Annotated in this window: 60 protein-coding genes (2 of these 60 cut by a window edge); 8 read left to right on the top strand and 52 right to left on the bottom strand. The window is 70.2% G+C overall.

The genetic code is table 11. The features are described 5' to 3' along the window. The 3 genes from trmD to BZG35_RS04685 all read right to left on the bottom strand — a co-directional run. Nucleotides 1–702 carry the 5' portion of a tRNA (guanosine(37)-N1)-methyltransferase TrmD gene (trmD, locus tag BZG35_RS04695; RefSeq protein ID WP_077354602.1) on the bottom strand. The gene continues 48 nt to the left of window position 1, outside the view, so the window shows 702 of its 750 coding nt (coding positions 1–702); its start codon is at nucleotides 700–702; its stop codon lies off the left edge, out of view. Nucleotides 703–733: 31 nt separating this feature from the next. Further along, nucleotides 734–1,069, bottom strand: a complete 336-nt coding sequence (trxA, locus tag BZG35_RS04690; RefSeq protein WP_077354601.1) for a thioredoxin — start codon at nucleotides 1,067–1,069, stop codon at nucleotides 734–736. 87 nt (nucleotides 1,070–1,156) lie between these two features. Continuing rightward, the gene (locus BZG35_RS04685) at nucleotides 1,157–1,570 is read right to left on the bottom strand and encodes a helix-turn-helix domain-containing protein (RefSeq protein WP_077354600.1); all 414 of its coding nucleotides are present in this window, start codon (nucleotides 1,568–1,570) and stop codon (nucleotides 1,157–1,159) included. A gap of 104 nt (nucleotides 1,571–1,674) precedes the next feature. Between BZG35_RS04685 and BZG35_RS04680 the strand changes: the two genes are divergently transcribed. After that, nucleotides 1,675–2,016, top strand: a complete 342-nt coding sequence (locus BZG35_RS04680) for a putative quinol monooxygenase (RefSeq protein ID WP_171981880.1) — start codon at nucleotides 1,675–1,677, stop codon at nucleotides 2,014–2,016. Between the two features lie 57 nt (nucleotides 2,017–2,073). Here BZG35_RS04680 and addA read toward each other — a convergent pair whose 3' ends face one another. The 8 genes from addA to BZG35_RS04640 all read right to left on the bottom strand — a co-directional run bounded on the left by addA (nucleotide 2,074) and on the right by BZG35_RS04640 (nucleotide 12,692). Further along, nucleotides 2,074–5,547 carry a double-strand break repair helicase AddA gene (addA, locus tag BZG35_RS04675; protein ID WP_077354598.1) on the bottom strand — a complete coding sequence of 1,158 codons (3,474 nt, stop codon included), beginning with the start codon at nucleotides 5,545–5,547 and terminating at the stop codon, nucleotides 2,074–2,076. After that, nucleotides 5,544–8,588, bottom strand: a complete 3,045-nt coding sequence (addB, locus tag BZG35_RS04670) for a double-strand break repair protein AddB (protein ID WP_077354597.1) — start codon at nucleotides 8,586–8,588, stop codon at nucleotides 5,544–5,546. Before addB ends, addA begins: the two co-directional genes overlap by 4 nt. A gap of 39 nt (nucleotides 8,589–8,627) precedes the next feature. Then, a complete protein-coding gene (gene murU / locus BZG35_RS04665) occupies nucleotides 8,628–9,353 on the bottom strand; it encodes an N-acetylmuramate alpha-1-phosphate uridylyltransferase MurU (protein WP_077357822.1) in 726 nt (241 codons plus the stop codon). Between the two features lie 187 nt (nucleotides 9,354–9,540). Next, entirely contained in the window at nucleotides 9,541–10,641 is a 1,101-nt protein-coding gene (gene amgK / locus BZG35_RS04660) for an N-acetylmuramate/N-acetylglucosamine kinase AmgK (protein ID WP_077354596.1), read from the bottom strand. Next, complete coding sequence (tsaE, locus tag BZG35_RS04655; protein WP_077354595.1) at nucleotides 10,634–11,116, bottom strand: tRNA (adenosine(37)-N6)-threonylcarbamoyltransferase complex ATPase subunit type 1 TsaE; 483 nt, start codon at nucleotides 11,114–11,116, stop codon at nucleotides 10,634–10,636. The genes amgK and tsaE overlap by 8 nt, the downstream gene beginning before the upstream one ends. Beyond that, complete coding sequence (locus BZG35_RS04650) at nucleotides 11,113–11,997, bottom strand: GNAT family N-acetyltransferase (RefSeq protein ID WP_077354594.1); 885 nt, start codon at nucleotides 11,995–11,997, stop codon at nucleotides 11,113–11,115. Before BZG35_RS04650 ends, tsaE begins: the two co-directional genes overlap by 4 nt. Before the next feature lie 48 nt (nucleotides 11,998–12,045). Then, nucleotides 12,046–12,432, bottom strand: a complete 387-nt coding sequence (locus tag BZG35_RS04645) for a type II toxin-antitoxin system VapC family toxin (RefSeq protein WP_077354593.1) — start codon at nucleotides 12,430–12,432, stop codon at nucleotides 12,046–12,048. After that, on the bottom strand, nucleotides 12,429–12,692 hold the full coding sequence (locus BZG35_RS04640) for a type II toxin-antitoxin system Phd/YefM family antitoxin (protein ID WP_077354592.1): 264 nt from the start codon (nucleotides 12,690–12,692) through the stop codon (nucleotides 12,429–12,431). Before BZG35_RS04640 ends, BZG35_RS04645 begins: the two co-directional genes overlap by 4 nt. 112 nt (nucleotides 12,693–12,804) lie before the next feature. On the opposite strand from BZG35_RS04640, the gene BZG35_RS04635 reads away from it, so the two are divergent. Continuing rightward, nucleotides 12,805–14,907 carry a S9 family peptidase gene (locus tag BZG35_RS04635; RefSeq protein WP_077354591.1) on the top strand — a complete coding sequence of 701 codons (2,103 nt, stop codon included), beginning with the start codon at nucleotides 12,805–12,807 and terminating at the stop codon, nucleotides 14,905–14,907. 4 nt (nucleotides 14,908–14,911) lie between these two features. Further along, complete coding sequence (locus tag BZG35_RS04630; protein ID WP_077354590.1) at nucleotides 14,912–15,307, top strand: acyl-CoA thioesterase; 396 nt, start codon at nucleotides 14,912–14,914, stop codon at nucleotides 15,305–15,307. Nucleotides 15,308–15,338: 31 nt separating this feature from the next. Here BZG35_RS04630 and BZG35_RS04625 read toward each other — a convergent pair whose 3' ends face one another. The 10 genes from BZG35_RS04625 to BZG35_RS04585 all read right to left on the bottom strand — a co-directional run bounded on the left by BZG35_RS04625 (nucleotide 15,339) and on the right by BZG35_RS04585 (nucleotide 21,530). Next, nucleotides 15,339–15,578: a BrnA antitoxin family protein gene (locus BZG35_RS04625; protein ID WP_077354589.1), complete on the bottom strand. Its 240-nt coding sequence runs from the start codon at nucleotides 15,576–15,578 to the stop codon at nucleotides 15,339–15,341. Then, nucleotides 15,571–15,741 carry a BrnT family toxin gene (locus tag BZG35_RS18420; protein ID WP_371454835.1) on the bottom strand — a complete coding sequence of 57 codons (171 nt, stop codon included), beginning with the start codon at nucleotides 15,739–15,741 and terminating at the stop codon, nucleotides 15,571–15,573. The genes BZG35_RS04625 and BZG35_RS18420 overlap by 8 nt, the downstream gene beginning before the upstream one ends. 101 nt (nucleotides 15,742–15,842) lie before the next feature. Beyond that, complete coding sequence (gene ruvB, locus BZG35_RS04615; RefSeq protein WP_077354588.1) at nucleotides 15,843–16,877, bottom strand: Holliday junction branch migration DNA helicase RuvB; 1,035 nt, start codon at nucleotides 16,875–16,877, stop codon at nucleotides 15,843–15,845. After that, nucleotides 16,874–17,491 (bottom strand): Holliday junction branch migration protein RuvA, encoded by a 618-nt coding sequence (gene ruvA / locus BZG35_RS04610; RefSeq protein ID WP_077354587.1) that lies wholly within the window; start codon nucleotides 17,489–17,491, stop codon nucleotides 16,874–16,876. The genes ruvB and ruvA overlap by 4 nt, the downstream gene beginning before the upstream one ends. After that, the gene (gene ruvC / locus BZG35_RS04605) at nucleotides 17,488–18,027 is read right to left on the bottom strand and encodes a crossover junction endodeoxyribonuclease RuvC (protein ID WP_216351886.1); all 540 of its coding nucleotides are present in this window, start codon (nucleotides 18,025–18,027) and stop codon (nucleotides 17,488–17,490) included. Before ruvC ends, ruvA begins: the two co-directional genes overlap by 4 nt. Nucleotides 18,028–18,036: 9 nt before the next feature. Further along, entirely contained in the window at nucleotides 18,037–18,426 is a 390-nt protein-coding gene (locus BZG35_RS04600; RefSeq protein ID WP_253189333.1) for a type II toxin-antitoxin system RelE/ParE family toxin, read from the bottom strand. Beyond that, nucleotides 18,374–18,625 carry a hypothetical protein gene (locus BZG35_RS17545; RefSeq protein ID WP_150125928.1) on the bottom strand — a complete coding sequence of 84 codons (252 nt, stop codon included), beginning with the start codon at nucleotides 18,623–18,625 and terminating at the stop codon, nucleotides 18,374–18,376. Before BZG35_RS17545 ends, BZG35_RS04600 begins: the two co-directional genes overlap by 53 nt. A gap of 53 nt (nucleotides 18,626–18,678) precedes the next feature. Continuing rightward, entirely contained in the window at nucleotides 18,679–19,197 is a 519-nt protein-coding gene (locus BZG35_RS04595) for a hemerythrin domain-containing protein (RefSeq protein ID WP_077354585.1), read from the bottom strand. A 68-nt stretch (nucleotides 19,198–19,265) separates the two neighbouring features. Then, complete coding sequence (locus BZG35_RS04590; RefSeq protein ID WP_077354584.1) at nucleotides 19,266–20,624, bottom strand: hypothetical protein; 1,359 nt, start codon at nucleotides 20,622–20,624, stop codon at nucleotides 19,266–19,268. Nucleotides 20,625–20,756: 132 nt separating this feature from the next. After that, nucleotides 20,757–21,530, bottom strand: a complete 774-nt coding sequence (locus BZG35_RS04585) for a YebC/PmpR family DNA-binding transcriptional regulator (RefSeq protein ID WP_077354583.1) — start codon at nucleotides 21,528–21,530, stop codon at nucleotides 20,757–20,759. Nucleotides 21,531–21,686: 156 nt separating this feature from the next. Here BZG35_RS04585 and BZG35_RS04580 point away from each other — a divergent pair, with 156 nt between their 5' ends. After that, on the top strand, nucleotides 21,687–21,872 hold the full coding sequence (locus BZG35_RS04580) for a hypothetical protein (protein ID WP_077354582.1): 186 nt from the start codon (nucleotides 21,687–21,689) through the stop codon (nucleotides 21,870–21,872). A 16-nt stretch (nucleotides 21,873–21,888) separates the two neighbouring features. Here the strand turns inward: BZG35_RS04580 and BZG35_RS04575 are convergent, their stop codons facing one another. Further along, on the bottom strand, nucleotides 21,889–22,320 hold the full coding sequence (locus BZG35_RS04575) for a thioesterase family protein (RefSeq protein WP_077354581.1): 432 nt from the start codon (nucleotides 22,318–22,320) through the stop codon (nucleotides 21,889–21,891). 155 nt (nucleotides 22,321–22,475) lie between these two features. Further along, nucleotides 22,476–23,102: a hypothetical protein gene (locus tag BZG35_RS04570; protein ID WP_077354580.1), complete on the bottom strand. Its 627-nt coding sequence runs from the start codon at nucleotides 23,100–23,102 to the stop codon at nucleotides 22,476–22,478. Nucleotides 23,103–23,239: 137 nt separating this feature from the next. On the opposite strand from BZG35_RS04570, the gene BZG35_RS04565 reads away from it, so the two are divergent. Further along, nucleotides 23,240–23,749 carry a DUF1993 family protein gene (locus BZG35_RS04565; RefSeq protein ID WP_077354579.1) on the top strand — a complete coding sequence of 170 codons (510 nt, stop codon included), beginning with the start codon at nucleotides 23,240–23,242 and terminating at the stop codon, nucleotides 23,747–23,749. 280 nt (nucleotides 23,750–24,029) lie between these two features. Here the strand turns inward: BZG35_RS04565 and BZG35_RS04560 are convergent, their stop codons facing one another. From BZG35_RS04560 to BZG35_RS04550, 3 genes are all read right to left on the bottom strand, one after another. Continuing rightward, a complete protein-coding gene (locus BZG35_RS04560; RefSeq protein ID WP_077354578.1) occupies nucleotides 24,030–26,483 on the bottom strand; it encodes a PhoX family phosphatase in 2,454 nt (817 codons plus the stop codon). 99 nt (nucleotides 26,484–26,582) lie between these two features. After that, complete coding sequence (locus tag BZG35_RS04555; RefSeq protein WP_077354577.1) at nucleotides 26,583–27,275, bottom strand: aspartate/glutamate racemase family protein; 693 nt, start codon at nucleotides 27,273–27,275, stop codon at nucleotides 26,583–26,585. Beyond that, nucleotides 27,272–28,126, bottom strand: coding sequence for a DUF6065 family protein (locus BZG35_RS04550; RefSeq protein ID WP_077354576.1), 855 nt, complete (start codon nucleotides 28,124–28,126; stop codon nucleotides 27,272–27,274). Before BZG35_RS04550 ends, BZG35_RS04555 begins: the two co-directional genes overlap by 4 nt. 186 nt (nucleotides 28,127–28,312) lie before the next feature. On the opposite strand from BZG35_RS04550, the gene BZG35_RS04545 reads away from it, so the two are divergent. After that, nucleotides 28,313–29,104: a hypothetical protein gene (locus tag BZG35_RS04545; RefSeq protein ID WP_077354575.1), complete on the top strand. Its 792-nt coding sequence runs from the start codon at nucleotides 28,313–28,315 to the stop codon at nucleotides 29,102–29,104. 65 nt (nucleotides 29,105–29,169) lie between these two features. Here BZG35_RS04545 and BZG35_RS04540 read toward each other — a convergent pair whose 3' ends face one another. From BZG35_RS04540 to BZG35_RS04435, 22 genes are all read right to left on the bottom strand, one after another. Then, nucleotides 29,170–29,655 (bottom strand): periplasmic heavy metal sensor, encoded by a 486-nt coding sequence (locus tag BZG35_RS04540; RefSeq protein ID WP_216351885.1) that lies wholly within the window; start codon nucleotides 29,653–29,655, stop codon nucleotides 29,170–29,172. Between the two features lie 11 nt (nucleotides 29,656–29,666). Continuing rightward, nucleotides 29,667–30,095 (bottom strand): hypothetical protein, encoded by a 429-nt coding sequence (locus BZG35_RS04535; RefSeq protein WP_077354573.1) that lies wholly within the window; start codon nucleotides 30,093–30,095, stop codon nucleotides 29,667–29,669. A gap of 20 nt (nucleotides 30,096–30,115) precedes the next feature. Next, nucleotides 30,116–30,676, bottom strand: a complete 561-nt coding sequence (locus BZG35_RS04530; RefSeq protein ID WP_077354572.1) for an RNA polymerase sigma factor — start codon at nucleotides 30,674–30,676, stop codon at nucleotides 30,116–30,118. A gap of 60 nt (nucleotides 30,677–30,736) precedes the next feature. Continuing rightward, nucleotides 30,737–31,372 carry an EF-hand domain-containing protein gene (locus BZG35_RS04525; RefSeq protein WP_171981879.1) on the bottom strand — a complete coding sequence of 212 codons (636 nt, stop codon included), beginning with the start codon at nucleotides 31,370–31,372 and terminating at the stop codon, nucleotides 30,737–30,739. A 99-nt stretch (nucleotides 31,373–31,471) separates the two neighbouring features. Continuing rightward, a complete protein-coding gene (arsB, locus tag BZG35_RS04520) occupies nucleotides 31,472–32,566 on the bottom strand; it encodes an ACR3 family arsenite efflux transporter (RefSeq protein ID WP_077354570.1) in 1,095 nt (364 codons plus the stop codon). Further along, a complete protein-coding gene (gene arsC / locus BZG35_RS04515; protein WP_077354569.1) occupies nucleotides 32,566–32,988 on the bottom strand; it encodes an arsenate reductase (glutaredoxin) in 423 nt (140 codons plus the stop codon). The genes arsB and arsC overlap by 1 nt, the downstream gene beginning before the upstream one ends. A 3-nt stretch (nucleotides 32,989–32,991) precedes the next feature. Next, a complete protein-coding gene (locus BZG35_RS04510) occupies nucleotides 32,992–33,330 on the bottom strand; it encodes a helix-turn-helix transcriptional regulator (protein ID WP_077354568.1) in 339 nt (112 codons plus the stop codon). A gap of 41 nt (nucleotides 33,331–33,371) precedes the next feature. Further along, complete coding sequence (locus tag BZG35_RS04505) at nucleotides 33,372–36,260, bottom strand: bifunctional [glutamine synthetase] adenylyltransferase/[glutamine synthetase]-adenylyl-L-tyrosine phosphorylase (RefSeq protein WP_077354567.1); 2,889 nt, start codon at nucleotides 36,258–36,260, stop codon at nucleotides 33,372–33,374. After that, a complete protein-coding gene (locus tag BZG35_RS04500; protein ID WP_077354566.1) occupies nucleotides 36,257–36,595 on the bottom strand; it encodes a ferritin family protein in 339 nt (112 codons plus the stop codon). Before BZG35_RS04500 ends, BZG35_RS04505 begins: the two co-directional genes overlap by 4 nt. A gap of 176 nt (nucleotides 36,596–36,771) precedes the next feature. Next, a complete protein-coding gene (locus BZG35_RS04495; RefSeq protein WP_077354565.1) occupies nucleotides 36,772–38,178 on the bottom strand; it encodes a HAMP domain-containing sensor histidine kinase in 1,407 nt (468 codons plus the stop codon). A 14-nt stretch (nucleotides 38,179–38,192) separates the two neighbouring features. Further along, nucleotides 38,193–38,570: a DNA-binding transcriptional regulator gene (locus BZG35_RS17540; RefSeq protein WP_171981878.1), complete on the bottom strand. Its 378-nt coding sequence runs from the start codon at nucleotides 38,568–38,570 to the stop codon at nucleotides 38,193–38,195. A 76-nt stretch (nucleotides 38,571–38,646) separates the two neighbouring features. Further along, on the bottom strand, nucleotides 38,647–38,823 hold the full coding sequence (locus tag BZG35_RS18415; protein ID WP_216351884.1) for a BrnT family toxin: 177 nt from the start codon (nucleotides 38,821–38,823) through the stop codon (nucleotides 38,647–38,649). 41 nt (nucleotides 38,824–38,864) lie between these two features. Beyond that, complete coding sequence (locus tag BZG35_RS04480; protein WP_077354562.1) at nucleotides 38,865–39,536, bottom strand: response regulator transcription factor; 672 nt, start codon at nucleotides 39,534–39,536, stop codon at nucleotides 38,865–38,867. A gap of 85 nt (nucleotides 39,537–39,621) precedes the next feature. After that, complete coding sequence (locus tag BZG35_RS04475; protein ID WP_077357818.1) at nucleotides 39,622–41,184, bottom strand: Do family serine endopeptidase; 1,563 nt, start codon at nucleotides 41,182–41,184, stop codon at nucleotides 39,622–39,624. 120 nt (nucleotides 41,185–41,304) lie between these two features. After that, nucleotides 41,305–41,802, bottom strand: coding sequence for a cytochrome c-type biogenesis protein (locus tag BZG35_RS04470; RefSeq protein WP_077354561.1), 498 nt, complete (start codon nucleotides 41,800–41,802; stop codon nucleotides 41,305–41,307). Beyond that, a complete protein-coding gene (locus BZG35_RS04465; protein WP_077354560.1) occupies nucleotides 41,799–43,793 on the bottom strand; it encodes a heme lyase CcmF/NrfE family subunit in 1,995 nt (664 codons plus the stop codon). Before BZG35_RS04465 ends, BZG35_RS04470 begins: the two co-directional genes overlap by 4 nt. Then, on the bottom strand, nucleotides 43,790–44,296 hold the full coding sequence (gene ccmE / locus BZG35_RS04460) for a cytochrome c maturation protein CcmE (RefSeq protein ID WP_077354559.1): 507 nt from the start codon (nucleotides 44,294–44,296) through the stop codon (nucleotides 43,790–43,792). The genes BZG35_RS04465 and ccmE overlap by 4 nt, the downstream gene beginning before the upstream one ends. Nucleotides 44,297–44,366: 70 nt before the next feature. Then, nucleotides 44,367–45,179, bottom strand: a complete 813-nt coding sequence (ccmI, locus tag BZG35_RS04455) for a c-type cytochrome biogenesis protein CcmI (protein WP_077354558.1) — start codon at nucleotides 45,177–45,179, stop codon at nucleotides 44,367–44,369. A 17-nt stretch (nucleotides 45,180–45,196) separates the two neighbouring features. Further along, nucleotides 45,197–46,585, bottom strand: coding sequence for a hypothetical protein (locus BZG35_RS04450; protein ID WP_077354557.1), 1,389 nt, complete (start codon nucleotides 46,583–46,585; stop codon nucleotides 45,197–45,199). A gap of 77 nt (nucleotides 46,586–46,662) precedes the next feature. Further along, nucleotides 46,663–48,096 carry a sensor histidine kinase gene (locus BZG35_RS04445; protein WP_077354556.1) on the bottom strand — a complete coding sequence of 478 codons (1,434 nt, stop codon included), beginning with the start codon at nucleotides 48,094–48,096 and terminating at the stop codon, nucleotides 46,663–46,665. After that, the gene (locus BZG35_RS04440; RefSeq protein ID WP_077354555.1) at nucleotides 48,093–48,773 is read right to left on the bottom strand and encodes a response regulator transcription factor; all 681 of its coding nucleotides are present in this window, start codon (nucleotides 48,771–48,773) and stop codon (nucleotides 48,093–48,095) included. The genes BZG35_RS04445 and BZG35_RS04440 overlap by 4 nt, the downstream gene beginning before the upstream one ends. A 13-nt stretch (nucleotides 48,774–48,786) precedes the next feature. Further along, nucleotides 48,787–49,074, bottom strand: a complete 288-nt coding sequence (locus BZG35_RS04435; protein WP_077354554.1) for a hypothetical protein — start codon at nucleotides 49,072–49,074, stop codon at nucleotides 48,787–48,789. A 196-nt stretch (nucleotides 49,075–49,270) separates the two neighbouring features. Here BZG35_RS04435 and BZG35_RS04430 point away from each other — a divergent pair, with 196 nt between their 5' ends. Next, on the top strand, nucleotides 49,271–49,648 hold the full coding sequence (locus BZG35_RS04430) for a hypothetical protein (protein ID WP_077354553.1): 378 nt from the start codon (nucleotides 49,271–49,273) through the stop codon (nucleotides 49,646–49,648). A gap of 91 nt (nucleotides 49,649–49,739) precedes the next feature. Here the strand turns inward: BZG35_RS04430 and BZG35_RS04425 are convergent, their stop codons facing one another. The 4 genes from BZG35_RS04425 to thiD are packed head-to-tail and all read right to left on the bottom strand — an operon-like array spanning nucleotide 49,740 to nucleotide 53,136. Continuing rightward, the gene (locus BZG35_RS04425; protein WP_077354552.1) at nucleotides 49,740–50,546 is read right to left on the bottom strand and encodes a PhzF family phenazine biosynthesis protein; all 807 of its coding nucleotides are present in this window, start codon (nucleotides 50,544–50,546) and stop codon (nucleotides 49,740–49,742) included. Between the two features lie 47 nt (nucleotides 50,547–50,593). Beyond that, the gene (locus BZG35_RS04420) at nucleotides 50,594–51,679 is read right to left on the bottom strand and encodes an MBL fold metallo-hydrolase (RefSeq protein ID WP_253189267.1); all 1,086 of its coding nucleotides are present in this window, start codon (nucleotides 51,677–51,679) and stop codon (nucleotides 50,594–50,596) included. A gap of 42 nt (nucleotides 51,680–51,721) precedes the next feature. Continuing rightward, on the bottom strand, nucleotides 51,722–52,324 hold the full coding sequence (locus BZG35_RS04415; protein WP_077354550.1) for a nucleotidyltransferase family protein: 603 nt from the start codon (nucleotides 52,322–52,324) through the stop codon (nucleotides 51,722–51,724). Continuing rightward, nucleotides 52,321–53,136 (bottom strand): bifunctional hydroxymethylpyrimidine kinase/phosphomethylpyrimidine kinase, encoded by an 816-nt coding sequence (gene thiD, locus BZG35_RS04410; protein ID WP_077354549.1) that lies wholly within the window; start codon nucleotides 53,134–53,136, stop codon nucleotides 52,321–52,323. The genes BZG35_RS04415 and thiD overlap by 4 nt, the downstream gene beginning before the upstream one ends. A gap of 109 nt (nucleotides 53,137–53,245) precedes the next feature. On the opposite strand from thiD, the gene BZG35_RS04405 reads away from it, so the two are divergent. After that, a protein-coding gene (locus tag BZG35_RS04405; protein WP_253189266.1) for an NAD(P)/FAD-dependent oxidoreductase crosses the window boundary here: on the top strand, nucleotides 53,246–53,914 show its 5' portion. 576 nt of this gene lie beyond the right edge of the window; 669 of the gene's 1,245 nt are visible here — the first part of the coding sequence; it begins with the start codon at nucleotides 53,246–53,248; its stop codon lies beyond the right edge, outside the window.

Below are 53,914 nucleotides of genomic sequence, written 5' to 3'. Positions count from 1 at the left end.
TTCCGCGGGTCTTGTCGCCAGATGCGCGGCCCACAGATCGGGCCGTCGTTCCTGGGTCGTCATCTCCCGTTGGTCCTGACGCCAGGCCGCCATCTTGCGATGGTCGCCGGACAACAGGATCTCCGGGATGTCGATCCCCTCGAACGTCCGCGGTCGCGTGTACTGCGGATGCTCCAGAAGACCGTCCTCAAAGCTTTCGGAGGACAGGCTTTCGGCCTGGCCCAGAACGCCGGGGATCAGTCGTACGCACGCCTCGATCACCACCATCGCCGCCGCCTCGCCACCGGCCAGGACCGCGTCTCCGACGGAGACCTCCTCGAACCCCCGGGCGTCGAGCACCCGCTGGTCCACCCCCTCGAACCGGCCGCACAGGACGACGATGCCGTCCGCCCTAGCCCATTCCTTGACTCGCGCCTGCGTCAGGGGTCGACCGCGTGCGCTCATGTACAAAAGCGGCCGGGGCGGCCCTGTCAGGCTGTCGAGAGCCCGGGCCACCACGTCCGCTTTCAATACCTGTCCGGGGCCGCCACCCGCGGGGGTGTCGTCCAGGAAGCCGCGCTTATCTTCGGAAAACCCGCGAATGTCCAGCGTCTGCAGGTCCCACAGCGCCTTCTCCCGCCAGGCCGTGCCGATCAGCGACACGCCGAGCGGCCCGGGAAAGGCCTCGGGGAACATGGTCAGGACGGTGGCGGTGAAGGGCATGGGCGCGATCTAGCGCCCCTGCCTGCCCGCGTCACGCCTTGGCGCTGATCCCCGTCTCGGCCAGCCATTCCAGGATCTTGCCCTTGGGCATGGCCCCGACCTTCATCGAGGTCATCTGGCCGTCCTTGAACAGCATCAGGGTCGGAATGCCCTTCACGCCCAGTTTCGACGGGGTCATGGGGCTGTCGTCGATATTGACCTTGGCGATGGTCACCTGACCGGCCAGTTCATCGGCGATCTGTTCCAGCGCCGGGCCGATCTGCTTGCAGGGGCCGCACCACTCCGCCCAGAAATCCACCAGCACCGGCGTGGACGCCTTCAGGACGTCGGTGTCGAAGCTGTCGTCGGAAACCTTGACCGTGGCCATGGAAGAACTCTCTCTGCTAAGGCGGGCGGCCGCTTAACCGGCGGCACCCGATGTTGGCAAGGGATGTGGGGCGAGTTCCCGGGGAAATCAACGTGGGGCCATCGGCCCGGACGGTCCGCTTGCTGACGGTCCCCGCTTCGCACCCGTGCCTGCCGGCGAAATCTCCAAGGCATGCTCTTCTACCCAGGCATCCAGCGCGGTCACCACCGGGCTGATCGACCAGCCGTGCTCAGTCAGCCGGTACTCCACGCGAGGCGGAACCTCGTTAAACGCGTGACGGCTTACGATCTGCGCGGTCTCGAGCCGGCGCAGCGTCTGCACGAGCATCTTTTCCGAGATCCCGCCTACGCGTCTTCTCAGGGCCCCTGTTCGTGCGGGTCCCTCGCTCAGCGCATGGATCAGCAGCAGAGACCATTTGTCCGCAAGCAGGGACAGCAGCGCGCGGGCCGGGCAGTCCGGATTCATCACGTCACAGGGCGGGGTTCGGAACGGCGGTTTCATACTAACCCGAAGGTAGGTACTTGATGCCTGGAGAGCAAGCGGACACCTGCTGCAGGGCGACCCGTAGCACCACCGCAAGCGGACCGTCGCTGGAGACTGACGAGATGACACACAGCCACGCGCTGGCAGGGGATCAGGAGCTGATCGTGATGCTGCGGCTGAACTTCAAACCGGGCACGGTCGACGACGTCCTTCGTGAGATCGTGCCGATCGTCGGGCTGACGCGCGAAGAGGCGGGCAACGTCGAATTTCAGGTCTTCCGGGCGAAGGAAGACCCAGACCAGCTTGTCCTGTTCGAGCGCTGGACCAGCCAGGCGGCGTTGGACCGCCATTGGGAGCTGGACTATACGAAACGCGCGCTGGCGGTGTTCGACCAGCACCTCATCCGCCCGCTATCCCCGGCCGAGGACGTGACCTACCTCAGCGACGGCATGCGAGCCACTTAGGTCCTCGCCTCTCGACACTCCTCCCCCCTCGCCAAGCGGTGGGGAGGAGATCGTGTCTCACCTCATCGCCGCCAGCGCCGCGTCGATCATCTCCTGCGGCACCGGCATCAGCTTCGGTCCGTCCGTCCACACCAGCGCCGCCTCCACCGGCCGGTCCGGATACAGCCGGGCCAGCACGGCCACATAAGTCGCCATCTGGGCCACATAGGCGGGGTCGGCGGCCTCGATGCGGTCGGGGGCGGGGCGATTGGTCTTGTAGTCCACGACCAGGACCCGCTCAGGCGTCACCACCAGCCGGTCGATGCGGCCGTTGATGACCACGCCCGACGCCAGCCCCGGAGCCGCGCCGGTCAGGGCGATCTCGGCGCGGGAGCCGGCCCCGAACACCTCGGCGAACCGGGCGTCCTCCAGCACGCCGAAGGCAGCCTCGATCATCTCGGCGCGCTGGGTGTCGGACAGGTCGCGCTCCCGGGCCAGCAGCCGCGCCGCCGCCGCGCGCCGGTCGGCGGCCGCGATCTCGGGCAGCCGCTCCAGCAACAGGTGGATCAGGTCCCCGCGCCGGAACCGGCCCAACGCCGCCCCGCCGTCGGACGAAGCCACGGCCAGGGGCGAGGGCGCGGCCAGACGCTTGCCCGCCTGCACCTGCGACGGCGACACGTATCGCGCCGAGGGATCGACGGGGGGTGCGGTCCGCGCCCAGGCCGGCACTTCCGCCCCGGCGACCGCCGTCGATCCGGCCGCCGCCAGGACCTCGGGATCGAAGCCGTACCGCCTCCGCCCGTCACCGATGTCGCGGACCTGTCCGCCCAGCCGCTCGAAGGTCTCGGTCAGCACGGCCCACCAGCTGCCGTCGTCATAGCCCTGTTTGCCGTTGCCGCAGGCCCGGCCCAGCACCACCACCCGGTCGCGCGCCCGGGTCAGGGCGACGTAGAGCAGCCGCAGGGTCTCGTCGTGGACACGCCCCTGGCGCGCCGTCCGCGCCGCCAGCGAGGCCTCGCAGTCCTCCTTCTCGGAGCCCGGACACATCAGCCAGGCCTCGGTCCCGTCCTCCAGCTCGACGGGCATCAAGGTCGGCCCCTGGGCCTTGGCCCGAGAGGTCGTGTCCGGCAGGATCACCACCGGAGCCTCCAGCCCCTTGGCCCCGTGCACGGTCATGACCCGCACCTCGCCGCGCGCCGCCTCCAGCTCGCGCTTCACCTCGACGTCGGCGACCTCCAGCATGGCCAGACAGGTCTCCAGATCGCGCCCGCCTCGCTGCTCGGCCGCCAGCACCTGGTTCAGCGTCTCGTCGATCGCTTCTTCCGCCTCGCGCCCCAGCCGGGCCAGCAGCCGCGCCCGGCCCGAGACGCCCGTCTCGTCCACCCGGTTCAGCAGGCCGGCGAAGAAGGCGAACGGGTCGCGGCCCGCAGAAGCTATTGCGAAGTCGATCAGGTCGCGGGCGCGGGCCCATTGCGGGCGTTCGCCGGCGCGGTCGCGCAGGGTCCGCCACAGCCGCCCGCGCTTCGGATCGGCCCCGGCCAGGTCGAACAGACCGGCCTCGTCCACGTCGCAGAAGGGGCTGCGCAGCACCTCGGCCAGGCTCAGCTCATCGTCGGGATAGAGCGCCACCCGGGCCAGGGCGATCAGGTCGTCGAAGGCGATGTGGGACGACAGCTTCAGCCGGTCGGCCCCCGCCACCGGTACGCCGACCGCCTTCATCGCCCGGATGATCTCCTCGAAGGTCGCGTCGCGCCGACGCACCAGCACCAGGAAGTCGCCATAGCCGCAGGGGCGCAGGATCCGTTTGCTGCGGTCCTGCACCGCCACCCCCGCCATCACCTGTCGCCGGATCTCGCGCGCCAGGTCGGCGGCCATCCGTTTGCGCGCGCTCTGCACCGGCTCCTGATCGACCGGATCGTCCCAGGCGTCGCGCTCCGGAGCCTTCTCGTCGGCATAGAGGGGCCACAGGTCGATGCAGCCCTGATCGTCCGCCCGTTTGGCCACGTGGGGCGGGATGGCGGCGACGCTCTCGCCCACCAGCGACCGGGTCCGCTCCGGACCTTCGAAGACGGCGTCGACGAACTTCAAAACCTCGGGCGTGGAGCGGAAGGAGGTCGCCAGCTCGACCCCGGCGAACTCGGCACCAGCCCCCTTCACCAGGGTGTCATAGCGCTGCGATTCCTGGCGCAGCCGCTCCGGCCGCGCGCCCTGGAAGGAATAGATCGACTGTTTCTCGTCACCGACGGCGAACACCGTCCGCTCGACCCGCCCGGCCCCGAAGCGGCGCGAGCCGATGCCGGAGAAGAAGCCCTCCGTCAGGGCCCGCACGATGTCCCACTGTTCCGGGGCCGTGTCCTGGGCCTCGTCGATCAGGACATGCTCGATGCCGCCGTCCAGCTTGTACAGCACCCAGGCGGCGCTGGAACGCTGGGTCAGCAGGTCGACCGTCCGCGCCACCAGATCGCCGAAATCCAGCGCGCCCTTCTTTTCCTTGGCCGCGTCGTAGAGCGCCCCATGGGCCCGGGCCAGCCTCAGGACATGGACCGTGTCCTCCGCCACCCGCGCCTTCCGCAGCTCGCCCAGGGTGGCCCCGACCTTGGCCTGCAGGGTCGTCATCCAGTCGCGCGCCTCGGCGGGGGCGCTCTTGGTGGCGATCCGGCTACGCAGCTTGCCCTCGGTCAGAAAGACCCCCGCCACGCCCGGAAAAGTCCAGTCGGCGGCGTACATCCGGTTGGCGCATTTGCCGTCGTCGTTCCCGCCGCTCGCCATCATCTCGGCCATGGCCAGCCATTCGCTGCGGTCCAGGAACCGCATGAACTCGTCCTGGATCGAGGCCACATCGCTGTCCGGATCGGCCCCGGCGAGGGCGTGGGGGGCCAGGGCGGGATCCGCCTCGGCCCGGGCCGCATAATCCAGCAGCCGCACCCGGTCCTGCTCGATCCGTGCCAGCAGGCCTTCGAAGCTCTTGAAATCCAGCTCGACCGCGAAATGGGCATAGGCCCGGCCGATCGCCCCGTCCGCGTTCGACAGGGCCCGGCGGGCCAGGTTTTCGCGCGCGTCATGCGACAGGGCGAGGGCCGCCTGGTCCTCCAGCACGGTGAAGCCGGGCGTCACCCCGGCCTCGATCGGGAACCGCCGCAGCAGCTTCTCGCAGAAGGCGTGCAGGGTCTGGATCTTCAGCCCGCCCGGCGTGTCGAGCGCCTTGGCGAACAGACGCCGCGCCTTCGACAGGTCCTCGCCCGACAGGGTGGCCGCGTCGCGTCCGTCCAGATCGGCCAGCGACGCCGACAGCGTCCGGTCGTCCATCACCGCCCAGGCCCCCAGCCGGTCGAACAGCCGCGCCTGCATCTCGGCGGCGGCGGCCTTGGTATAGGTGACGCACAGGATCTCGCCGGGCTGCACCTCCTCCAGCAGCATCCGCGCCACCCGGTCCACCAGGGTCGAGGTCTTGCCCGAGCCGGCGTTGGCGGTGACGAAGACCGACTGGCGCGGGTCCGCCGCCGCGATCTGGGCGGGGTCGGGCAGGATGCGGACGGCCTGATCCACGCTCATGCTTCCGCCTCCTCGGCCCCGGCGACATGCCATTCCCACACCCGGGCCAGGTGATCGTAGTTGCCGCCGTAGTTGCCCATGAACTGGGGCGCGACCCAGCTGAGATAGGGCGTCGTCTGCACGTCGAACCGCGCCACCCGCGCCTTCAGCCCGGCCAGGGCCGCCATCGACAGGTCCGCCGCCTCGCTGCCCTCGGCCCGCACCGCCGCCTCGCCCGGCACCTTGCGGCCGACGACGCGGACATAGGTCAGCTCCTCTGGCTCGACCGGGCCGGACCCTTTCAGCCCCGCCTCGGCCAGGATCGCCCCGGTCAGCGTCAGCTGCGGCGCGAAGCCGGACCTGACCTGTTTGGCCGAGGGGGCCGCCCCGGTCTTGAAGTCCAGGATGGCCGCGCCCGTGGACGACAGCTCGATCCGGTCGGCCTTGGCGGTCAGGGTGAAGGGTCCGGCCTCGGCGTCGAAGGTCATCGTCACCTCCTCCTCGACCCGGATCTCGATGCCCTTGGCGCGCCGACGCATCTCGAACCCGGCCAGCCAGCGCGCGGCATTGCGGGCCAGGGGGCTTTCGCGCGCCATGGCCGCGTCCTCGAAGCCGTGGTGGCGCAGTTCCTCGTGCAGCAGATGGACGATCTGGTCCTCGCAGTCCTCGGGCAGGACGTCGGGCCAGGACAGGGTCAGCCGCTCCACCGCCTTGTGGATGGCCGAGCCGCGCAGCAGGGCCTCGGCCGACTGGCCGGGCCGGTCCATCGGCTTCAGGTTCAGCACATAGCGGGCATAGACCGCATAGGGATCGCGCACCCAGCGCTCGACGCCCGTGACCGGCAGCTGGCGCGGTCGCCGCTCCACGGGGGGCGTCGGGGCCGGCCGCTTCGCCAGCCGCAGCGGACCGGGAGCCGGCGCGTCCAGGGCCCGGGCCGCATCGAGCGCCCCGGTCGGCCGGTCGATCGTCACGCCCGCGCCATTGGTCAGCATTTCCAGCCGCCACAGCCAGCGCGAGCGCACCGCCGGCTGGCCGCCGCGCCGCTCAGTGTGGATCAGGATGGCTTCGGGCGCGCAGGCCGCCTGGACGAAGTCCTGGGCCGTCTGCCCGACCCGCCGCTCGGGCGGCGGCAGGCCCAGGTCCTTGCGCATCGGCCGCGACAGGAAGGGGTCGATCGGCGCGCCCTGCGGCCAGACCCCCTCCTCCAGCCCGGCCAGGATCATCCGGTCGGCCCGCACCAGCCGCGCCTCGATGGCCCCCAGGATCCGCAGCGACGGATGCGTCGCCCCGCCGGTCCGCACCGTGGTGTCGTGCAGCAGGCCGGAGACCAGTTCGGCGAACTCGCCCGGCGACACCGCCCCCAGCGACGCCCCGCCTTCGATTAGTTGGGACAGCAGCGACGCTGCCGCCTCCCCGTCCGGTCCGGCCCAGACCTCGACCCCCGCCAGGGCCTCGACCAGCCCTGTCAGGGCCCGGGCCGCATCGTCCAGCGCCGCCATGGGGTCAAACCCCGCCCCGACCTCGGCACACAGCCCCTGCAGCCGCCCGGCCAGGGCCGTCGCGGCCGCCAAGCGCGCCGCCATCGCCTCCGACGGCACCCGCCCGTCGCGGCGCGGGGCCGAGGCCTCGGTCAGCCGGCGCTCGATCCGGGTCCAGTCGCGGGTGCGGGGCCCGCGGAAGGCGACCGCCTCCAGCTGCATCACCGCCGCCGGTGTCGCCTCGGCCAGGGTGGTCAACGCATGCTTGATGAGGCCCAGGATTGTCTGCGGCTTCAGCGGATCCGCCATCCAGCGCGCCGCCAGATCGACCAGTACCCCGACCGGCATCTGGTCCAGCCCGGTCCCCGACGAGGAGTCCGCCACCACGCCCCAGCGCTCCAGCCGCGCCGCCACCCGCCGCCCCAGGGCCAGGTCAGGGGTCACCAGGGCGCAGGTCTGGCCTGGGGTCTCCAGCGTCTCGCGCATCATCAGGGCGATGGTCTGGGCCGCGTCCTCCTCGGTCCGGGCCGTGACCAGCGACAGGCCCTCCAGCCCCAGGGCGATCGGGTCCGCCGCCACGCCAGCCTCGGCTGACCGCCGGCGCAGGTCGCGGATCTCGGCGCGCCAGTCCGCCGTCGCATCGGCCGGGCGCAGCGCCTCATTGACCAGCCTCTGCCGCGCCAGGCCCCGAGCCTCGCTGGTCGTGTCGACCGGCGGCCGGAACCATGGCCGCACCGCCGCGCGCTCGACCCCTGCCCGAACCAGCAGCCGCTTCAGCGCGCTCTGCGGATGCTGTTCGTCGATCGCCCCCCAGGCGTCCTCGCCCAGACCCTGGTCCAGCCCCGGCAGGACCACGCACCCCAGAGGCGCGTTGGCCACGGCCCTCAGCACGTCCGCCGCCGCCTTGACCGTCCCGGTCGAGCCCGCCGCGATCACCGGCCCCTGCGGCGGATGCGCGGCCCAGCGCTCGGCCAGCAGCCGCAGCAGCCGCGTCCGTCGCCACGAGGCATCCACCAGCCCCATCAACGCCAGCCGTTTCGGCCAGGCCTCGACCGCCAGCCCCAGGAACTCGGCCGAGGCCTGCCAGTGCTCGGCGAAATCGGCCTCGACCAGGGTCGCGATCCGGCCCGGATCCTCGACCTCCTCGATGTGGCAGGAATCGAGGAAGGCCCCCAGGCTGTCGGCCATCTCCAGCGCCCGCATCGGCCCCAGGCCGGGGGCGAACTCCTCGACGATCATCCGCGCCATCTCGAACCGGCGGGTCAGGGGGGCGATGGCGGGCGGCAGGTCCAGACCCAGCTCGCCGGGCGTGAACGGCGGCTCGTCCTCCTCCAGATCGCCCAGCGGACGGACCTGGGGCAGCAGCACCGGCCGGTCCCCGCTCAGCCGCGACAGGGCCGAGGTGAAGGCCCGCGCCGCCCGGCGGTTGGGCAGCAGCAGGGTCGCGTCCGACAGGGTCTCGGGGGCCTGCGTCCCCAGCCAGTGCAGCACCCCCGCCGCCAGATCCTCCAGGAACGGGCGGTGCGCCGGGATGGTGAACCAGCGCGGTGTCTCGTGGTCGAAGGGGTTGAACGGCGTATTCACGTCCGCGTCCTCAAGCAGTGAGCCGCCGCGCGGCGAACGTTAGGACGCATCGGCTGCAAGCCGAATGTCAGCCTCGTCGCGCGCCTGGGGGTCGCCGACGTGCATCCAGTCGCCGTCCAGCACGCAGCCGTACAGCCGCCCCGCCGCCGCCGAGGCCCGCCACAGGGGGCTCAGCGAAAACGCCCCCTCCGGCCCGCCGTCGGCATAGTCGGACCGGGTGATATGCACGCCCATATAGGCGAAGGGCACCTCCGCCGCCTCGCCCCGGAACGTCAGCCGGCCGTCCTCGGCCAGGAAGAAGTCGCCGTCGCCCTCGAACCCGATCGACCCCTCGCGCCGCGCCAGCAGCAGGCAGGCGTCCATCTTGGTCGGGTCCCACAGCCGCACCAGGTCCTCGGCCCAGGCCGCGCCCACCGCCCCGTCGGTCCAGACGCTGTCGATATTGGCCACGAACACCGCGTCAGCACCCAGCAAGGCCTTGGCCTTCTTCAGCCCCCCGCCGGTCTCCAGCAGGGCCTCCCGCTCGTCCGAGATCACGACGCGGGGCCGGTCGCGGCCGGCCAGGTGCGCCTCCAGCCGGTCGGCGAACCAGTGGACATTGACCACCGCCGTCTCGACCCCCGCCTGGACCAGCCGGTCCAGCACATGGTCGATCAGCGCCCGCCCCCCGACCTCGACCAGGGCCTTGGGCCGGTCGTCGGTCAGTGGCCGCATCCGCGTGCCCAGCCCCGCGGCCAGCACCATGGCCGTCTTCGGCGCGGTCATGCCCATAGCCCTTCCCCCGCTTGCGGGGGAAAGCGGCCTGTCGATCGCGCAGCGATCCAGGGCAGATGGGGGAAGCCTTGTCTTGCTTTGACAAGGCAGAAATTCCCCCATCCGTCCTGTTCTCGCTTCACTCGAAGACGGACGGCTTTCCCCCATGAAGGATGGGGGAAGGGCTGCTGCGTCGCCGTCATCGCCTCATCTCCACGGGAACATGCCGGTCGAACCAGCGGGCCACGCCCTCGAGCCCGGGCTTGGTCAGATTGGCGTTTAGGTGTCGCCACATGCGCGGCATGAAGCCCGCGTAGCGCGGCTTGCCGTCGCGCACGATCAGCCGCGCGAAGATGCCCAGGATCCGCGCCTCGTTCAGCGCCGCCAGCCCGGCATAGGCCCGCAGAAACTGCTCGCGATCAACAGAGGGCCTCTGCCGGAAATATCCATCTAGCACCCAAGGCTCGATATCACGTCCAAGGTCTCGACGAGCATCTTGCAATAGAGAGTGCAGATCCCACGATGGATGGGCTCGAACCGCATCCTGAAAATCGATCATACCTGCTCGGGCGAACCCGCTCCGATAAGGCAGCCAGATCAGGTTCTCGGCATGATAATCCCGGTGTGCCATGACCGTCGCGCCACTGGCCCCTTCTGCAACGATCGGAGCCCAGGCCGCATGCCACTCGCTGACGATATCGGCATCGAAGGTAAGTTCGGGCTTTAGCTTCGGCATCCACTCGACAAACAGGTCCGCTCCACCCTGCAACGCCGTCTCGTCATAGACTTGCAGCGGCCAATCCCCGGCCGGCCCATGCAGAACTTCCGGCGTCGGAGCCTCATGCAGGCGAACCAGCGACTCGACGGCCGCGACATACATCCGCTCTTCTGGCTCTCCGCGCTCGATCACCCGCGTGAACAGGTCATCGCCGAAATCTTCAAGGACCGCGAAGCCCTGCTCTGCGTCTGTGTCGAAAACCTCCGGCGCTGACAGCCCAACCGAGCGCAGATGCGCCGCCACGGCCGCGAAGGCCTCGATCCGCCCGGCCGACAGCCGCGCGATGGCGTTCCAGCCCTCGGCCTTGCGCCGCTCGGGCGACCACGACGGATCGGCCGGCGGGCTCTCGGCCGCCGCGACCTGGTCCATCAGCATCAGCGAGGCCCCCGACGGCGGGGTCAGCCGCTCATACCGCCGCGTGGACGCATCGCCCGGCAGGGGCGCGCGCACGGCGTCGCCCAGCCCCGCCTGTGCGAGGAACGCCACCCTCTGCGCCTCGCGCTGTTGTCCGACGTCAGCCATTCAGTCCTTCGATCCCCGCATCGATCTTCACCGCCCATGTCCCGGAACCGGCGAGCGTGGCAATCCGCCCGTCGCCGTCCTCCGACAGCACGATCGACAGCCGGTCCGGCCCCAGCGTCCGCTCCAGATCCTCGCCCAGCCGTTCCGGCCATTCGATCAGGGCGACGCCTGTGTCCAGCGCCTCGTCCAGCCCGATCTCGAACGCCTCCTCCGGCCGGCTCAGGCGATAGAGGTCGAAATGGGCCACCGGCGGAGCGGTCTCATAGAATTGCACCAGGGTGAAGGTCGGCGACGGAACGTCCTCGTCCGGCCCCGTCAGGGCCCGGATCAGACCGCGCGCCAGCGTCGACTTGCCCATCCCCAGCGGGCCGTACAGCAGGATCGCCTCGCCGACGCCCAGCGATCCGGCCAGGGCCGCGCCCAGGGCGGTCGTCGCCGCCTCGTCGGCCAGGGCCACCGCGACCGTCCCCCTCATGCGAAATCCGCGTCGGGCTGGCTGGGCAGGACCCGTTCGGTGAAGGCCTTCAGCGCATAGGTCGCCCGCGCGGCGTCGATGTCCAGCCGCGACGGCGGGATGGACTTGCCGACGCTGAGGCGGAACGGCATCTTCCGCTTGTTCAGCAGCTCGTGGAACAGGGTGATGTCCCGCAGCTCCGCCGAGACCCGGTTGAACAGGTGGAACAGCGTCGATCTGGGCCCGGTGACATGGATCGGTATGATCGGAGCCTTGTATTTCCGCGCCAGCGACACTGCCGTCGGGGCCCATTCCGGATCGGTCAGCTGCCCGTCCTTGCCGACCCGCGCCAGCCGGCCGGCGGGGAACAGCACGACGCAGCGTTCGGCCTCAAAGGCGGCGCGGGCGGCGTCCAGGGTGGCGCGGGTCTTGTCGCGCGTGCGCTTGTCGACGACCCATTCCACGGGAATGACCACCTCGGCCAGACGGGGCGAGACGCGGAGGGCGTCGGCATTGGCGAAATAGATGGCGTCCGCCCGGCGCTTCCGGATGGCGTCATAGACGGCGATCCCGTCGGCGATACCGGTCGGATGGTTGCAGACCACCACGCACCGGCCCGTGGCCGGGACCCGCTCCAGGTTCAGTGTCGAGACCTTGAGGTCCAGCAGGTCCGAAACATGCTCGAGCGCGGCCCGCCCCGGCATCGGCTCGATCGTATCGGCCATCCGACGCGCCTTGCCGTAGCCCAGCAGCGCATAGAGCCCCGGCCTCATGACCGGCCAGAGCCAAAACCCGGTCAGCCCCGGGGCCCGCTCGGCGATCAGCGCATCGATGATATGGTCATGCCGCCGCCCGGTCGTGGCGGGCGCGAGGTCGGCGGATGCGGAAAGCGAAGCGGCCATGCCCGGCCCTTGTCGCCTTTGCGGGCAGGGCAGGCAAGCGGATCGGCACTACCAGAGACGGGTCGCGCCGAAACTGTCGAACAGCTTCTCATTTGAGATGATGGTCATGTCGTTCAGAAGCGACTGCGCAATCAGCAAGCGGTCGAAAGGGTCGCGGTGCGGATGGTCCATGCGGCCGGCCATCTGCGCCTCGCGCAGCGAAATCGGCAGCCCTTCGAACCCCTCGGCCGCGATCTCGACCTCGAACGCCCTGGCAAGCCGCTCCGCACTCGGCAGCTTCCCCATCCCGTGTTTAAACGCGACTTCGTACGCGGAGACTGCGCTGACAAAGATCGTGTGGCCGGGCGAACCGAGCACGGCGATCACCTCGGCACTGAGGCGTCGGTCGTCTGTCAGCCACCAGAGCAGGGCATGGGTGTCCAGCAGGTATCTCAATCGTCGCGCCCGTCGTTCCCCTCCCACAACAGCAGGTCCTTCTCCGGAAGCGGATCAAAGAAGGTTTCGTCGAAGGCGATGATCCCCTTCAGCCGGCCCGGCTTCCGGACAGGCTTTGGGACCGCGACCGGGCTATCCACCGGCACGAGACGGACAGCGGGCTTGTTGCCTCGCGCGATGACCACCTCCTCGCCCCGCTCGGCGGCGGCGATCAGTTTGGACAGGTGCGTCTTGGCATGGTGCACGGTGACGGTCGTCATCGTCCGGTCTCCTTGGTCCCACTTCCTTAGCTAACCCGACGCCATTCGGCAACTTTCGCCCCGCTCCGCGCGGTGCTACCCCGGCACGCTGAAGTCCCCCAGGAGCCGCCCGATGCGTACCCCGTCCCTGCTCGCCGCCACCGCGGTCCTCGCCCTGATGACCGGCCTGCCCGCCGCGGCCGAGACGTCCGACGTCGCCGCGCCCGCCCCTGCCAGCGCGCCCCAGGCGGCAGAGCGGGCCTTCACCTACACCGACATGCTGGCCGCCAACCGCCTGTCCGACCCGCGCGTCTCGTCGGACGGGACGAAGGTCGTCTACGCCGTGCGCGCCACGGACATGGAAGCCAACCGCGGCGTCTCCAGCCTGTTCATCAAGGACCTCGGCACCGACGCCGCGCCGCGCCGCCTGGCCATCTCGGACCAGGGTGCCAACACCGCCCGCTGGGGCTCGGACGGTGCCCTGTATTTCCTGTCGGGCCGGTCGGGCACCAGCCAGGTCTGGAAAACCGATGCGACCGGCACCCGCGCGACCCAGGTCACCGACCTGCCGCTCGACGTCAACGCCTATCGCCTCAGCCCGGACGCGTCGAAGATCGCGGTGAGCCTCGCTGTCTATCCTGAGTGCGATGACCTGGCCTGTTCGGTCGCCCGCGGCACCGAGGCCGCGGCGCGCAAATCGACCGGCCAGGTCTATGACCGCATGTTCGTGCGCCACTGGGACACCTGGGCCGACGGGACCCAGAACCACCTATTCGTCGTCAACGCCGACGGCTCGGGCGAGCCGGCCTGGGTCACCCAGGGCTTCGACGGCGACACCCCCTCCAAGCCCTTCGGCGACGAGACCGAGTTCACCTTCACGCCGGCGGGCGACGCCCTCGTCTTCTCCGCCCGCGTGGCCGGTCAGACCGAGCCCTGGAGCACCAATTTCGACCTGTTCAAGACGAACGGCCTGACCGGCCCGGGCTTCACCAACCTGACCGACGACAACGACGCCTGGGACACCGGCCCGGTGTTCTCGCCGGACGGCCGCACGATGGCCTATCGCGCCATGGCCCGGCCGGGGTTCGAGGCCGACCGCTGGCAGATCACCCTGATGGATGTGGCGACCGGGGCAAAACGCCAGATCGCCGCCAACTGGGATCGCTCGGCCGACAGCCTGCAGTGGTCCGCCGACGGCCGCACCCTGTATGTGGTCGCCGGTGACACCGGCCAGACCAGGCTGTTCGCAGTCGACGCGGCCAATGGCGCGGTCGTGCCGATCACGGGCGAGGGCCATGTCTCGGCCGTCGAACAGACGCCGTCCGGCTTCGTCATTGCCATGGACAGCCTGACCTCGCCGTCCGAGCTCTACGTCAAGACCTTCCGCGGCCGCGAGATGCCGATCCAGATCACCGATGTGAACCCCGAGCTCGACAGCCGCCTGTTCGGCGAGGCCGAGCAGTTCACCTTCGAAGGCTGGAACGACGAGACCGTCCACGGCTACGTCATCAAGCCCGCCGGCTATGTCGAGGGCCGCAAATATCCGGTGGCCTTCCTGATCCACGGCGGGCCCCAGGGGTCGTTCGGCAACAGCTGGTCCTACCGCTGGAACCCGTCCAGCTACGCCGGGGCGGGCTATGCGGTGGTGATGATCGATTTCCACGGCTCCACCGGCTACGGCCAGGGCTTCACCGACGCGATCTCGCAGCACTGGGGCGACCGCCCGCTGGAGGACCTGCAGAAGGGCTGGGCCGCCGCCCAATCGAAATACAGCTTCCTGGACGGCGACAACGCCTGCGCGCTCGGGGCCTCCTACGGCGGCTATATGGTCAACTGGATCGCCGGGAAGTGGTCCGACGAGTTCAAATGCCTGGTTAACCACGACGGCGTCTTCGACGTCCGCGGCATGGGCTATTCGACCGAGGAGCTGTGGTTCACCGAGTGGGAATACGGCGGCACCGTCTATGACAACCCCGAGGGCTATGAGCGCTTCAACCCGGTCCACCATGTCGAGAACTGGAAGACGCCGATGCTGGTGATCCAGGGCGACCTGGACTACCGCATCCCGACCGCCCAGGGCCTGTCAACCTTCACCGCCCTGCAGCGGCGCGGCATCGAGAGCAAGCTGATCGTCTTTCCGGACGAGAACCACTGGGTGCTCAAGCCGCAGAACAGCCTGCAATGGCACAACGAGGTCTTCCACTGGCTGGACGACCACCTGAAACCCCAGGACTGACCGCATGGCCCTTCCCTCCCCGGAAACGCCCGACGGTCAGCTCGTCGGGCGGGTCATCGCCATGCCCGCCGACACCAACCCCGAGGGCGATATCTTCGGCGGCTGGCTGCTGGCCCAGATGGACCTGGCCGGCTCCACCCCCGCCTTCGACCTGGCCCAGGGGCGCTGCGCCACCATCGCGGTCGACGCCATGGTGTTCCACCTGCCCGTCTCGGTCGGTGACGAGGTCTCGCTCTACGCCACGGTCCTGAAGACCGGCCGCACCTCGATCCGGGTGCGGGTCGAGGCGTGGAAACGGCCGCGCTCGACCCAGGGCATCTCGCGCGTGACCGAGGGCGTCTTCACCTATGTCGCCATCGACGCCGACCGGAAGCCGAGGCCTCTGCCCGGACAGGACTGAACGTTCGCCGAGGGCGCGCCTCGAACCGCGCTCAGGCCGCCCGCTTCTTGCGCGCCGCCTCGTCCAGTGCCGCCACCATCCGCTCTTTCCAGTCGCCACCGTCTTCGGCGAAGGCGGCAATTGTGGTGGGCGACAGGCTCAGGCTCACCTCGCTTGCAGCGATAATGCGGGCATAGGCTGCCGGCGACATCACTTCGCGCGCCGGGCGCATCCGGGCAATGTCCGCATCGGTCAATTCCGGATTGTCGATGTCCTCGACGATGTCAGACACTCCGGAGTTGCTCATATTTTCTGACCTCGCGCGGATTGGCCCGGCGCAAACTGATTATCCGTGTGGCCTCGTCCCGCTCAGTATAGACCACGACATGCAATCGACCGGCGATCGGGAGATAGCCGTACCAACGGACCTCATTATAATCCCTTCGATCATCGATGGCGATATAGGCTTGGGTCTAGTCTCCGACCTCGGCCAGACTCAGCGACACGCCGTGCTTGGCGCGGTTTGCTGCGTCCTTCTCGGGGTCGAAGGCGACGCTCACTCGAACAGGCCTGCCTGTCCCGCCCCCGCCGGCTTGGGCGGCTCGCTGAGCCCCAGGTGCGCATAGGCCTTGGCGCAGGCCATGCGGCCACGCGGGGTGCGCATGATGAAGCCCTGCTGCAGCAGATAGGGTTCGATCACGTCCTCGACCGCATCGCGCGCCTCGGCGATCGCCGCCGCCAGGGTGTCCATGCCGACCGGCCCGCCGCCGTAGTTCTCGATCAGGGCCTTCAGGAAGCGCCGGTCGTTGGCGTCCAGACCGGCCTCGTCGATCTCCAGCCGGCTCAGGGCCCGCGCCGCCACGATCCGGTTGATCACGGGAGACCCCTCGGCCTCAGCGAAGTCCCGTACCCGCCGCAGCAGCCGGCCCGCCACGCGCGGCGTGCCCCGCGACCGGGAGGCGATCTCGCCCGCCCCCTCGTCGTTGATCGGGGCCCCCATCTTGCGCGCCGCCCCGGTGATCACCCGCACCAGTTCGGCCGGGGTGTAGAACTCCAGCCGCAGGGGGATGCCGAACCGGTCGCGCAACGGCGTGGCCAGCAGGCCTGCCCGGGTCGTGGCCCCGACCAGGGTGAAGGGGGCCAGGTCGATCCGCACCGACCGCGCCGAGGGCCCTTCGCCGATGATCAGGTCCAGCACATGGTCCTCCATGGCGGGATACAGGATCTCCTCCACCGTCGGGGCCAGGCGGTGGATCTCGTCGATGAACAGGACGTCGCGCGGTTCCAGATTGGTCAGGATCGCGGCCAGGTCCCCCGCCTTGGCCAGGATCGGCCCCGAGGTGGCCCGAAAGCCCACGCCCAGCTCGCGCGCCACGATCTGGGCCAGGGTGGTCTTGCCCAGCCCCGGCGGGCCGAACAGCAGGACGTGGTCCAGCGCCTCGCCGCGCCCGCGCGCCGCGTCGATGAAGACCTTCAGATTGCCCTTGGCCGCCTCCTGGCCGACGAACTCCGACAGGGTCTGGGGCCGCAGGGCGCGATCGTACTGTTCGCCGGGCGCGGGCTGGGGCGAGATGATGCGGTCGTCGGTCACCGCCCCAGCTCCTGCAGCGCCGCGCGAATGACCGCCGACAGCTCGCCGTCGTCGCCCAGGCGGATCAACGCCTGGTCCACGGCCCGGCGCGCATTGACCTCGGCCACGCCCAGACCCAGCAGGGCCGACACCGCCTCGCCCGTGACGCTCGGCACCGGCGGCGCGACCTCGGCATGGACCCCCGCCGCCGAGGGGGTAAACGACACGTCGCCCAGGGGCTTGCCCTTCAGCTCGGTGACGATCCGCAGGGCCAGTTTCGGCCCCACCCCGTTGGCCCGTCCGATCGCCGCCTTGTCGTCGCGCGCCACGGCGCCGGCCAGCTCGCCCGGCGGCAGCACGTCCAGCACCGACAGCGCCGCCTTGGGGCCCACGCCCTGGATGCCGAGCAGCGCTGTGAAGGCCCGACGCTCGTCGCGCCCCAGAAAGCCGTACAGCCGCGGGCCCGCGTCCTCGCTCCACTGAGAATGGACATGCAGGGTGGCCTCGTCGCCCGGCGCTGGAAGCCGACCCAGCGTCCGCGCGCCGCACGCCACGACATAGCCCACGCCGGCGCAGTCGATCAGGCAGTGGCCCTCCTCGATCTCGGCCAGCACGCCCCGCAGCCGCCCGATCATGCCGCCCCCCGCACCGGATTCATCGCTTCCAGCAGCGTCCGCTTCCGCAACTGCGCATGGGTGATGGCCACGGCCAGGGCATCCGCCGCATCCGCCTTCACGTCCCCCGCCGAGGGCAGTAGCCGTTTTACCATGAAGGCGATCTGGGTCTTGTCCGCATGTCCCGCCCCGACCACCGCCTTCTTGATCAGGTTCGGCGAGTATTCCGCGACCGACAGCCCGGCCCGCGCCGGGGCCAGCATGACCGCGGCCCGGGCATGGCCCAGCTTCAGGGTCGAGGACGGATTGACGTTGACGAACACCTCCTCGATGGCCGCCTCGTCGCAGTCATGGGCGGCACAGACCTCGCCCACCTTCTCCAGCAGCCAGAGCAGCCGTTCCGACAGGGGCAGGGCCTCGGGCGGAGCCACCACCCCGTGCGCCACCCAGCGCAGCCGTGCGCCTTCGGCCACCACCACACCCCAGCCGGTGCGGCGCAGGCCGGGGTCCAGCCCCAGGATGCGCGTCGGCCCGTTCTGAATCATGGTGTTCGTCATTCGTTCCAGTCATGCCGCAAACAAGGTTGACGAGCAATGAAGGCCGCCCGATCGCAACAACGCGCTGTAGTCGGTTGCCCCACCAAAGGGTCGCCTGGCCATGTGCCGGACCTCATAGATTAGGGTCGCATCGTCGACGATCTCGTAGATCAGCATCATCGACGTACCTTTGATGGGCAGAAGACGCACTCGTGTCCCACTGTGTTCCAGGCCGCGCAGCGGGAAGTTCACCAGATCTTCCGCCGCTTCGAAGATGCGTCCGACCAGGGCATCCGCAGCCCCGAGCTTATCGCGAGCGATAAAGTCTCGCGCAGATCCTGCAGCGCGGGACCTGTCCAGCGAAGCCTCAACCGCGCCGCCGCCAGGCCGCCCGCCGCTCCTCAAACTCGGCCACCACATCAACGTGGTCGTGAACATCGCCGGCGGCCAAGGCGGCCTGCCCCCGCAACCTTGCGTCCGCGATATGCCGGGTATCCGCCAGATAAGTTTCCACGGCATCGGTCAGCACGTCGGCCACAGGGACGCCTCTGGGCTCAGCCCAGGCGTCCAGCTCTGCCTTGGCCTTGTCCTCGAGCGGGATCGTGACGTGGACGGTCATGCTTTCAGTCTAACACCACCGCGAGGTCGGGCCAATCCGAGGCGCCGCCGCCTCTATCCGTGCTGCTCGATATAGGCGTCGGGATCCTTGTTCACGGCCTTCACACCCGTGATGTGGTCGGCCTCGAAGGCGGCGAACTGAACGGCCAGGGCGTGCCGCGTCGCCACCGGGGCGTGGCGGCGGAAGTCGGTCAGGCCCTGACGCTCCTCCTCGCCCATGTGTTTGGAGTTGACGACATTGGCCTTGCCGACCGCCTCGATCCAGGCCCCGGTGCCGACCGGGTACTGGGCAACGGCGGCGACCGCGTCGCGCAGCTTGTTGTGATCCTCGATCGCGTCCTCGGTCTCACCCTCGACCGTGCCGTCCTCGGCGTCGTTGGCCCCCTCGCCCAGCTTCAGCAGCTCGGGATAGAAGAAGCGCTCCTCGGCTTCGGCATGGACGTCGAGGAAGGCCGACAGGCGCGACCAGACGGCTGTCAGGGCCTCGGTGTCGGTCGGGTCGATCTGTTCGATGATGGCGAACAGACGACGCTGCTCGGCGTGGTCGTCCAGGATCAGCTGGGTGATGTCCATGGGGCGGTCCTTGGGTCAGAAGCCCGGTGTGAACCCGGACCGTGACCGACGGTTCCGCCCGGACGACCTCAGCCCACTAGGGCCTGCACCGCGCCGTGGCTTTCGACGGCGACCGAACGTCCGCCCCGGTCGCGGCGCGCCGCCTCCAGCGCCGCGCCGGTCATGGCCGCCTCGGCGCGCGAGGCCTCCAGTTCGGCCCGCAGCGCCGTAGCCTGCTGGATCATCGCCTGGGTCTTGGCGTGGTGATCGTCCTGGGCCGCGGCCAGCTTGGCCTGCAGCTTCAGCATCCGGTCCTCAGCCCGGGCGATGGCCTTGTCGTGGGTGGCGGCGGCCTTGGTCAGGGTCTCGGCGCGATCGACGGCGGCGAGGCGTGCGATTTCCATCCCGGCCAGACGCTGGCGCGAGTCCTCGACCTCGCCTTCCAGGCTGCGGACCCGCTCCACGGCGCGATCCAGGGCGATCTGCAGGCCTTCGGCCTTGCGTTCGGCGTCGTGCTGGCCGGACTGCAGGTCGCTCAGACGGCTGGCCTGTTCGGTGTTCAGCACCTCCAGACCGTTGGCCCGGGCCGTCGCCGTGTCCAGCCGGGCCGACAGGGAGCCGATCTCGGCTCGGGCGGTCTCGACCTGGTTCTCGAGCGCCCGCATGGCGCGGGCGGTCTCGCTCTGCTCGGAGGTCGCGCGCGCCCGCTCCGTGGCCAGCAGGCCCTCGTTCGCGGCCGATGACCGGGCCAGGGCCGCGATCTCGCTGCCCAACTCGTCCATGCGCCGACGCAGGATCGTGTTCTCCTCCAGGATCAGGGCGTGATCGCGCTGGATCTGGGCCCGGGCCGTTTCCGACTCGGTCCGCAGGCTCTCGGCCTGTTTCAGCTGGTTGCGCAGCGCGTCCTGGTCCTGCTCCAGCTCCTTGATCCGCTGATCGTTGGCGCGCTGGGTGTTTTCCAGGGCCTGGGCCCGGGCGGTCACCTGGGACAGTTCGCTGCGCAGCCGGTCCGTTTCGATACGAGCCTCCTGCAAGGCGGTCGTCTGTTCGCCGTTGCGGGCTGCCAGTTCGTCGGCACGGCCCTCGGCCTCGGCCAGGGCGTCGGCCAGTCTGCGCGCCTCCGCGTCGGTCGATTCGAGACGGCCGCTGATCTCGACGGTCGCGGCGCGCAGGTTGATCAGTTCGACATGGTTGTCGCGCCGCGATTGGAATTCCGCTTCCAGCGGGTCCCGCAGCTGGCCCAGAAGGGTCTCGAACGTGCCGAAGCGACGCGCCATCTCCGCCATCTGGTCCAGACTGTCCTGGATGGTCTCGAACCGCTCGCCGATTACGCCGGCCGCATCGCCGGGATGGGCCGCACGGGCGGGCGCCAGGGCCGACGTCGGCGTCGGCGCGCGATCACCCTTGCCGTTTCTCGAAAGAACCCGGTCGATCCTGGACAACATCATGGTCGCACTCCCCTTTTCGGGGGGATGCAGCCCGATATTGCGGCTTCGAATCGAACCGTCATCCTTCCCGTCCAAAAGGTTAAACCGGGGCAACAGACCTGTCGATACCGTCGTTCGTGTACGTTCGATTACCTAGCCCGCGAACTTGGCCATGTCCTCGTCGGAGATGTCCTCGTTGGAATAGACCATCGAGACGTCGTCCTCGGCATCCAGCGCGTCCAGCAGCTTCATCAGCGTTCCGACGTGATCGCCGGTGACGGGCACCTCCGTTTGCGGCCGCCAGACGATGGCGGTGGACTTGGGATCCCCCAGCACCTTGGACATCGCCTCGGCCACTTCGTTCAGGTCCTCGAAAGCGGTCCAGATCGTGTGGCCCGGCGCGTCCTCGTAGATGTCGGGCTTTTCCAGGTCGCTCTCGACATCCTGGGCCCCCGCCTCGATGGCGGCCTCCATGATGGCGTCCTCGGTGCCCGCCTCGGCCGGATAGACGATCTTGCCGACCCGGTCCCACATGAAGGCGACCGAGTTCATCTCGCCCAGCGCCCCGCCGTTCTTGGTGAAGGCCACGCGGATGTTGGAGTTGGCGCGGTTGCGGTTGTCGGTCAGGGCCTCGACGATGATGCCCACGCCGCCCGGGCCCCGACCCTCGTAGCGGACCTCCTCCATCGTATCGACGTCGCCGCCCGAGGCCTTGTTGATCGCCCGCTGGATGACGTCCTTTGGCAGGCTCTCGGCCTTGGCGTTGTTGACGGCCAGACGCAGCCGGGGGTTCAGGGCCACGTCGGGCATGCCGGACTTGGCCGCCACGGTGATGTCGCGCGACAGTTTCGAGAACAATTTGGAGCGCACGGCGTCGGCGCGCCCCTTGCGGTGCATGATGTTCTTGAACTTGGAATGGCCGGCCATGGGTGACTCTTGGAAGGGGCGCTGGCGCTGCGGCCGCGCGTTCGGATCAGGTTGGGGCCACGCCTCTAGCCCATGGTCGCGAGTGTGTCACGACAGCCCGGGAACCGCTAAGGTGGACGGGGGGTTGATGCACCGAACCCTCGCCGGAGCCGCGCCATGCAAGCCGAAGACGTCTATTACGACGACCAGACCGAGGACGAGGCCGACATCGTCGAATGGTATGCCAAGCGCCCGGTGACGGTCTCGACGGCCGTCGCCACGGGGTCGATCATCGCGGCCTTCAGCCTGGGTGTCCTGACCGCCGTCGGCGCCCTGGCCCTGCTGGGCTATATGGACGACTGAACGGCCTGACGGAGCGTCAGGCCAGCAGGTTCTCGACCACGGCCTTCAGCGTCCCGTCCAGGGGCTTGGGCCGGCGCGTCGCGGCGTCGACGTAGACGTGCACGAAATGGCCGATGGCCGCGGGCGTGGCCGTGCCGCGACGGAAGACGGCGAAACCGTAGGTGACGCTGGAGGTGCCGACGCGGTCGACCTTGATGCCCACCTCAATCACGTCGGGGAAGGCGAGGGCCGAGGTGTAGCGGCAGCCGCTGTCGACCACCAGACCGATCGATTCGCCGAGGGCGCCGGCCACCAGCAGGTGGGCGTTGACGGCCGAATCGACGAACTCGTAGAATTTGGCGTTGTTGATATGGCCGTACTGGTCGTTGTCGGCCCAGCGGGTCGAGACGGTGTGGAACGCCCGGTAGGTGGCGCGTTGGGCCAGGGGGCCTTCGTCTCTGGCGGGCATGTCAAACTCCGGAGCGGCGTCTCGGGGGGAGAACCCAAGCCTTTCGTTTGGCGCCCGCCGCGTCAAGCGCATAGCGCCATGAAACTGCATCCGCCGGGTTGCGGGCGGCCGGCCGGCGCGATCGCGACATGCGACCCCGGGGTCGGCGCCGCGCCCTATTCCTCGACCGGCGGCCGGGCGACGGCATCGGCCGAGACGCTCTCGTCGTCGGGCGCGACCGGTCCGGGGACGGTGACGTCCTCCGGCGCGTCGTCATCGTCGGACGGCGGCGCGACGGCGTCCACCGGCTCGGGGGGTGGCGCCGGCTCCGGTTCCGCGGGCGGCGGCAAGGGCTGGGTGCAGAAGGCGAAGAAGGCCTTGATCTGCGCCCGGCCCTCCTCCTTGGCGGTCAGCGTCAGGTCGGCGTCGTCCAGCCCGACCGACAGGGTTCCGCCCGAGCGAAAGGCGGTGAAGACCGGAGAATCGGCGGCGGCCTCGCCCTGTTTGCGGAAGGTTCCCGTCGCCGTCCCGCTGGTCAGGACCGCGTCCCCCTGACCCGGCCAGTCGGCGCGAACCCGCTGGGTGTTCAGCCGGCACCCCAGTCGAAACAGGCGGTCCGCGTCGTCGCCGCCGTCCTCACCGAAGGCGAGGGCCGCCGTGCTGCCGGTCGCGGCGAAATGCCAGTCCGCATCCACCGGAACCGCGTCGCGCGCCCTGGTCGTCGACACGGCGGCGTCGCCGGCCGCGGGCCGACAGGCGCCCAGCCCCAGGATCAGTCCCACGAAGATCAGGGATCGCTTCATCGGTCACCGCGAGACGCACCGTCCCCCCGACGGCCTTTTAACCCTAGAACCAATCCCCACTTGCCGCCAAGCTGTCGTCGGCCGAGACGGAGGGCCGCGACACCTTCCGCTTCCGCGTGGAGCCGCCGGAGACTGCCATGACGACCGAACTCTACGACCTGACCGTGCCGGTCTTCACCCGGGGCCTGCGCGCCCTGTCCGCCATCCTGGACAAGGCCGTGGCCCATGCGGCCGCCACCGGGGTCGATGCCAACGCCTGGCTGTCGGTGCGGCTGATCGATGACATGAATCCACTGATCAAACAGGTTCAGACGGCGTGCGACAGCCCCAAGCTGTGCGTCGCGCGGCTGTCCCGCGTCACCGCCCCGGTCCATGACGACTCCGAAACGACCATCGCCGATCTGCAGAACCGGATCGCCGACACTCTGGCCTTCATCGGGTCCGTGCCGCGCGAAGCCATCGACGGCCAGGAGGGCCGGCCGGTCGTGGTGCGGTTTCCGGGCGGAGAGATGACGTTCCTGGGTCAGCCCTATGTCACCGGCTTTGCCGTGCCGAACTTCTACTTCCACCTGACCATGGCCTACGGCCTGCTCCGGGCCCAGGGCGTGCCCCTGGGCAAGCGGGACTACATGGGCGCGCCCGGCTGAGGCTCGATACCGGACCGACGGGAACCATCCCGCCCTCGGCGCTTTCTCCGACGTTCAGTTTACGGAAGAGTTGGCCTTGATCGTCAAGCAGTTCACGGGCCGGGGGCGGTCCGCCATCACCCGGTCCGACCCGCCGCGTGGCGGATGGATGTTTCGCCTGTTCATGGCCTGGTTCAGCCGAGGCGTCCGCCGGCGATAGGCGGGCTGCCGGCCCAGGTCGTCGGCAGAGGAAAGGGGACCGCGGACGGGGCAACCCCCGTCCGCGGTCCTTCTGCGCGGTTTAGAGGCCCACCACGCCGCCGTCGTCCTTGGTAATGACGATGGTGGACGAACGGGGGCGCGCCACGGCGGTCGCGCTGGTCTGGCTGGCGGGCCAGGCCGAGGTCGGGGTGGCGATCGAGCCGCCGTCGCCCGGATGCTGGATGTTGACGAAGATCGTGCGGCCATCCGGCGTGGAGTCGATGCCGGTGATCTCGCAGTCCTTCGGTCCGACCAGGAAGCGACGCAGCGTCATGGCCGGGGCCTTGCCGACGATGGTCGCCTGGGTGCGCGTGGCGCCCGTCGAGCTGGTGTTGGTGATCGTCCGCGGGCCACCGTCGCCGACGACCCCGGGTTGGGCGACCAGCATCTGATTGTTGGTCTTGTCGGTGAAGGCCCCGTCATCGGTCTGGATCCACAACAGCGGATTGGCCAGTCCCGACGCATTCTGCGGGCGGCCGAACCACAGACCGTCCGGCGAAGAGAAGTCGTTGGTCGCATCGAGACCGGACAGGTTGATGTTGGTGGCGTCCAGAGCCGAGTCGGCACCGAAGGCATAGATGTCCCAGGTGAAGGTCACGGCCTCCGGCGTATTGCCGGTCTCACGCAGGCGGATGATGTGGCCGTTCGGGTTGCCGTACTGGGCCGTGTTCGCCGCGCCGCGCGGGTCGTTGTAGTGACGCGGGTTGGCGGCGTCCGTCGCGGCCAGCGGGCGCGAGCTGGCGTTGGTGTTCGTCAGGGTCAGGTAGACCTCGCCATTGGCCGGGTTGATCGCGGCCCACTCCGGCCGGTCCATCTTGGTCGCGCCGGCCGCGTCCGCCGCGTGGCGGGCGTTGATCAGGACGTCGGCCTGGCTGGAGAAGCTGTAGGGGGCATAGGCCGAGGTTACGAAGCCCTGGCCGAAGACCAGCGGCAGCCACGTGCCCGAGCCGCTGGCGTCGAAGCGGGCGACATAGAGGGTGCCGTTGTCCAGATATTTGTCGCCGATCGCCAGGCGGTTGGTCGCCGTCGCATCGGCGGCGGACCAGGCCGTGGCCGAGACGAACTTGTAGAAATAGTCGCCGCGGTTGTCGTCGCCCATGTAGAAGACGGGACGACGGCCGGCCACGAAGTTGGCGGGCCAGGCGCCCTCGTGGCCCATGCGGCCCAGGGCGGTGCGCTTGCGCGGCACCGAGTTGACGTCGAACGGATCGATCTCGACGACCCAGCCATACTGGTTCGGCTCGTTGCGGAAGTCGGCGGCGGCGTTGGCGCCCAGCACCGAGGCGTTCCACTTGGCGAACACGGTCGAGCCGGCCACCGACGGGGTGACGGAGGCCCAGTTGTTGGCGCCACCGGCGCCTTGCGAGACCCCGTAGCGGCTGAGGGAGGCGATCTCCTTGGCGGTGCGGGAGGCGTTGTCGGTGGACGAGCGGCGGAAATAGCCGGCCCAGTTTTCTTCGCAGGTCAGATAGGTGCCCCAGGGCGTATAGCCGTTGGCGCAGTTGTTGATCGTGCCGCGGCCCGCCACGCCCGTCGGCGAGTAGGCGGTGACCATGGCGGCGTCGCCGCGCACCGGTCCGCTGATGTCCATTGGCGTGTTGGGCGTGATCCGCCGGTTGAAGGTGGAGTTCTGCACATAGCTCCAGCCCGTGGTGCCGCGCAGCACCTCGATGACGCTGACGCCGTGGCACTCGATCTCCTTGATCGCCTCGGCCTCCGGGCGCGCGCCGGCGACCGTGGTCGGGCCGTTGGGGTGCAGATAGGTTTCGGTGATGTTCTCATGGTTCAGCACCAGCAGGCCGCGCGCGCTGGAGGTGTCGTCCCGCAGGCCCGAGGTCGCGCCCAGACCGAAGAAGGACATCCCGTCGTGGTGGTCGCCCGCGCGGTTGGCGAAGCCGGTGTCGGTGCCGTTGTTGGCATAGGCCGCCGTGGCGGTGTTGATCGGATCGCCGAGGCGATACAGGACGTTGACGCTGTAGCCGGCCGGCACCGTCACGACATCCAGGAAATTCTTGGCGATCGAGGTGAAGCCCAGGGTCGCCGGGCTGACGGCGACCGTGGTGGTGGCCGAGCTCGGCACGCCGTTGCCGCCCGAGCCGTTGAACGAGAACACCAGATTCGTCGCCGCCGTCACCGACGGCGCGATGAAGGTCGCGGTGTTGGTATTGGCGTTGGTCAGGACCACGGTCGGGCCCGACTCCTGAACCCATTGCACGGACGTGGTGCCCGAGGCGGTCCCCGTCAGGGTGACCAGCCGGCCGGAGTTGGTCGCGCCCGTGGTGCCCGCCGTGATCGTGGCTTCGCTGCCGCTGCGCCCATCGCCGTCATCGTCGCAGCCCGCCAGGCCGAACAGGGCCGCCACCGAGGCCATGCCGCCCAGGATGCCGCGGCGCGACTGGCGCTGTTCGATGATCGAGGCGAACGTGGGGTTGGACGAGACGTTGAGCTCGACGTCGCCATCGTCGTGGCTGCCGGTCAGATGAATTTCGGACATGAACTTCCCCAGATGTGTGTGGGGTCATGGGTATCGACGCTCGTTGAGGGTCGCGTGTCCGCGCGATTACCGTTTTATGGGTTTAACGAGACGGTCCCGCTAATCCCGTTCCGCGTTCGGAGGATCCATCCGAAGGCAGGCCGCGACGCAGGCCCGGGCCAGGACCTCGGCGGAATCCACCAGCGGCACCCGAACCTCAGGGGCGGCCAGCAACAGCGGCACTTCCGTGCAGCCGGCGATGATGACCTCGGCCCCGGCGTCCGCCAGGGACCGGGCCAGCCGCGCCATGGCGCCGCGGTTGGCGGTCCCCACATCACCGCGCTTGACCCCGTAGACGCACGCCATGAAGGCCTCCCGGTCCGCGCCCTGCACCGTCATCGGCGTGATCCCCTGCGTCGTCAGCGCCGCGCTGTAGAGGGCCTCCCCGCCCGGCGTGGCCAGGATGCCGACCCGACCGGGCCGGTATGGCCGGGCCGCGGCCACGGTGATCTCGATCATGTCCAGGAAGGGCAGGCCGACGGCCTCTATGCCCGCCTTCTGGGCGTGGGCCGTATTGCATGGCATCGCCAGCACCTGCGCCCCCGCCGCCCGCAGGCGACGCGCCATGGCCCCCAGTTCGGCCTCGGCCTCGCCCGGCCGGGTATTGCGGTCCGGCACCTGGGGGTTCATGTCCATCACGACCCGGATATGGTCTGCGTCGCCCTGCGCCGGCGTCAGCGCCTGCACCCGTGCCAGGAAAGCCACCGTCGCGGCCGGCCCCATGCCGCCCAGGACGCCCAGGACCCGACTCATTCGCCCCGTCCCGTCTCGTCGTGCCGGACCGGGCAGACCCGGCGCGAGCCGGTCTGGCGAAAGGGCGACAGCCGCAGCTTGGCCTCGTGGTCGCCGGGGCCGGGCTTACCGTCCGGATGCAGCCCGCGATAGTACAGCTTCTGCCACTGGTCGGCGGGGGCCTTGGGCTGGGCCTTCTTGACCCAGGCCTGGAAGGCCAGCCGCGCGTCGCGCCAGGCGTCGAACGACCTGAGCAGTTCCGGCTCGTCCTCCATCGGCCGCAGTTCGGGCTTCAGCCGCTCCAGCACGCCGCGCGGGGTCGGAAAGAAGAAGCAGAAGGGTTCGTTCTCCTCGAACCGGATCCAGACGTCCGGCCGGGTGAAGCGCCAGTTCATGGTGAAGGTATAGGGCGACCAGTCGGTCTCGATCACCCCGCCCATCGGGGCGATGCCGTCCTTCATGGCGTTGGGCGGTCCGCCGACCCACAGGTTCCAGCCCTCGGACGTCCGCAGGATGCCGTCGACGTGGAAGGTGATCGTGCCGCTCCCGAACAGCGAGGTCGGGGCCTTGGCCGGATCGGCCCCCTCATCCAGCACGATCTCGACCGCCCCGACATGGTCGCCGCCGTGCCAGCGCGCCTTGAAGCCGACGGGGCTCAGCATCTCCCAGCCATGGGTGTTGGCGATGGCCAGGGGCAGGCAGCGGTAGGCGAAACTGTCGGGCGTGGCATTCATCCAGTCCCGCCGGGGCGAGGCCGGGGCCACCCGCGGGGTCCAGCCGTCGCGCACATAGCAGACCAGTTCGGTCTCGGCCGCCCGCTGCGGCACGCCCCGCGGCCGCTCCGGCGCCGAACCCTTCAACCGTTTCCGCATGCCACGATCCCGTCCATTGCCCACGCCGCCTTATGGCATGCGGCCGGTCGACGGCTCCAGCGCTCAGTCTTTGCCGCCCGACGTGACGAACCGCACGATCCTCCCGGCACCAACTGACCGACCCGGGGTCTTTGACTTCCATTCGCAGAGCGGCGATAGGCTTCGGTCTTCATCGGGGGGTGAACCATGAACGCAACGAACCGCGTGCTCGCGCGCGCTGACGAACGCTTCTTCCTATGGTCCGCCATCGCCATGGCGCTGGTCATCGTGGCGGGCTTCTCGCTGCAGTTGACGGCCGGTCGGTCCAGCTTCCAGGCGCCGATGCTGGTGCATGTCCATGGCGTCGTCTTCATGGGATGGCTGGTCATCTTCCTGGCGCAGAACGCCCTGATCGCCACCGGACGGGTCGGCTGGCACCGACCGCTGGGGTGGCTGGCCGCCGCCTGGCTCGTGCCCATGCTGGTGCTGGGCTGGCTGGTCACCGTGGCCATGGTGCGCGAGGGCAGGGTGCCCTTCTTCTTCCGGCCCCTGCAGTTTCTGATCTTCGACCCCCTGTCGCTGGTGACCTTCATCGGGCTGACGATCGCGGCCATCGCGCTGCGCCGGTCCACCGACTGGCACCGCCGCCTGCATTATTCGGCCATGGCCATTCTGGTGGGGCCCGGCGTCGGCCGGCTGCTGCCCATGCCGCTCCTGGCCCCCTGGGCCTGGGAGGCCACCCTGTCCGTCACCCTGCTGTTCCCGATCGTCGGCATGCTCGCCGACCAGCGCCGCATGGGCCGCGTCCACCCGGCCTGGATGTGGGGCCTGGGCGTCCAGCTGGCCATGATCGTCACGGTCGAGGCGATCACCTATGCGCCGCTCGGGACCCTGTTCTACGACGCGGTCGTCGCCGGCAGCCCCGGTGCCGCCGTGGCCCCCCTGGACCTCGCCCCGCCGCCGGGCCCGCCGCCGGTCGCGACCGGGTCGCCGCCCTAGGGCTCCGCGGCGCGGGTCGGACGCAGCCGCTCGACCGGCTGCCCGTCCCGTCGCGACGCGGGGCTTCAGCCGGCGGGGGGCCCCTCCCGGCGGCCGGATCGATCCGGCTTGGCGTAGCCGCGTCCGTTCAGGATCGGGGCCAGGACGGCGCGGTCGGCAGGCCCCAGCGTGCCCAGTATGGCCACGGCCTCCGCTTCCAGAGCCTGGCGGCCCCGCGCCTCGGCGGCCCGGGCCTGGTCCAGCAGCGTCGCGACGCGGGCCGGGTCGAAGGGGTCTGCCTCGGCGGCGGCGATGGCCTGACGGCGGGCGTCGCGCGACGCCTGGAATTCGGGCCGGGCCCGCTGCGCCGCCGCGCGAAGCGCTTCGCGCACCGGCGCGCGCGCGGCCGGACTTAGGTCCCGGATCAGTTCACGGGCCGACGGCCGACGCGGGGCCTCCTCCCGCGTCTGTTCGACCCGGGCCGGTCCCCGCAGCGCGGTGAAGGCCGCCGTGGCGGCGAACAGGTTCGCGCCCATCGACACCGCCAGCGCCGCCCCCAGGACGATGGCCACGGTCCGCGCCTTCATCCCAGCACCATGGTGTCGTCCAGCCCCGTGACCATCGCCTGTTCCAGGACGAGATCGGTCTGGAGCTCGGCCGCCCTCTGACTGCCCAGGGTGGTGCCGAAGATCACGCCGGCGCAGGCGGCGGCGGCCCAGCCGACCCCGCCGATCCAGAACAGCCGCTTCAGCGCCGCCCCCATGCCCGCCCGGGCCTTCAGCCCCGCCGCGCTCGCCGAGGCGACCACCCGATCCCGCAGCGCCGTCGACACGATCGGCGGAGCGGAAGCGTCCAGGGCGGCGTCCAGCTGCCGCGCCGCGAACAAGGCCCGCTCGGCCGGCGCCGGGTTGGCCGCCATCCATCGCGCCGCGGCCTCGCCGTCGGCGGCGGGCCAGCGACGCAGGTCCCCGCCCCAGATCTCGGCCAGGGCCGTCAGCCTCGCTTCGTCCATCTCAATCCTCTCATGCCCGGTCATGGTTCAGCCCCGGGCGCCAGATCCGACAGGGTCTGACGCAGGGTCCGGCGGCCCCGCGACAGCAGACTTTCCAGCGCCTCGACGCTGACCGACATCACGCCCGCCGCCTCGATATTGCCGAGCTCCTGATAGTGACACAGCACGATCGCCTCGCGCTGCCGCTCGGGCAAGGCCGCGAGGGCCCGGTTGACCCGGTCGCCCAGTTCCGAGACCAGCAGGCCCCGGTCGGGCGCCGGCCCCGGATCGGGCCGGTCCGGCGGCGTCTGGGTCGGCACCTCGCGCCGCCGACGCAGCCGATCGTAACACAGGTTCAGCCCGACCCGGTGCAGCCAGGTGTCGAACTTGGCCTTGCCCGGCTGCCAGCGCGGGGCCTGTTTCCAGGCCCGCATCAGGGCGTCCTGCGCCACGTCCTCGGCCTCGGTCGCATCGCCCAGCATGCGCTGCGCCAGCGCCAGCATGCGCGGCAGCTTGCGCGCCACCAGGGCCTGGATCGCCGCCGGGTCGCCCTGACCCACGCGGCGCACCAGATCCTCGTCGGGGTCGACGATCGCAGCCAAGCGGTCCCTTTCCGGACAGGAGAAAGAGGCGGACGTGCGCCGTCGACCCCGACATGAACCCTACTCCGAAGGCGCCGTCGAAGGCGACGGGGTTGCGGCGTTTCGGGCGGCCCGGCGCTCGCCCCGATGCTCATGACGCGCCTTGCGCATCTCGCCGCGCGCCGCCTGACGTTCCTCGGCCGTCAGATAGCCGTCGCCGTCCGTGTCCATCCGGGCGAAGGCCGCCGTGCTGCGGGCCTGAACCTCGGCGATGGCGACGGGGCCACGCTCGCCCCGATCGCGCGCCGCGCGAGGGCCGCGATCTTCACCGCCCGGACCCCGACCGCCCCGACCGCCACGCTCGCCGTGGAGGGTGACGAACTCCTCGCGGCTCAGGCTGCCGTTGCCGTCGACATCGGCGCGATCGAACCGCGCCGAGGCCTGCTGGTTCCGCCGCGTGTCGATGCCCGAACGCCGCTCCTCGGCCGAGACGGAGCCGTCGCGGTTGGCGTCGACCGCCGTCAGCATGGCCACGCGGCCCTCAACGAACTCCGTCCGGCTTATGCGGCCGTCCGCGTCGGCGTCGGCGCGCAGGGCCGGGCGCTCAGCCTGCGGACCGGCCTGTGGCCCGGCCTGATACGCGCTCTGCGCCACGGCGGCACCCGCGAGGATGGCCAGGACGCCGGCGGCGGCCGTGGCCAGAAGGGTCTTTCTCATGATGTCGTCTCCGAAGGGGCGCGCCCTGCGCGGCCCCGAACTTGCCCACCAGCCCATTGAACGCAGGGCGGGGCTGAGTCCGTCGCGGGCCCGCAGAGGTCAGGCGGCGTTGCGCCTGGGCGGGGCCGTGTCCTTGAAGAATCGCTGCCCCAGCCACAGGGCGACCGAGACCAGCAGGATCAGCACCGGCACCTCGACCAGCGGTCCGATCACGGCGGCGAAGGCGACCGGCGAGGCCAGGCCGAAGGCGGCGATGGCCACGGCGATGGCCAGTTCGAAATTGTTCGAGGCGGCGGTGAAGGCCAGGGCCGTGGTGCGCGGATAGTCGGCCTGGATCAGCCGCCCCATCAGGAAGCTGACCAAGAACATGATCAGGAAATAGATGGTCAGCGGCACGGCGATGCGCAGGGCGTCCAGCGGCAGGGCGACGACCTCCCCGCCCTTCAGGCTGAACATGGCGACGATGGTGAACAGCAGGGCGACCAGGGTGATCGGGCCGATGCGGGGCAGGAATCGCCGCTCGTACCAGTCGGCCCCCTTGCGCCGAATCAGCACCCGCCGCGTCAGGAAACCGGCCAGGAAGGGCAGACCCAGATAGACCAACACGGCCCCGGCGATGGTCAAGACGCTGACCGCCACGAGACTGCCCTGCAGCCCGACCAGGGGTGGCAGGACCGACAGGAAGAACCAGGCATAGACGCTGAAAAACAGGATCTGGAAGATCGAGTTGAAGGCCACCAGACCGGCCACATACTGGTTGTCGCCCCGCGCCAGCTCGTTCCAGACTAGGACCATGGCGATGCAGCGCGCCAGGCCGATCAGGATGACTCCGGTCATGTACTCGGGATAATCGCGCAGGAAGATCACGGCCAGGGCGAACATCAGCACCGGCCCCAGCACCCAGTTCTGAACCAGGGACAGCAGCAGCACCCGCTTGTCGGCGAACACCCGCGGCAGGGCCTCGTAGCGCACCTTGGCCAGGGGCGGATACATCATCAGGATCAGGCCGATGGCGATCGGGACATTGGTCGACCCGACCGACAGGCTCTCCAGCCAGGCCGGCAGGCCGGGGACGAAGGTCCCCAGCGCCACGCCCAGGGCCATGGCGACGAAGATCCATAGCGTCAGGCCGCGATCCAGAAAGGACAGGCGACGCGGCGGCTCGGCCTCATAGGTGACGGGGGTATCGACCATCAGCGGACCCTCCGGCCGTCGGGATCGATCACCACCTCGCCATCCTCCTTGACGAAGGGCGTCAGCCCCTCCTCCGGCAACAGGTCCAGCACCACCTCCGACGGCCGGCACAGGGCCACGCCCTTCGGCGTGACCACGATCGGCCGGTTGAGCAGGACGGGATGGGCCTCGATCGCGTCCAGCAACTGATCGTCCGTCCGCGCCGGATCGCCCAGGCCCAGGTCGGCGAAAGGCGTCCCCTTCTCGCGCAGCACCTCACGCAGCGGCACGCCCATGCGGGCCACCAGCGCCTGGACCATGGCGCGGCTGGGCGGGGTCTTCAGGTATTCGATCACATGCGGCTCGATCCCCACGTGCCGGATCAGGGCCAGGGTATTGCGCGAGGTGCCGCAGGCGGGGTTGTGATAGATGACGACGTCCATGGCTCAGGCCTCGCAGGCGACCAGTTCGGCCATCAGGGGTTGGCAGATCTCGGCCCGCCCCTGGCAGCAGTCGGTCAGCAGGAAGGCCACCAGCCGCCCCAGCCGCTCCAGGTCCGCCGTATAGACGATCGAGCGGCTATGTCGGGTGGACCGGATCAGCCCGGCCCGGCTCAGCACGCCCAGATGCACGGACATGGTGTTGGCCGGGACCGTCAGGGCCGCCGCGACCTCTCCGGCCGGCAGACCGTCGGGCGCGTTCCGGACCAGCAGCCGGAACACGGCCAGCCGCGTGGGTTGTGCCAGGGCGGACAGGGTGGCAATCGCAACGGCATCGTCTTCCATATTTCCACTTTAGTGGAAATATGACTCAGGTCGCAAGCCGGTTAGGAGCGCGGGGGCGGCAAGACCTTGTCGAACGCCGTCCTCGCCGCCTTGCGCGTCTTTTCCAGCCTCTCGACCAGGCCGTTGAAGTCGCGCTCCCCCGCCGCCTCGGCCAGGCGGGCATGGAAGGTGGCGGACTCGGCCTCGACGTCGGCCCGGTCGTCGAAGGCACAGGCCAGCAGCTGGGCCAGACCCTGCTGCAGGGCCCAGGCCGCGTGCAGGGCCTTTTCGCCCGCCAGCTGGTCCAGGGTCGAGACGCTCAGCGGCCTTCCCCTCGCGGCCGCCTCGAGCTGGCGGAACTGGCCCACGAACTCGGCGTCGACCAGCCCACCCGGCACCAGTTTCAGATCCCAGAAGCCCGAGGCCCGGCGTTCGCGCTCCATCAGGTCGCGCATGGCCCGGACCTCGGCCGCCACCTTCACGCCCGGGCGAGGCCGTCGTAGGGCGGCCTCGATGGCGCCGGTGACGCGGTCTCCGAAGGCCGGGTCGCTGGCCCAGGCGACCCGGGCGCGGGTCAGGGCCATGAACTCCCAGGTCGCGGCCTCATCGGCATAGTAGGCGCTGAAGCCGGACAGGGGCACCGACACCGGCCCCTTGGACCCCGAGGGCCGCAGCCGCATGTCGACCTCATAGAGGCCGCCCTCCGCGGTGTGGGTGGACAGGGCCGAGATCAATCGCTGGGTGAAGCGAACGTAGAAGGTGTCCGCCGACCATCCCCTGCCGGCCGACACCGCCTCGGGCGGGGCGTCATAGACCGTCATCAGGTCGAGATCGGACCCCGCCGTCATCTCGCGCGACCCGGCCTTGCCCAGGGCGATCACCGCCACCGCCCCGGGAAAGGCTCCGCCCAGCCGTTCGGCCTCCGCCAGGGCGGCCGCCGACAGGGTGCGCATGACGGCATCGGCCAGGTTGGTGAAGCCTCGCCCGGCCGCCTCGGGCCCGACCCGGCCGGTCAGGGTCTGCATGCCGATGCGGAAGGCCTGTTCCCGGTGAAGGCGGCGCACGGCGTTCATCGCCCCCTCGAAATCGCCCGCCGCCCGCGCCTCCTCCTCCATCTGGTCGAACAGGCCGGTGTTGATGCCCAGCTCGGTCTCGAACCGCGCGTCCAGCATGGAGTCCAGCGCCGCCGGATAGCGGCCCAGCGTCCGGGCCAGGCGGGGCGCGAAGGCCATGACGCCCACGATCCGCTCGAACAGCTCGGTCTGGTTCAGGAACAGGGCCTGGACCTGCACCCCCGCCGACAGGCCGGAAAAGAAGACCGAGAACCGCCGGAACGCCGCGTCGGCCGCGCCGGTCCGGGCCAGGGCGGTCAGCAGGCGCGGGGCCAGCCGCGTGAACAGCTCGCGCCCCCGCGCGGACCGGGTCGCCGGGATCCGTCCATGGTGCCAGGCCCGAATGGCGTCGGCGACGTTGGCGGGATCCGAGAACCCCATCCGCCCCAGGGTCGCCAGGGTCTCGGGATCGTTGTCCACCCCTGTGAAGACCAGGCTGCCGAAGGGCGAGGACAGTTCCTCCCCGCCTTCGAACAGGGCACCGTAGCGCCGGTTGACCCCCAGCAGGATCGCCTCCACACCCGCATCGAAGATCGGCAGATCCTCCTCGCCGGCCAAGGCGGCGACGGCGGCGCGGCGGGCCGGATCGGCGGGCAGGACGTGGGTCTGTTCGTCGTCCAGCATCTGGATCCGGTGTTCCAGACCGCGCAGCTCGACATAGGCGTCGGTCATCTCGGCGGCGACGGCCGCGGGCAGGTGGCCCCGGTCCACGAGCGCGGCCAGGGCGTCGACGGTGCGGGGACTGCGCAGCAGGGGGTCGCGTCCGCCCAGGATCAGCTGCTGGGTCTGGGCATAGAATTCGATCTCGCGGATACCCCCGCGCCCCAGCTTCAGATTGGCTCCCGCCGCCTCCAGCCCCTCGCCCGTCTTGTGGACATGGATCTGGCGCTTGATCGCCTGGATATCCAGCACGGCCTGATAGTCGAGGCTGCGGCGCCAGACGAAGGGCACCAGGGCGCGCAGGAAGTCGGAGGCGGCCGCGAAGTCGCCGCAGATCACGCGCGCCTTGATGAAGGCCGCCCGCTCCCAGTTCTGGCCGACGGATTCGTAGTAATCCAGCGCCATGGGCACGGCCACCACCGGCGGGGTGGACGACGGATCGGGCCGCAGCCGCAGATCGACGCGGAACACATAGCCGTCGGCGGTGCGCTCGCTCAGCAGGGCCGCCACCCCCTGGGCCACCCGGTTCACCAGCCCCTGCGCCTCCGTCCCCTCGGCCAGGACGGGGGCCAGTCGGTCCGGATCGAAGAACAGGCTGAGGTCGATGTCCGAGGAATAGTTCAGCTCGAACGCCCCGTGCTTGCCCATGGCCAGGCCGAACAGGCCGGGGATCGGCCCGCGCGTGTCGTTGGCGGGGGTCAGCAGCTTGCCGCGCCGACGCAGGTCCTCGGCCACGCCGGACAGGGCCGCGCGCGACGCGACGTCGGCGAAGCGGCTCAGCGCGCCCGTGACCTGGTCCAGGTCCCAGACTCCGCCCAGATCGGCCAGGGCGGTCAGCAGGTGCAGCTCGGCCTTCAGATGGCGCAGGGGTGCCCGCATGTCATCGGCCCCGCCGGTCAGGGCGATGGTCCGGGCGATCACATCCGCCAGGCGATCCTCGACCGGATCGGTCAGCACACGTTCAAGCAGCGTCGGCCAACGACGCATCAAGCCCGCCAGATAGGGTGCTGCGCCCGCGACCGGGGCCAACGCCGGCCAGGCAAGGTCCAGCACGGCGCCCCAGCCCTCGGCCCCCGCCGCTGGACCCAGGGCCGCCCGCAGACGATCCGCCGCCGCCCGGTTGTTCACGGGGCCACAGGGCTGCAGTCGCGCGGCGAGGGCGTTGGACGACCCCGTCACCCCGGATGAGCTTCCGCCTCGGCCTCGGCCCGGCCCATGACGGCCGCCTCCGTGTCCGTAACGGATCCGGTCTTGAACAGGTATTTCTTCATCTGGTCGGCGAACTCGGCGTCGTTCTGGCGCAGCCACTCCAGCACCATACAGGCATGTTCGATCTCCTCGCGCGCATTGTGCAGGAGGATGCGGTTCAGCTCGGGATCCTCGCAATCCTCGGCCCGCTGGCGATACCAGTCGACCGCCTCCAGCTCCTCCTTCAGCGAAGTGATCGCGTGATGAACGTGCAGGGTCGCGCGTGTGAGGCGATCCCGGCTGACATGCAGGCCTTCACTGGACATGGCGGTTCCTTTGGACGTCGGGGAGGAGGTAGAACGTGGGGCTGGGAGTGGCGGCGCGACCGCGCCGGACGCAAGGTCCAGTGCCGGCGGCGCGGGCCGACGACGGCGCTTCTGCCAGGGAAATCGCATCGGCCCTCCGAGACCGACCTTAGCGGCCGGTCCAGCCATGACAAGCGTCAGGGCGCGGGCGGCAGGATCAGGGCGACGCGCAGACCGGGGCCGAAGCCGCCGTATTCTCCCGGTCCCTCGTCCAGCTGGATGCGGCCCATGTGCGCCTCCATGACCGCGCCGACCAGGGACAGGCCCAGGCCCGATCCCGCCTCGGTGCGGCTGTTGTCCAGCCGCACGAACCGCTCGACCACCCGCCCGCGATCCGCCTCCGGCACGCCGGGTCCCGTGTCTGTGACCGAATACTCGACCTCGCCCGACGAGCGCCGCCGGGCCCGAAGCATCACCGCCCCGCCGGTGGGCGTGTATTTGATGGCGTTGTCGATGACGTTGGCCAGGGCCTGGGCCAGGAAGGGTCGTCCGCCCTCGATCATCAGGCCGCGTTCGATCTCGGCCGAGAATTCCAGCCCCTTGTCCTCGGCCGCGGGCTCGTACAGCTCGGCCATGTCGGCAGCAAGCTCGGCGGCATCGAACACCGCCGCATCGGGAATCCGCCCCGCCGCAGCCTGCAGCCGGGCGATGGCCAGCACGGTGTTGAAGGTCTTCAGCAGGGTGTCGGCCTCGTCCAGGGCGATGCCCAGGGCCTCGACGCCCGAGACCTTGCCGTTGTCGGCGTCGATCAGGGCCACCTCCAGCTTGGCCCGCATCCGCGTCAGGGGCGAGCGCAGGTCGTGGGCGATGGCGTCGCCGGCATGGCGGATCGAGGCCATCGACCCCTCCAGCCGGTCCAGCATGTCGTTCAGCCCGCGCCCCAGCTCGTCCAGCTCGTCGCCGGTCGCCCGGACCGGCACCCGCGCCTTCAGGTCGCCGTCCTGCACCGCCGTCACGACGCGGTTCAGCCGGCCCATCGACCGTTCCAGATTGCGGCTGACCAGCAGCCCGCCGGCCAGGCCCAGCAGCAGCACCATGCCCATCGCCGCCCACAGGGCCTGGGTCAGGCGGCTCAGATAGGCCTCGGTGTCGCCCAGGCTCTCGCCAACGATCAGCGTCTCCCCGCCCGAGAGTCGCGCCGTCACGGCCCGCACCTGGGGCCGGATCACCCGCCCCTCGGCGTCCGTATCGGTGAAGGTGAAGGTGACCCAGTCCCCGTCCCGGGCCTCCGCGTCGAACGGCGTCTCGCTGAGGCTGCCGGTGATGAAGGCGCCCTTCTCATCCATCAGTCGATAGACGAAGGCGCTGCGCGTCAGGGTCCGGTCGATGACCGCCATATTCAGCGCGTCGAAACCGCGGCTGTCATAGACCCCGCGCAGGGCCTGCAGCTCGCCCGCGACATCGGCCTCCGCCTTCGCCTGCGCCTCGGCCGCCGAGGCCACATAGACATAGGCCAGGATCGCGCTGGCCGCCGCCGCGAACAGCGCCAGGAACAGCAGCGTCAGCCGAAAGGGCGTGCGGCGAAAGAGGGTCGGGAGGCGCAATCCGCTGTCGCCGCTCAAGCCGCTCTGTCGCGATCAACCAGATGGGCCACCGCTTGGGCCACTCCGTCAGGATCGCGACCGATCGCCATGCAGTAGGCGGTCACAGCGCCATCGTAGGACCGACCCTGCTCCAGATCGCGCAGTCGGCCGAGGGTCAGGCCGTAGCGTTCGGCGAATGCGGCTTGCGACAGACCCGTCGCTTCCCGCGCCAACCGGATCTCCCGGCCATGCCATCCCCTCCGAAGTTCATCATCGGTCAACGGCGGATTGTCGGGATCGGACAGGGCGTTGGCCTCTATCTCCGCCTCGGTCATGGCGTCGAGGCGGCGCTCTGTTTCTGCGCTGAGGCCTTTGAGATTGTTCAGGTCTAGCGTTCTTCGGACAATCGCCATGTGCGTCTCTCCTTTGCGCTGGCATGGCGGGCCGAGATCAATCGGACCCGCCCCGAGCGAAGCGTGTAAATGACCGTCAGCAGCCGTTGGCCGACCCGCCCGTCGCATAGCGTCGCGCCTCTTGGTCCGAAGACCGGCCCGACGGCGCATCACGACGGTCAGGATCAGCGAAGACTTCCAGTACCTCCTCGAAGGTCACCCCATGCTTCGCCGCATTGCTCAGCGCCTTCGCCTCATCCCATTCGAACTCCACGATACGCCCCCGCGCTCGTCAGGACAACGGAAATCCCGTAGTCACGCCTCCAGCCGATACCCTGCGCCCCGGACCGTCTGCAGCATGGCCCGGTCGAAGCCCTTGTCGATCTTGGCGCGCAGGCGGCTGATGTGGACGTCGATGACGTTGGTCTGGGGGTCGAAATGGTATTCCCAGACCTTCTCCAGCAGCATGGTCCGCGTCACAGACTGGCCGGCGTGGCGCATCAGGAACTCCAGCAACTGGAACTCGCGCGGCTGCAGGTCGATCTCGCTGGTCCCGCGATGCACGGTGCGGGCGATCAGGTTCATCTCCAGGTCGCCGACCTTGAGCACGGTCTGGACCCCGCCGGTCTCGCGCCGGCGCGACAGGGCCTCGACCCGGGCGATCAGTTCGGCGAAGGCATAGGGCTTGACCAGATAGTCGTCGCCGCCGGCCTTCAGACCCGTGACCCGGTCCTCGACCTCGCCCATGGCCGACAGGAACAGCACCGGCGTCTGGTCGCCGTCCTTGCGCAGGGTCTCCACCATGCCGATGCCGTCCAGCCGGGGCATCATGCGATCGACCACATAGACGTCGTAGTCGCCCTTCTGGGCCTCCAGCAAGCCATAGGCCCCGTCGATGGCGTGGGACACGACATGCCCGCCCTCGGTCAGGCCGCGCACCATCGCCTGAGCCGCCTCGGCGTCGTCCTCGACCACCAGAATTTTCATCAGCCCACCCTCCAGACGCAGATTCGCCGCCGACGGTAGACCATCGGCGGCGAATCCGTGAGTTACGGCTTGTTCAGACGACGGTCTATTCGGCGGCCGTCAGCGGCAGGACCACCGGGCGGTTGCCCTGCGGCGTCCGGACCAGCAGGACGATGCCCTCCCGGCCGGCCTGTCTGACCCGGGCCACGGCGGCGCGGAAATCCGCGGCGGTGGCGACGGGCCTCTGATCGGCCTGCAGGATCACCATGCCCGCCTCGAAACCCATGCGGGCGGCGCGGGAGTCCTCGGCGGCGGCTGTGATGACCAGCCCTTCGAGGCTTTCGGGCAGGCTGTACCGGCTGCGGGCCGCGGCATTGACCGGGGCGACGGTTAGACCCTCGACGCTCTCGCCGGCCTGGGGCGTGACTCGCGGCGTCTGGCCTTCAGGCTCGCCCGCGCCCCCGGCGGCGGCGGCCTGGATGTCGGCCGGGCGGGTGCCCGAGCGGACGTTGATGGTCTGGGTCCGGCCTTCGCGGATGACTTCCAGCCGCAGGTTGTCGCCCGGCGAGGCCTGGCCCACGGCGCGGGTCAGTTCGGTCGAGGTCGTGACCTTGCGGCCGTTGATGGCGGTGACGATGTCGCCCGCCCGCACGCCGGCCTTGGCCGCCGGCGCGTCGGGCGTGACCTCGATCACGGTCGCCGCCTCGAAGTCCGAGGCGAAGCCATAGGCGTCGCGCTCGTCGGGGGTCAGGGTGCCGATGGTGGCCCCCAGATAGCCGCGCTCGATGGCTCGCCCGCTCATCAGCCGGTCGGTGACGGACTTGGCGATGGAGGCCGGAATGGCGAAGCCGATGCCGACCGAGCCGCCGGTCGGCGAGAAGATCGCCGAGTTCACCCCGATCACGCGGCCATAGATGTCGAACGTCGGCCCGCCCGAGTTGCCCCGGTTGATGGCGGCGTCGATCTGCAGATAGTCGGTATAGGGGGTGGTGCTGTCGGCGATGTCGCGCGCCCGGGCCGAGACGATGCCGGCCGTGGCCGTGCCGCCCAGGCCGAAGGGATTGCCCACGGCGATGACCCAGTCCCCGACGCGCGGCTCGGCCGCTTCCTCGAAGCTGACGAAGCTGAACTCGTCGCCCTGGACCTTGATCACGGCCAGGTCGGTGTCGGCGTCGCGACCGACCAGGGTGGCCGGAAGCTCGCGGCCGTCCGACAGTTTGACGGTGATCTTGGTGGCGTTGGCCACGACGTGGTTGTTGGTGACGATATAGCCGTCGGCGGTGATGAAGAAGCCGGAGCCGGCCCCCTGGGCGGTGCGGGGCTCTTCCTCCTCGCCCGGAGGCTGGGTGTTGGGGGCCTGGAAGCCGAAGCCGGGCAGGCCGGGGATCGGGATGATGCCGCCGCGCGGCCGCTCGACCGGGGTCTCGACGTCGATCTGGACGACGGCCGGGGCGACCTGTTCGAAGATGTCGGCGAAGCTCAGCGGGGCGCCCTGCGGCGGGGCGAAGGCCAGACCCGCGGCGCCGGCCGAGGGGATCAGCCGACCCACGGCGGTGGAGCGTTCGGCCGCATTGGCCCCGGGCCAGTCGATGACTCCCCCGGCCGTGGCGACGGCGGCGAAGGACAGGCCCACGGCCGCCCCCAGAATGAATTCCTTGCGCTTCAGCATCGTCTCTTTGCGATCCTTCAATGGAACCCCGCCGGAATGGCTCAGGCGGGTCCGTTTCGCCTTTGAATATAGGACGATGGCGGCGTTCGCCAACCATCGCTGCACGAGGCTTCTACCCGCTCAGCGCCCGTCGTGAGGCGCGCGTGCGTCAGGATCAGGGCGAAGCCTGTCCGATCGGAGAAGATCGGCCAGCCGGGCCTCCTCGTCCGACGACAGCGGCGCGGCCTCGACGGGTCGGCGCCGCGCCATGACGATCAGGGCCAGCCCGCCCAGCATCACCAGCAGCAGCGGTCCGAACCACAGCAGCCAGGTCGCGCCCCGCACCGGCGGGGTGAACAGGATATAGTCGCCGTACAGCCGCACCAGATCGTCGCGCACCGCGGCGTCGGTGTCGCCCGAGGCGATCTCCTCGCGGATCCGCTGGCGCATGTCGCCGGCGATGCCGGCCGGGCTGTCGGCGATCGATTCGTGCTGGCAGACCACGCAGCGCACGTCGCGGAACAGGGCCTGGGCCCGCGCCTCCTGCCCGGCTTCGGGCAGCGGCCTGTCCGGGGCGGCGGCCGGCTCGGCCGCCATCAGCCCGATCGAGGCCACGGCGATGAGCAGGGCCCGCCTCATGCCGCCACGACCTTGCGCCGCCCGCCGACGGCGATCCTGAGCCGCCGGTCGAACAGGCTCAGCAGCCCGCCCAGCGCCATGATGAACGGCCCCAGGAAGATCAGCCGCGCCCACGGATTGTAATAGACCCGCACGCTCCAGGCGTTCTGGCCCTGGTCGCCCGCGCGGCGCTCGCCCATGACCACATAGACGTCGTCCAGCCCTCGGAAATCGAGACCGACCTCGGTGGTGGTCTGACCGCCCGCGGGGAAGAAGCGCCGTTCGGCGACGACAGTGCGCGTCGCCGGACCCGGACGGACCGGGGCCACGGTCAGGCCGCCCCGTTCGGCCAGATAGTTGGGGCCCTCGACCACCTGGACCTCGTTCAAAGTCACGCGCCAGGGCCCGGCGGTGACGCTCTGTCCGATCGACACCGGGGCGGCGGCCTCGATCTTGAACTGGGTCTCGACCACCGCCCCCAGGACGAAAACGCCCAGCCCGGCGTGGGCCAGGGTCATGCCCCAGGCCCCCAGCGGCAGGCCCCGCGCCCGGCGCAGGACCTCGGCCAGAGGTGCCTTAAACAGACGCACCCGCTCGATGACCTCGGCCAGGGCCCCGAAGATCAGCCAGGCTCCGATCGCCAGGCCCCCGGCGGCCAGGGCCTTCTTCGGCTCGAACGCCAGCCAGCCGACGAACCCGGCCCCGATCGCCAGGGCCCCGGCCAGGGCCAGCCGCTGCATCGCGCCGAGCGCATCGCCCCGCTTCCAGGCCAGCAGGGGCCCGGCCGGCAGGATCAGGAAGGCCACCAGCATCAGGGGCGTGAAGGTCATGGCGAAATAGGGCGGCCCCACCGAGATCGTCGCCCCGGTGGCCGCCTCCAGGATTAGCGGATACAGCGTGCCCAGCAGCACGGTGACGGCGGCCACCGTGAGGAACAGGTTGTTCAGCACCAGGGCCCCCTCGCGACTGACCGGGGCGAACACGGCCCCGCCCTTCAGCTGCGGCGCGCGCCAGGCGAACAGGGCGAAGGCCGAGCCGGCGGTGAAGCCGAGAATGCCCAGAAGCATGAGACCCCGCTCGGGATCGACGGCGAAGGCGTGGACGCTGGTCAGGACGCCCGACCGCACCAGGAAGGCGCCGAGCATGGAGAAGCTGAAGGCCAGCAGGGCCAGGAACACGGTCCAGCCGGCCAGCGCCCCGCGTCGCTCGGTCACCACCGCGCTGTGCAGCAGGGCCGCTCCCGCCAGCCAGGGCAGGAAGCTGGCGTTCTCGACCGGGTCCCAGAACCACCAGCCGCCCCAGCCCAGTTCGTAATAGGCCCAGAAGGCCCCGAGCGTGATGCCGCCGGTCAGGAAGACCCAAGACGCCAGGGCCCACGGCCGGACCCACCGGCCCCAGGCCGGCCAGAAGCCGGAAAAGGCCTTGCCCTCGATCAGGGCCGCCACGGCCAGCGAGAAGGTCACCGAGAAGCCGACATAGCCCATGTAGAGCAGCGGCGGATGGAAGGCCAAGGCCGGATCCTGCAGCAGCGGATTCAGCGACGACCCCTGGATCGGGGCTGGATCCAGCCGCGCGAAGGGGTTGGACGTGAAGACGGCGAAAGCCAGGAACAGCGTGCCCAGTCCACCCTGCACCCCCACTGTGGAGGCCTTCAGCCCGAACGGCAGGCCGCGCGCCCGGGTCAGGGCCGCGCCGAACACGGTCATCACCAGGCACCACAGCACCAGCGACCCCTCGTGGCTGCCCCAGGCGGCGGCCACCTTGTAGAGCATCGGCTTGTCGGTGTGGCTGTTGTTGGCCACGTTGGCGACCGAGAAGTCCGAGGTCGCGAAGGCGAAGATCAGCGCCCCGAACGACAGGGCCACGGCGCAGGCGGCGGCGACGGCGGCCCCCTCCCCGCCCCCGGCCAGCAGCGGACTGCGGGTCATGCGGCCCGCGGCGGACAGGCCCATCTGCAGCGCCGACAGGGCCAGCGCAAGGATCAGGCAGAACGACCCGAACTCGACGATCATGAGGGCGTGGGCATATTGGTTTGGCTCCCGCCCCGCGGGCTGCCCGAGGCCGAGCCGTCCGGCCGCCATTCGCCGTCGGCCTTCAACCGATCGGAGACCTCGCGCGGCATGTAGCGTTCATCGTGCTTGGCCAGGACGGTGTCGGCCTGGAACGTGCGGTCCGGACCGAAAGACCCCTGCGCCACCACCCCCTGGCCCTCGCGGAACAGGTCGGGCAGGTCGCCGTGATAGACGACCTGGGTGGTCGCCTTGTTGTCGGTGACGGCGAAGCTGACCGTGGCGCCGTGGGTCTGAACGCTGCCGGTCTCGACCAGCCCGCCCAGACGGATGACCCGTCCGGTCGGGGCCTTCTGCTCGGTGACTTCGGAGGGCGAGAAGAAGAACGTCACGCTGTCCTGCATGGCCCACAGCGACAGGCCGACGGCCAGGACCAGCACCGGCGTTGCGGCCCCGACGACCCAGAGACGGCGCCGGGCCTTGGGTGATTTGGGCAGCCAGCTCATGGACGACGCAGACCCCGGACAAGGAAACAGGAGGCCGCGTATAGACCCGTCGCGGTCCGGCTCCAACGGGTCATCCCGCCGCTGCCAACTCCGCCTGCAGACCGGCCCGGCGGGGATCGCCCGGGTCGAGCACGGCGATCAGCGGCTCCCACATCACGCGCGCCCGCGCGCCGTCGCCTCGGTCCAGGGCCGCCCGGCCCAGAAAGAAGCGCGCCCCCAGCTGATCCGGATCGCGCCGAATGGCGGCGACGAAGGCCGCCTCGGCATCGGCCCCGACCGTACCCTCATTGGCGCGGACGAGACTCTCTCCCAGCCGGGCCCAGCTTTGCGCATCATTGGGGTCGATCTCGAGCGCCCGACGGAAGGCGGAGGCGGCTCCGATCGGATCGTCCGCCTGGAACCGGGCCGCCCCCAGCATGGTCAGGGCGGTGCGGTTGTCGGGATCGCGGCGGACGGCGCGGGTCAGGACCGCCGCCATCTGCCCGGCATCCAGCGTTTCCGGCGACGTGGTCCACTGGTCGATCCGCCGCTCGTAGACCTGGTCCGGCAGGCCCGGCTGTCCGATCAGGACATACAGTCCGACGGCCACCGCTGCCGTGGCGACCAGCCCCGACAGCACCACCGTCCGGTCCCGCGGTCCGACCCGCACGACGGGCTCCGGCGCGGTATCGGCCAGAAGCCGGCGGCCGGCCTCGGCACGGGCGCCGACATAGGCGTCCTCGTCCAGCAGACCGCGGGTCCTCAGCCGGTCCAGCTCCGCCAGTTCGGCCGCCGCGGTGTCCGATGGCGCGGGGACGGCCACCAGGCCGTTGCGCGCCGCGCCCAGCACGAGCCAGCCCGCGAGGGCCGCGGCAAGCCCGGCCAGAGTCCAGAACACGATCATCCCAGCGGCTTAGCGGATCAGGCGGCGCGGGGCGAGGCCTCGGTTGTCGCGGTCCCGAGGGCCGCGCTGGTGGTGGCGGCGCGGCGGCGGGCGGTTTTGGCGGCGTCCGTCGCCTCGATCAACAACAGACATTGCGCCAGGGTCTCGATCAGATTCAGCGCCGCGCGGGTGTCGGGGGCCTCTCCCGCGTTCACCGCCTCGATGACCAGATTAACGTACAGGGTGACCCGGTCGACCACCGACTGGACCAGTTGATAGCGCAGGGATTCACAGCCGAACACCGGTGCCGAGGTCCGCATGGCGCCGACTAGGGTCAGCATGACGCGCGCGGCTTCGACGGCCTCCGGCGGCGCCAGCTGATCCAGCGCGGCCACCTCTCGCGTCATCCGCCCCGTGGTCTGAACCCGCCGCGTCGGCATGATCCGCTCCAGCGTCTTTTCGGTGGATCGCAGCGTCGTCGACAGGGTCCAGTTGATCCGGGCGCGCGCTTCGCGCGCCAACTTGCCCCAGCTGCCTTCGGGGTCGAGCTGCAGGGTCCGATCCAGCTCCGCCAGGGTCTCGCCGCACCACAGGACATCGGCCTTCATCGCCTTTTCCGGCACGTTGCCGCTCAGACCCGGCTTGAAGGCGGCGATCCGGGCGACGCGGGATTCGACCTCGGCGATCAGTCGATCGACGAAGACGGCCATCTCCGAGCCCGACAGCATCCCTTCCTTGCCCGCGGCGCGGGAGGAATGGACGACCAGACGCAGGATCACGGCGGCCTCGCTCAGATGCGCGAACAGGATTTCCAGCAGCCGCGGCCCGCCGTCCGGGGCGACGTCGGCGGCGTCGCCGATCATCAGCCGCAGTTCGGCGAGCTGGTTCTCGGTCGGTCGCAGGATCAGGGTGGGCAACGAGACGACGCCGCGCCGGGCCAGCACGGCCAGATCGAAACAGGCGGCGAGGTCCTCCAGCCCCGCTTGCCGCGCATCGGGATCCCAGTCCGCGACTGGCCAGATCAGATCCGGCCGATCACGGATGATCCCCGAGGCAGCGACGCACAGCCGGTTTCCGACGGCCACCACCGTGGGATCGTCCTCGCGGAACCGCACGTCGTCCAGCTCTGGCAGCAGGTGCGGCTCCTGCGCGGCGGCCGCCTTCCACAGGCGGGGCAGGACGGCGGCGGGAAAGGTCGGGGCCGCGACTCCGTCGGCCCGGGGCCGGAACAGCGGCAGCATGGGGGCGAAGGCCACCGAACGCCGCTGGCGATCCGTGGTCTCGTCGGCCAGCATCTGGCTCAGGGCGCGGGCCCGCTCGCCCGGCATCTGTCCCACGGCGCCGGCCAGGGTCTTCAGCACGCGGTCGGGCACCCGCTCCAGCATCTGGGCGAGCATGGCGCGATGGGCGACCGACAGTTCGGCCATTCGAGTCTCCGGACGATCGGACGCTTCCGACCCAGCCGACACGCTGAATGATCTGGGTTAAGAATCCGGAAGCGGCCTCAGGCCTCCGCGGCCGGTAATTCCAGCATGGCCTTCAGCCCGCCCAGATCGCTGGCGGCCAGCGTCAGCCGGCCGCCATAGGCGCGGGTCAGGTCGTCCACGATGGCCAGACCCAGGCCCGAGCCCGGGGCACCCTCGTCCAGCCGGGCGCCGCGCTTCATCACCGCGTCGCGCTGATCGGCCGGCAGACCGGGGCCGTCGTCCTCGACCACGGCGATCATCTGGCCCAGGCCGCTGGCCCCGGCCGAGATCCGCACGCGCCGCGTCGACCATTTGCAGGCGTTCTCCATCAGATTGCCGAGGACCTCCTGCAGGTCCTGACGCTCCCCGAGGAAGGCCAGTTCGTCCGGGGCGCGCCAGTCGATCTCCACCCCCTTGGACTGGAAGACCCGTTCCAGCATCACCGCCAGTTCGTCGATCACCTCGCCCACGGGCGTGCGTTCGCCCAGACCCTGGGCCCGCGCGGCGGCGCGGGCGCGACGCAGGTGGTGGTCGACCTGCCCCTTCATGATCTCGGACTGGCGGCGGACGACGTTGGCCAGCGGGGTCGGGTCGCTTTCCGCCTCGGCCAGCATGACGGTCAGCGGGGTCTTCAGGGCGTGGGCCAGATTGCCGACGTGGGTGCGCTGACGCTCCACCACCTCCTGGTTGTGGTCCAGCAGGCGGTTGACCTGTTCCGCCAGGGGCTGGATCTCGGTCGGATAGTCGCGCGCGATCCGCGCCGCCCGGCCCTTGCGCACGTCGGCGATCTCGTTGCGCAGGTCGAACAGCGGGCGCAATCCGATCTGGACCTGCAGGAAGACCGCGATCACCAGCCCGATGCCCAGGATCAGCAGCGCCGTCCAGGTGAAAGTGGCGAACTGGCGCGTGTCGGTCTCGATGTCGGACCGGTCGATCCCGGCCATGAAGATCAGCGGACTGGCCCGGTCGGGCAGCGACTTCATGCTGGCGGCGATCCGCAGCGGCTGGCTCTGCGGGGCCTTAAGCACGCCCGGGTCATTATAGCTGACCAAGCTGCCCAGCGAGGCTTCAAGCCGCGCGGGCAGTTCGTCGTCGATATGAAGGGTCTCGCCCGCCAGCGACGGCGATCGGGCCAGGACCCGCATGCGCCCCTCCGCATCGACCTCGGCGACCTGCCAGTATTTGCCCGACAGGCCGCGCAGGGTGCGAGCGTCCTTGATCTCGGCCACGCTGACGCCGTCGGGCTTCGCCAGGCTGGCCAGCACCACCTCGTCGATGGTGTTGGCCAGGACGTTGCCCAACCGCCGGAAGGCGCTTTCCTGATACTGGCTGGTCAGCATCCAGCCGGTCAGCAGCAGGGCCAGCACGATCCAGCCCGAGGCCAGCCAGATCAGCCGGCGGGTCAGGCTGCGGCCCGGCCGTCCGAACCATCGGCCCCAGGACGGCCCTTGCGCCCCCGCGTCCGGTGTCACGCGGCCTCGGACTCGCCGGCCAGCGGCGTCAGGCGATAGCCCAGGCCGCGCACGGTCTCGATCCGCTCAGACCCCACCTTCTTGCGCAACCGGCCGATGAAGACCTCGATGGTGTTGGAGTCGCGGTCGAAGTCCTGATCGTACAGGTGTTCGACCAGCTCGGTCCGGCTGATGACCCGGCCCTGGTGCATCATCATATAGTGCAGCAGCCGGTATTCCAGCGAGGTCAGGCGCAGCGGCTCGCCGTTGACCGTGGCCCGCGCCGCCTTGGGATCCAGTCGCAGACCGCCGCACGACAGGGTCGCCGAGGCGATGCCCGCCGAGCGCCGCAGCAGCGCCCGCAGACGCGCCAGCAGCTCCTCGGTGTGGAACGGCTTGGTTAGATAGTCGTCGGCTCCGGCGTCGAAGCCCGAGACCTTGTCCGACCAGGCTCCGCGCGCGGTCAGGATCAATACCGGCGTGGTCTTGCCGTCGCGGCGCCAGCGTTCCAGCACCGACACCCCGTCGATCTTGGGCAGGCCCAGGTCCAGCACGACCACGTCATACGGCTCGGTGTCGCCCAGGAAATGGGCTTCCTCGCCGTCGGCGGCGTGATCCACGGCATAGCCGGCATCGCCCAGCGCCATCTTCAGCTGGCGCGACAGGTCGGCGTCGTCCTCGACGAGCAGAACACGCATGGTCAGTCCCTTCCTAGCCGCCGGCCCCGACGGCGATGTCCATGACACGGCCGTCGCGCTCGAAGCGGAACACATGGCTGCCGCCGCGCATCCCCATATAGCCGACGAAGCGGGCCCCGCCCGCCCGTCCCTGGGCGATCGACTGGGCCTCGGCGACGCTGATCTGGCGGCGTTCGCGCATCTCTGCCCGATCCCCGCTCCGCTCGCGCTCGCCCCGGAAGCCGCCACGGTCCTGCGCCACCGCGCTCAGAGGGGCGGAAGCGATCAAGGCGGCGAGCAGGAGGAGGGAGAGGCGGGTCATGGAGCGCTTTATCGGGGAACGGCCGTGAACGGCGCCTGAACGTCCAGCTTAGAGAGGTTTAACGCCTGGCGAAACCGCGTCCCGGGCGATGAACGCCACCTGAAGCGCGTCGTTCAGAAGCCGCTCAGCCGCCATCGGCTCTTATCGGATCAACGCAGCCAGTCCGGTTGCGATGATCCAGAGATGGAGTGATCCGATGAAGACGCTGCTCGTTCCCGCCCTCGTCCTGGCCGCCGTCACGGCCGCCGCCCTGCCCGCCGCCGCCCAGTCGCGCGGTCACAACCAGCCCGCCCCCCATGCCAGCGCCAACGCCGGCTACGGCAACTGGCAGTCGATCAACGTGCGTCAGGCCAACCTCGACCGTCGCATCGACCAGGGCGTCCGCAGCGGCTCGCTGAGCCGTCGCGAGGCCACCCGCCTGCGCGGCGAGTTCACCAGCCTGCTGCGGCTGGAGAGCAACTACCGCCGCGGTGGACTGACCGCCTGGGAGCGGACCGATCTCGACCGTCGCTTCGATCGCCTGTCGGCGCAGATCCGCGTCGAACGCCGCGACCGCGACAACCATCGCGGCTGAGGCCGACCGACAAGGGCGGCCGACGCGCCCTCCCGCCAGGCCGTCCTTCGAGGGCGCGATCCGAAAGGGTCGCGCCCTTTCCTTTGCCGCGTCAGACGCGGAGCCGGCTTTCCAGGACCGTGACCGCCTGCCCCCGGATCAGCACGCGGTCGCCCGCCAGTTCGCACGCGAACCGCGCTCCGCGTCCTGGAAAGGCCTGCAGGAACCGCACGGTCGACCGACCCAGCTTGGCCGCGAACAGCGGTGTCAGCCCGCCCCGCGCCGATCCCGTCGCCGGGTCCTCGTCCAGTCCGCAGCCCGGCCCGAAGAAGCGATCCACGACGTCGACGTCCTCGTCATCGGTCAGGGCGCAGGCGATGACCTGCCCCCGCTCCATCGCCCTATCGCCGAAGGTCAGCAGGGCGCGGTGGTCCGGCCTCAGCCTCCGCACCGTGGCCGCATCGGCCATCACCGCCATCAGATAGCGCCCGGCCCAGACCTCGACCGGTTCGGCCCCCAACGCCTCGGCCAGACCCGCCGGCGTCTCGACCCGCGTCACCGGATCGACCGGGAAATCCATCTCATAGCCTGCCGCGTGCCGCCGCACGGTCAGCGCGCCGGAGGCTGTGTCGAAGGTCAGGCCCTCGGCCGCCGCGCCCATCTCCGCCCACAGGGCGTGCGCCGCCGCCAGGGTCGCATGGCCACACAGCGGCACCTCTATGGCCGGCGTGAACCAGCGGAGGTCGAACCGCGCGGGGTCGGCGGTCCGGCGCAGGAAGGCCGTCTCCGAATGATTGTTCTCGGCCGCCAGGGCCTGCATCCACCTGTCCTCGGGCCAGACGTCGAACGGCTCCGGCACGGCGGCCGGATTGCCCATGAACGGGCGGTCGGCGAAGGCGTCGATGGTCCACTGGCGCATGCGCGATCCTAACCGGCGGACCGCGACGGGGCCAGCGACCGCTCCGCTTACGCCGACGCGAAGGTGAACCGATTGCCGACGTATGGTCGCACGACCTTGTCGGGCATCACCCGCAGGGCCTCTGCGATGAAGACCTCTCCCGTGCAATGCATCGGGATGATCCAGGTCGGGTCGATCGCCGCGAACTCGGCCACGGTCCGGCGGGCTTCGTCCTCGGTCCGGGGGCGCACCAGGTGAAAGCCGCCGACCACCGCATGAACCTTGTCGATCCCCGACACGGCCCGAGCGCGCAGCACCGAATTGAGCACGCCGCGATGGCTGCACGAGGCGATGACCACCAGGCCGAGATCGCGCACCGCATAACAGGTCGCCAGCTCATGCGCCCCGTCGTCGGCCAGTTCGGCCAGGTCCCGCTTGTCGACCGACAGATCCGCCGCCGCGCAGCCGACGCCCGGCCGCATCCGCGTGGGGATCGCCGCCCGCTCGAACGTCTGCAACGGGATTGTGCCGGTGGTGAAGGCGTGCCCCGCCACCCGCACCGGATCGGCCGCCATCCGCACCTCGAAACCGGCCGAGGCCAGGTCCGCGCGGTCCAGCGCCCCCATGACCGGCGGCGGGGCCCCGATCATGGCCACCCGCTCGCAGAAGGTCTCCTCGCCGCCGACATAGAGCGGCAGACGCGTCGCGGGGTCGCTTCGCAACGCGGCGAACCCACCATAGTGGTCAAGATGCCCGTGGCTGAGCACGCTTGCGTCCAGCGTCGCGGCATCGATCCCCAGCATCCGCAGATTGTTGGCCAGGACCTCCGAAGAATAGCCGAAATCGACCAGCACCCGCCGGGTCTCGTCGTCCAGGCGCGACTGGGCCAGCAGCGACAGGCCGAACTCGGCCATCAGGCTCTGGCGCGACATGCGGGCCGCGGGCGGGCCGGCCTGCGGATTGCGCTCGATGCGCAGGCCGGGCTGGTCCCGGTCCGGCAGGAAGGGCCCGAAGACGGCCGCATCGACCACGACCTGGATCGACAGCGACTCCACCGCCTGGATCGACAACCCCGGCTGTGCCGCCCCCCGCCCTGCCAGGCTGGAGACCAACATCCCCACCCCCAAGGCCTGGATCGCGTGCCGACGCGTCATTCGAGTCCGAGACATAGCGGCTCCTGTCGCTCCGCAGGGACCCTACACCGTTTCGTCGAACACCGTGACTCCAGGGCCGTCGATGACGGTCAGCTCCGGCCAGCGCGCCCGGGCCCGCTCGACCACCCGGTCCCAATCCTTCGCCACGCCCCGGTTCGGATTGGGCCGCAGGATCATCCCGAACAGGTCCTGCAGCCCCAGAGGCGCCGCGACGCTGATCGTGTCGTCCGGCTCCAGCCGTATGCCAACCGCGAAGGCCGGGGCCACGAACCGCTCCAGGGCCTCGTCGGTCGAGGCGATCGGCGCATAGGGTTCGCCGAAATGCGCTGGGAACCACAGCGGCACCCGCGCCTGGTTGCGGACCTCGACGGTGCTGGCGAAGGGCTCGTCGAAGGCGGCGGCGACTCGTTTGATCACGACGTCCTCGGCGTCCCACGAGGTGTCCGGGTCATAGTAGCCCAGGTCGAAATCCTTGCGCCCGTAGCCCGCCGGCCGCCCCGTCAAGGCGTTCCACACCGACTGATAGACCGCGCCGGAAAAGATCCGCCAATCCGGCAGACCCTGCGCGCGCACCGTGGTCATGACATGCATCAGGCCGTCATCGGCGCGGACGATCGCGTCCAGTCGGCCCTGCAGCCCGCTCATCGCCGCCGCTCGGCCGCGTCGCGCAGCGGCCAGCCGTGGTCCAGCGGGCCATGGCCATGCCCCAGGCCCGGCGCGCGCCGGATCGCCTCGGCGACATAGGCCCAGCCCTCCGCCACCGCGACCTCCAGCGGCCGGCCCAGCGCCAGCCCCGCCGCGATCGCGCTGGCTAAGGTGCAGCCGGTGCCGTGGGTCGAGGTCGTCTCGATCCGCGGCCCTTCCAGCAGGGTCTCGGACATCGGCGTCATCAACAGGTCGACGACCGTCTCCCCAGCCACATGCCCGCCCTTCATCAGCACCGCCCGGGCCCCCATCCCCAGCAGCGCCTCCCCCGCCCGACGCTGGCCGTCCAGGTCGGCGACGGCGATCCCGGTCAAGGCCTCGGCCTCCGGCGCATTGGGGGTCAGCAGGGCCGCGCGCGGGATCATCAGCGACCGCACGGCCTCGACGGCGTCCGCGTCCAGCAGGGCCGCGCCCCCTTTCGCCACCATGACCGGATCGACCACGGCGGCGGCGTCGCTGGTGTCCAGGATCGCCGCCACCCGCTCGACCACCGCCACCGAGCCCAGCATGCCGGTCTTGATCGCATCGGCCCCGATGTCGTCCAGCACGGCCCGCGCCTGGGCCTCGATCAGGTCCAGCGGCAGGGGATGGACGCCGTGGACGCCCAGGGTGTTCTGCACCGTGATCGCGGTGATCGCCGTGGCCGCATAGCCGCCCATCGCCGTCACGGCCTTGATGTCGGCCTGGATCCCGGCCCCGCCGCTGGAGTCCGAGCCGGCGATGATCAGGACGCGTCCAAGAGGTGAGATCATGCGCCCGGAATGGCGTAAACCCGGACGGGGGGCAAGATGGCGGACGCCGGCGCAAGCCACGCGCGCGATAGGTCGCTATAGGCACCCGGCACAGCCGAAGGAGACCGCCTTGTCGCGCAAGACCGTGGTGATCGTGGGCGCAGGGTTTGGCGGCCTGGCCGCCGTCCGGGCGCTGAAAGGCGCGGATGTCGATGTGGTGCTGATCGACCGCACCAATCACCATCTGTTCCAGCCCCTTCTGTATCAGGTCGCCACGGCTGCCTTGTCGCCGGCCGACATCGCCACGGCCGCGCGCACCCTGTTGCGGGGCCAGGCCAATGTGACGGTGCTGATGGGCGAGGTCACCGGCGTGGATCCAGGGACCAAAAGCGTGCGGCTGAAGCACGGGCCGGACCAGGCCTATGACGTGCTGATCCTGGCGACCGGTGCCGCCTACAGCTTCTTCGGCCATCCGGAATGGGCCGATCATGCCGAGGTCCTGAAGTCGCTGGACGACGCCCTGACCATTCGTGGCAAGCTTTTGGCGGCGTTCGAGCGAGCCGAACGGGCGGACGATCCCGAACAGGCGCGACGCCTGACCACATTCGTGGTCGTCGGTGCCGGCCCGACGGGCGTCGAAACCGCCGGGACCATCGCCGAGATGGCGCGCATGACCCTGCGTGACGAGTTCCGCCGCATCGATCCGACCCGGGCGCGGGTGATCCTGTTCGAGGCCGGACCGCGGGTGCTGTCCGCCTTCCCCGAAGACCTGTCCGCCTATGCCGAAAGCGCCCTGCGC

It is taken from the genome of Brevundimonas sp. LM2 (genome assembly GCF_002002865.1).
GTDB lineage: Bacteria > Pseudomonadota > Alphaproteobacteria > Caulobacterales > Caulobacteraceae > Brevundimonas.
Note: the sequence above shows the minus strand (reverse complement) of the source record. Positions and strands in the feature narration are given on the sequence as shown.

Bases quoted from the DNA above. Each gene is read 5' to 3' on its own strand.
- BZG35_RS04565 (WP_077354579.1), top strand. From the start codon at position 23,240: ATGACGACCGAACTCTACGACCTGACCGTGCCGGTCTTCACCCGGGGC.
- BZG35_RS04630 (WP_077354590.1), top strand. From the start codon at position 14,912: ATGGCCCTTCCCTCCCCGGAAACGCCCGACGGTCAGCTCGTCGGGCGG.
- BZG35_RS04545 (WP_077354575.1), top strand. From the start codon at position 28,313: ATGAACGCAACGAACCGCGTGCTCGCGCGCGCTGACGAACGCTTCTTC.
- BZG35_RS04475 (WP_077357818.1), bottom strand. From the start codon at position 41,184: ATGCTGAAGCGCAAGGAATTCATTCTGGGGGCGGCCGTGGGCCTGTCC.
- BZG35_RS04435 (WP_077354554.1), bottom strand. From the start codon at position 49,074: ATGACCCGCCTCTCCCTCCTCCTGCTCGCCGCCTTGATCGCTTCCGCC.
- addA (WP_077354598.1), bottom strand. From the start codon at position 5,547: ATGAGCGTGGATCAGGCCGTCCGCATCCTGCCCGACCCCGCCCAGATC.
- ruvA (WP_077354587.1), bottom strand. From the start codon at position 17,491: ATGATCGGGCGGCTGCGGGGCGTGCTGGCCGAGATCGAGGAGGGCCAC.
- ccmE (WP_077354559.1), bottom strand. From the start codon at position 44,296: ATGAGCTGGCTGCCCAAATCACCCAAGGCCCGGCGCCGTCTCTGGGTC.
- trxA (WP_077354601.1), bottom strand. From the start codon at position 1,069: ATGGCCACGGTCAAGGTTTCCGACGACAGCTTCGACACCGACGTCCTG.
- BZG35_RS04640 (WP_077354592.1), bottom strand. From the start codon at position 12,692: ATGACGACCGTCACCGTGCACCATGCCAAGACGCACCTGTCCAAACTG.
- BZG35_RS04510 (WP_077354568.1), bottom strand. From the start codon at position 33,330: ATGGAAGACGATGCCGTTGCGATTGCCACCCTGTCCGCCCTGGCACAA.
- BZG35_RS17545 (WP_150125928.1), bottom strand. From the start codon at position 18,625: ATGACCGTCCACGTCACGATCCCGCTCGAGGACAAGGCCAAGGCAGAG.
- BZG35_RS04635 (WP_077354591.1), top strand. From the start codon at position 12,805: ATGCGTACCCCGTCCCTGCTCGCCGCCACCGCGGTCCTCGCCCTGATG.
- BZG35_RS04535 (WP_077354573.1), bottom strand. From the start codon at position 30,095: ATGGACGAAGCGAGGCTGACGGCCCTGGCCGAGATCTGGGGCGGGGAC.
- BZG35_RS04685 (WP_077354600.1), bottom strand. From the start codon at position 1,570: ATGAAACCGCCGTTCCGAACCCCGCCCTGTGACGTGATGAATCCGGAC.
- BZG35_RS04425 (WP_077354552.1), bottom strand. From the start codon at position 50,546: ATGCGCCAGTGGACCATCGACGCCTTCGCCGACCGCCCGTTCATGGGC.
- BZG35_RS04450 (WP_077354557.1), bottom strand. From the start codon at position 46,585: ATGGCCGAACTGTCGGTCGCCCATCGCGCCATGCTCGCCCAGATGCTG.
- BZG35_RS04440 (WP_077354555.1), bottom strand. From the start codon at position 48,773: ATGCGTGTTCTGCTCGTCGAGGACGACGCCGACCTGTCGCGCCAGCTG.
- BZG35_RS04575 (WP_077354581.1), bottom strand. From the start codon at position 22,320: ATGCCCGCCAGAGACGAAGGCCCCCTGGCCCAACGCGCCACCTACCGG.
- BZG35_RS04555 (WP_077354577.1), bottom strand. From the start codon at position 27,275: ATGAGTCGGGTCCTGGGCGTCCTGGGCGGCATGGGGCCGGCCGCGACG.
- BZG35_RS17540 (WP_171981878.1), bottom strand. From the start codon at position 38,570: ATGGCGATTGTCCGAAGAACGCTAGACCTGAACAATCTCAAAGGCCTC.
- tsaE (WP_077354595.1), bottom strand. From the start codon at position 11,116: ATGAGGGGGACGGTCGCGGTGGCCCTGGCCGACGAGGCGGCGACGACC.
- BZG35_RS04550 (WP_077354576.1), bottom strand. From the start codon at position 28,126: ATGCGGAAACGGTTGAAGGGTTCGGCGCCGGAGCGGCCGCGGGGCGTG.
- BZG35_RS04595 (WP_077354585.1), bottom strand. From the start codon at position 19,197: ATGGACATCACCCAGCTGATCCTGGACGACCACGCCGAGCAGCGTCGT.
- BZG35_RS04480 (WP_077354562.1), bottom strand. From the start codon at position 39,536: ATGAAAATTCTGGTGGTCGAGGACGACGCCGAGGCGGCTCAGGCGATG.
- BZG35_RS04580 (WP_077354582.1), top strand. From the start codon at position 21,687: ATGCAAGCCGAAGACGTCTATTACGACGACCAGACCGAGGACGAGGCC.
- BZG35_RS04560 (WP_077354578.1), bottom strand. From the start codon at position 26,483: ATGTCCGAAATTCATCTGACCGGCAGCCACGACGATGGCGACGTCGAG.
- ruvC (WP_216351886.1), bottom strand. From the start codon at position 18,027: ATGACGAACACCATGATTCAGAACGGGCCGACGCGCATCCTGGGGCTG.
- BZG35_RS04590 (WP_077354584.1), bottom strand. From the start codon at position 20,624: ATGATGTTGTCCAGGATCGACCGGGTTCTTTCGAGAAACGGCAAGGGT.
- BZG35_RS04600 (WP_253189333.1), bottom strand. From the start codon at position 18,426: ATGTGGTGGCCGAGTTTGAGGAGCGGCGGGCGGCCTGGCGGCGGCGCG.
- BZG35_RS04585 (WP_077354583.1), bottom strand. From the start codon at position 21,530: ATGGCCGGCCATTCCAAGTTCAAGAACATCATGCACCGCAAGGGGCGC.
- ccmI (WP_077354558.1), bottom strand. From the start codon at position 45,179: ATGATCGTGTTCTGGACTCTGGCCGGGCTTGCCGCGGCCCTCGCGGGC.
- BZG35_RS04525 (WP_171981879.1), bottom strand. From the start codon at position 31,372: ATGAGAAAGACCCTTCTGGCCACGGCCGCCGCCGGCGTCCTGGCCATC.
- amgK (WP_077354596.1), bottom strand. From the start codon at position 10,641: ATGGCTGACGTCGGACAACAGCGCGAGGCGCAGAGGGTGGCGTTCCTC.
- BZG35_RS04500 (WP_077354566.1), bottom strand. From the start codon at position 36,595: ATGTCCAGTGAAGGCCTGCATGTCAGCCGGGATCGCCTCACACGCGCG.
- BZG35_RS04465 (WP_077354560.1), bottom strand. From the start codon at position 43,793: ATGATCGTCGAGTTCGGGTCGTTCTGCCTGATCCTTGCGCTGGCCCTG.
- BZG35_RS04415 (WP_077354550.1), bottom strand. From the start codon at position 52,324: ATGAGCGGGCTGCAGGGCCGACTGGACGCGATCGTCCGCGCCGATGAC.
- BZG35_RS04650 (WP_077354594.1), bottom strand. From the start codon at position 11,997: ATGGCCGCTTCGCTTTCCGCATCCGCCGACCTCGCGCCCGCCACGACC.
- BZG35_RS04430 (WP_077354553.1), top strand. From the start codon at position 49,271: ATGAAGACGCTGCTCGTTCCCGCCCTCGTCCTGGCCGCCGTCACGGCC.
- BZG35_RS04420 (WP_253189267.1), bottom strand. From the start codon at position 51,679: ATGACGCGTCGGCACGCGATCCAGGCCTTGGGGGTGGGGATGTTGGTC.
- thiD (WP_077354549.1), bottom strand. From the start codon at position 53,136: ATGATCTCACCTCTTGGACGCGTCCTGATCATCGCCGGCTCGGACTCC.
- BZG35_RS04680 (WP_171981880.1), top strand. From the start codon at position 1,675: ATGACACACAGCCACGCGCTGGCAGGGGATCAGGAGCTGATCGTGATG.
- BZG35_RS04570 (WP_077354580.1), bottom strand. From the start codon at position 23,102: ATGAAGCGATCCCTGATCTTCGTGGGACTGATCCTGGGGCTGGGCGCC.
- BZG35_RS04470 (WP_077354561.1), bottom strand. From the start codon at position 41,802: ATGAGGCGGGCCCTGCTCATCGCCGTGGCCTCGATCGGGCTGATGGCG.
- arsB (WP_077354570.1), bottom strand. From the start codon at position 32,566: ATGGTCGATACCCCCGTCACCTATGAGGCCGAGCCGCCGCGTCGCCTG.
- arsC (WP_077354569.1), bottom strand. From the start codon at position 32,988: ATGGACGTCGTCATCTATCACAACCCCGCCTGCGGCACCTCGCGCAAT.
- murU (WP_077357822.1), bottom strand. From the start codon at position 9,353: ATGACCGCGCCGAAGACGGCCATGGTGCTGGCCGCGGGGCTGGGCACG.